52 protein-coding genes and 1 pseudogene are annotated in these 56516 nt (G+C 69.3%); 31 read left to right on the forward strand and 22 right to left on the reverse strand.

What is annotated here, in order from left to right; translation table 11 throughout:
• The 4 genes and pseudogenes from ACGF7Y_RS11660 to ACGF7Y_RS11675 all read left to right on the forward strand — a co-directional run.
• Positions 1-506: pseudogene (locus ACGF7Y_RS11660) on the forward strand (hypothetical protein); the annotation flags it as partial.
• Between the two features lie 37 nt (positions 507-543).
• Complete coding sequence (locus tag ACGF7Y_RS11665) at positions 544-2406, forward strand: dynamin family protein (protein ID WP_393232303.1); 1863 nt, start codon at positions 544-546, stop codon at positions 2404-2406.
• Entirely contained in the window at positions 2403-3956 is a 1554-nt protein-coding gene (locus tag ACGF7Y_RS11670) for a dynamin family protein (RefSeq protein ID WP_393232306.1), read from the forward strand. The genes ACGF7Y_RS11665 and ACGF7Y_RS11670 overlap by 4 nt, the downstream gene beginning before the upstream one ends.
• A gap of 122 nt (positions 3957-4078) precedes the next feature.
• Positions 4079-4723 carry a hypothetical protein gene (locus ACGF7Y_RS11675; RefSeq protein WP_062977595.1) on the forward strand — a complete coding sequence of 215 codons (645 nt, stop codon included), beginning with the start codon at positions 4079-4081 and terminating at the stop codon, positions 4721-4723.
• 10 nt (positions 4724-4733) lie between these two features.
• Here ACGF7Y_RS11675 and ACGF7Y_RS11680 read toward each other — a convergent pair whose 3' ends face one another.
• Positions 4734-5897, reverse strand: a complete 1164-nt coding sequence (locus tag ACGF7Y_RS11680; RefSeq protein ID WP_393232309.1) for a zinc-binding dehydrogenase — start codon at positions 5895-5897, stop codon at positions 4734-4736.
• Between the two features lie 423 nt (positions 5898-6320).
• On the opposite strand from ACGF7Y_RS11680, the gene dnaK reads away from it, so the two are divergent.
• The 5 genes from dnaK (at position 6321) to ACGF7Y_RS11705 (ending at position 12134) form a co-directional block, all read left to right on the forward strand.
• Positions 6321-8171 (forward strand): molecular chaperone DnaK, encoded by a 1851-nt coding sequence (gene dnaK / locus ACGF7Y_RS11685; protein WP_040870766.1) that lies wholly within the window; start codon positions 6321-6323, stop codon positions 8169-8171.
• Positions 8168-8830 carry a nucleotide exchange factor GrpE gene (grpE, locus tag ACGF7Y_RS11690; RefSeq protein ID WP_393232311.1) on the forward strand — a complete coding sequence of 221 codons (663 nt, stop codon included), beginning with the start codon at positions 8168-8170 and terminating at the stop codon, positions 8828-8830. The genes dnaK and grpE overlap by 4 nt, the downstream gene beginning before the upstream one ends.
• 21 nt (positions 8831-8851) lie before the next feature.
• Positions 8852-10015 (forward strand): molecular chaperone DnaJ, encoded by a 1164-nt coding sequence (gene dnaJ, locus ACGF7Y_RS11695; RefSeq protein ID WP_393232312.1) that lies wholly within the window; start codon positions 8852-8854, stop codon positions 10013-10015.
• Positions 10015-10431: a heat shock protein transcriptional repressor HspR gene (locus ACGF7Y_RS11700; RefSeq protein WP_040870761.1), complete on the forward strand. Its 417-nt coding sequence runs from the start codon at positions 10015-10017 to the stop codon at positions 10429-10431. Before dnaJ ends, ACGF7Y_RS11700 begins: the two co-directional genes overlap by 1 nt.
• 533 nt (positions 10432-10964) lie before the next feature.
• Positions 10965-12134, forward strand: a complete 1170-nt coding sequence (locus tag ACGF7Y_RS11705; protein WP_393232316.1) for a globin domain-containing protein — start codon at positions 10965-10967, stop codon at positions 12132-12134.
• A 223-nt stretch (positions 12135-12357) separates the two neighbouring features.
• Here ACGF7Y_RS11705 and ACGF7Y_RS11710 read toward each other — a convergent pair whose 3' ends face one another.
• The 4 genes from ACGF7Y_RS11710 to ACGF7Y_RS11725 form a co-directional block, all read right to left on the reverse strand.
• A complete protein-coding gene (locus ACGF7Y_RS11710; protein ID WP_040870758.1) occupies positions 12358-13119 on the reverse strand; it encodes an FAD-binding oxidoreductase in 762 nt (253 codons plus the stop codon).
• Between the two features lie 29 nt (positions 13120-13148).
• Positions 13149-14306: an FAD-binding oxidoreductase gene (locus tag ACGF7Y_RS11715; protein ID WP_393232319.1), complete on the reverse strand. Its 1158-nt coding sequence runs from the start codon at positions 14304-14306 to the stop codon at positions 13149-13151.
• Positions 14307-14604: 298 nt separating this feature from the next.
• Positions 14605-15477 carry an LLM class flavin-dependent oxidoreductase gene (locus ACGF7Y_RS11720; protein WP_393232322.1) on the reverse strand — a complete coding sequence of 291 codons (873 nt, stop codon included), beginning with the start codon at positions 15475-15477 and terminating at the stop codon, positions 14605-14607.
• Between the two features lie 63 nt (positions 15478-15540).
• Positions 15541-16476 (reverse strand): NADP-dependent oxidoreductase, encoded by a 936-nt coding sequence (locus ACGF7Y_RS11725; protein ID WP_393232325.1) that lies wholly within the window; start codon positions 16474-16476, stop codon positions 15541-15543.
• A gap of 338 nt (positions 16477-16814) precedes the next feature.
• Here ACGF7Y_RS11725 and clpB point away from each other — a divergent pair, with 338 nt between their 5' ends.
• The 7 genes from clpB (at position 16815) to ACGF7Y_RS11760 (ending at position 24708) form a co-directional block, all read left to right on the forward strand.
• Positions 16815-19370, forward strand: a complete 2556-nt coding sequence (gene clpB, locus ACGF7Y_RS11730) for an ATP-dependent chaperone ClpB (protein ID WP_393232328.1) — start codon at positions 16815-16817, stop codon at positions 19368-19370.
• Positions 19371-19603: 233 nt separating this feature from the next.
• Positions 19604-20413 (forward strand): DUF5666 domain-containing protein, encoded by an 810-nt coding sequence (locus ACGF7Y_RS11735; protein WP_393232331.1) that lies wholly within the window; start codon positions 19604-19606, stop codon positions 20411-20413.
• Positions 20414-20544: 131 nt separating this feature from the next.
• Complete coding sequence (locus tag ACGF7Y_RS11740) at positions 20545-21513, forward strand: hypothetical protein (protein WP_393232334.1); 969 nt, start codon at positions 20545-20547, stop codon at positions 21511-21513.
• Positions 21514-21529: 16 nt separating this feature from the next.
• A complete protein-coding gene (locus tag ACGF7Y_RS11745; RefSeq protein WP_393232337.1) occupies positions 21530-22339 on the forward strand; it encodes an SDR family NAD(P)-dependent oxidoreductase in 810 nt (269 codons plus the stop codon).
• 1 nt (position 22340) lies between these two features.
• Complete coding sequence (gene pyrE, locus ACGF7Y_RS11750) at positions 22341-22889, forward strand: orotate phosphoribosyltransferase (RefSeq protein ID WP_040870748.1); 549 nt, start codon at positions 22341-22343, stop codon at positions 22887-22889.
• Between the two features lie 50 nt (positions 22890-22939).
• The gene (locus tag ACGF7Y_RS11755; protein WP_393232340.1) at positions 22940-23998 is read left to right on the forward strand and encodes a beta-ketoacyl-ACP synthase 3; all 1059 of its coding nucleotides are present in this window, start codon (positions 22940-22942) and stop codon (positions 23996-23998) included.
• A 2-nt stretch (positions 23999-24000) separates the two neighbouring features.
• Complete coding sequence (locus ACGF7Y_RS11760) at positions 24001-24708, forward strand: lysoplasmalogenase family protein (protein ID WP_393232343.1); 708 nt, start codon at positions 24001-24003, stop codon at positions 24706-24708.
• On the opposite strand, the gene ACGF7Y_RS11765 is transcribed toward ACGF7Y_RS11760, so the two are convergent.
• The 3 genes from ACGF7Y_RS11765 to ACGF7Y_RS11775 all read right to left on the reverse strand — a co-directional run bounded on the left by ACGF7Y_RS11765 (position 24692) and on the right by ACGF7Y_RS11775 (position 27271).
• Positions 24692-25138, reverse strand: coding sequence for a hypothetical protein (locus tag ACGF7Y_RS11765; protein WP_040870742.1), 447 nt, complete (start codon positions 25136-25138; stop codon positions 24692-24694). The genes ACGF7Y_RS11760 and ACGF7Y_RS11765 overlap by 17 nt on opposite strands.
• Positions 25139-25253: 115 nt before the next feature.
• Entirely contained in the window at positions 25254-25910 is a 657-nt protein-coding gene (locus tag ACGF7Y_RS11770; RefSeq protein WP_393232346.1) for a LuxR C-terminal-related transcriptional regulator, read from the reverse strand.
• The gene (locus tag ACGF7Y_RS11775; RefSeq protein ID WP_393232349.1) at positions 25907-27271 is read right to left on the reverse strand and encodes a sensor histidine kinase; all 1365 of its coding nucleotides are present in this window, start codon (positions 27269-27271) and stop codon (positions 25907-25909) included. The genes ACGF7Y_RS11770 and ACGF7Y_RS11775 overlap by 4 nt, the downstream gene beginning before the upstream one ends.
• 92 nt (positions 27272-27363) lie before the next feature.
• Between ACGF7Y_RS11775 and ACGF7Y_RS11780 the strand changes: the two genes are divergently transcribed.
• From ACGF7Y_RS11780 to ACGF7Y_RS11790, 3 genes are all read left to right on the forward strand, one after another.
• Positions 27364-27696, forward strand: a complete 333-nt coding sequence (locus ACGF7Y_RS11780) for a DUF4190 domain-containing protein (RefSeq protein ID WP_063049632.1) — start codon at positions 27364-27366, stop codon at positions 27694-27696.
• A 54-nt stretch (positions 27697-27750) separates the two neighbouring features.
• A complete protein-coding gene (locus ACGF7Y_RS11785; RefSeq protein ID WP_393232351.1) occupies positions 27751-28437 on the forward strand; it encodes a TrmH family RNA methyltransferase in 687 nt (228 codons plus the stop codon).
• 271 nt (positions 28438-28708) lie between these two features.
• Positions 28709-29794 (forward strand): glycoside hydrolase family 76 protein, encoded by a 1086-nt coding sequence (locus ACGF7Y_RS11790; protein ID WP_393233143.1) that lies wholly within the window; start codon positions 28709-28711, stop codon positions 29792-29794.
• Between the two features lie 7 nt (positions 29795-29801).
• On the opposite strand, the gene ACGF7Y_RS11795 is transcribed toward ACGF7Y_RS11790, so the two are convergent.
• Positions 29802-30500 carry a DedA family protein gene (locus tag ACGF7Y_RS11795; protein WP_357034907.1) on the reverse strand — a complete coding sequence of 233 codons (699 nt, stop codon included), beginning with the start codon at positions 30498-30500 and terminating at the stop codon, positions 29802-29804.
• Between the two features lie 5 nt (positions 30501-30505).
• Positions 30506-31159 carry a DedA family protein gene (locus ACGF7Y_RS11800; RefSeq protein ID WP_393233146.1) on the reverse strand — a complete coding sequence of 218 codons (654 nt, stop codon included), beginning with the start codon at positions 31157-31159 and terminating at the stop codon, positions 30506-30508.
• Between the two features lie 298 nt (positions 31160-31457).
• Here ACGF7Y_RS11800 and fbaA point away from each other — a divergent pair, with 298 nt between their 5' ends.
• Together fbaA and ACGF7Y_RS11810 are read left to right on the forward strand one after the other, a co-directional pair.
• Entirely contained in the window at positions 31458-32492 is a 1035-nt protein-coding gene (gene fbaA / locus ACGF7Y_RS11805; RefSeq protein ID WP_393232354.1) for a class II fructose-bisphosphate aldolase, read from the forward strand.
• A 31-nt stretch (positions 32493-32523) separates the two neighbouring features.
• Positions 32524-33642: a BTAD domain-containing putative transcriptional regulator gene (locus ACGF7Y_RS11810; protein ID WP_393232357.1), complete on the forward strand. Its 1119-nt coding sequence runs from the start codon at positions 32524-32526 to the stop codon at positions 33640-33642.
• On the opposite strand, the gene ACGF7Y_RS11815 is transcribed toward ACGF7Y_RS11810, so the two are convergent.
• Positions 33639-33965 carry an excalibur calcium-binding domain-containing protein gene (locus ACGF7Y_RS11815; protein ID WP_393232360.1) on the reverse strand — a complete coding sequence of 109 codons (327 nt, stop codon included), beginning with the start codon at positions 33963-33965 and terminating at the stop codon, positions 33639-33641. The genes ACGF7Y_RS11810 and ACGF7Y_RS11815 overlap by 4 nt on opposite strands.
• Before the next feature lie 43 nt (positions 33966-34008).
• The gene (locus tag ACGF7Y_RS11820) at positions 34009-34359 is read right to left on the reverse strand and encodes an excalibur calcium-binding domain-containing protein (RefSeq protein WP_393232363.1); all 351 of its coding nucleotides are present in this window, start codon (positions 34357-34359) and stop codon (positions 34009-34011) included.
• 284 nt (positions 34360-34643) lie between these two features.
• Here ACGF7Y_RS11820 and ACGF7Y_RS11825 point away from each other — a divergent pair, with 284 nt between their 5' ends.
• The gene (locus ACGF7Y_RS11825) at positions 34644-36110 is read left to right on the forward strand and encodes a DUF4185 domain-containing protein (RefSeq protein WP_393232364.1); all 1467 of its coding nucleotides are present in this window, start codon (positions 34644-34646) and stop codon (positions 36108-36110) included.
• A 6-nt stretch (positions 36111-36116) separates the two neighbouring features.
• On the opposite strand, the gene ACGF7Y_RS11830 is transcribed toward ACGF7Y_RS11825, so the two are convergent.
• On the reverse strand, positions 36117-37175 hold the full coding sequence (locus tag ACGF7Y_RS11830; protein WP_393232366.1) for a fused (3R)-hydroxyacyl-ACP dehydratase subunits HadA/HadB: 1059 nt from the start codon (positions 37173-37175) through the stop codon (positions 36117-36119).
• Between the two features lie 98 nt (positions 37176-37273).
• On the reverse strand, positions 37274-38497 hold the full coding sequence (locus ACGF7Y_RS11835; RefSeq protein ID WP_393232369.1) for a hypothetical protein: 1224 nt from the start codon (positions 38495-38497) through the stop codon (positions 37274-37276).
• 631 nt (positions 38498-39128) lie between these two features.
• Here ACGF7Y_RS11835 and ACGF7Y_RS11840 point away from each other — a divergent pair.
• The 4 genes from ACGF7Y_RS11840 (at position 39129) to ACGF7Y_RS11855 (ending at position 41972) form a co-directional block, all read left to right on the forward strand.
• Positions 39129-39710, forward strand: coding sequence for a hypothetical protein (locus tag ACGF7Y_RS11840; RefSeq protein WP_393232372.1), 582 nt, complete (start codon positions 39129-39131; stop codon positions 39708-39710).
• Positions 39711-39719: 9 nt separating this feature from the next.
• Positions 39720-40160 carry a hypothetical protein gene (locus tag ACGF7Y_RS11845; protein ID WP_393232375.1) on the forward strand — a complete coding sequence of 147 codons (441 nt, stop codon included), beginning with the start codon at positions 39720-39722 and terminating at the stop codon, positions 40158-40160.
• A 159-nt stretch (positions 40161-40319) separates the two neighbouring features.
• On the forward strand, positions 40320-40763 hold the full coding sequence (locus tag ACGF7Y_RS11850) for a DUF3151 domain-containing protein (RefSeq protein WP_393232377.1): 444 nt from the start codon (positions 40320-40322) through the stop codon (positions 40761-40763).
• Positions 40764-40835: 72 nt separating this feature from the next.
• A complete protein-coding gene (locus ACGF7Y_RS11855; RefSeq protein WP_393232380.1) occupies positions 40836-41972 on the forward strand; it encodes an aromatic acid exporter family protein in 1137 nt (378 codons plus the stop codon).
• A gap of 321 nt (positions 41973-42293) precedes the next feature.
• On the opposite strand, the gene ACGF7Y_RS11860 is transcribed toward ACGF7Y_RS11855, so the two are convergent.
• A complete protein-coding gene (locus ACGF7Y_RS11860) occupies positions 42294-43076 on the reverse strand; it encodes a site-2 protease family protein (protein ID WP_393232381.1) in 783 nt (260 codons plus the stop codon).
• Positions 43073-43732 carry a hypothetical protein gene (locus ACGF7Y_RS11865; protein ID WP_393232384.1) on the reverse strand — a complete coding sequence of 220 codons (660 nt, stop codon included), beginning with the start codon at positions 43730-43732 and terminating at the stop codon, positions 43073-43075. The genes ACGF7Y_RS11860 and ACGF7Y_RS11865 overlap by 4 nt, the downstream gene beginning before the upstream one ends.
• A gap of 280 nt (positions 43733-44012) precedes the next feature.
• On the opposite strand from ACGF7Y_RS11865, the gene ACGF7Y_RS11870 reads away from it, so the two are divergent.
• The 3 genes from ACGF7Y_RS11870 (at position 44013) to ACGF7Y_RS11880 (ending at position 48306) form a co-directional block, all read left to right on the forward strand.
• A complete protein-coding gene (locus ACGF7Y_RS11870; RefSeq protein WP_040870727.1) occupies positions 44013-45302 on the forward strand; it encodes an adenylosuccinate synthase in 1290 nt (429 codons plus the stop codon).
• A gap of 116 nt (positions 45303-45418) precedes the next feature.
• On the forward strand, positions 45419-48025 hold the full coding sequence (locus ACGF7Y_RS11875) for a LuxR C-terminal-related transcriptional regulator (protein ID WP_393232388.1): 2607 nt from the start codon (positions 45419-45421) through the stop codon (positions 48023-48025).
• Positions 48022-48306 carry a hypothetical protein gene (locus ACGF7Y_RS11880; protein ID WP_393232391.1) on the forward strand — a complete coding sequence of 95 codons (285 nt, stop codon included), beginning with the start codon at positions 48022-48024 and terminating at the stop codon, positions 48304-48306. Before ACGF7Y_RS11875 ends, ACGF7Y_RS11880 begins: the two co-directional genes overlap by 4 nt.
• Here ACGF7Y_RS11880 and ACGF7Y_RS11885 read toward each other — a convergent pair.
• From ACGF7Y_RS11885 to ACGF7Y_RS11895, 3 genes are all read right to left on the reverse strand, one after another.
• A complete protein-coding gene (locus ACGF7Y_RS11885; protein WP_393232394.1) occupies positions 48260-49150 on the reverse strand; it encodes an alpha/beta fold hydrolase in 891 nt (296 codons plus the stop codon). The two genes, ACGF7Y_RS11880 and ACGF7Y_RS11885, sit on opposite strands and share 47 nt — an antisense overlap.
• A gap of 143 nt (positions 49151-49293) precedes the next feature.
• On the reverse strand, positions 49294-49932 hold the full coding sequence (locus ACGF7Y_RS11890) for a methylated-DNA--[protein]-cysteine S-methyltransferase (protein WP_393232396.1): 639 nt from the start codon (positions 49930-49932) through the stop codon (positions 49294-49296).
• A 215-nt stretch (positions 49933-50147) separates the two neighbouring features.
• Positions 50148-50408 carry a hypothetical protein gene (locus ACGF7Y_RS11895; RefSeq protein ID WP_393232399.1) on the reverse strand — a complete coding sequence of 87 codons (261 nt, stop codon included), beginning with the start codon at positions 50406-50408 and terminating at the stop codon, positions 50148-50150.
• 30 nt (positions 50409-50438) lie between these two features.
• On the opposite strand from ACGF7Y_RS11895, the gene ACGF7Y_RS11900 reads away from it, so the two are divergent.
• Positions 50439-51944 carry a PLP-dependent aminotransferase family protein gene (locus ACGF7Y_RS11900; RefSeq protein ID WP_393232400.1) on the forward strand — a complete coding sequence of 502 codons (1506 nt, stop codon included), beginning with the start codon at positions 50439-50441 and terminating at the stop codon, positions 51942-51944.
• A 341-nt stretch (positions 51945-52285) separates the two neighbouring features.
• Here the strand turns inward: ACGF7Y_RS11900 and ACGF7Y_RS11905 are convergent, their stop codons facing one another.
• Positions 52286-53383, reverse strand: a complete 1098-nt coding sequence (locus ACGF7Y_RS11905) for a CaiB/BaiF CoA-transferase family protein (RefSeq protein ID WP_357034857.1) — start codon at positions 53381-53383, stop codon at positions 52286-52288.
• A gap of 146 nt (positions 53384-53529) precedes the next feature.
• Here ACGF7Y_RS11905 and ACGF7Y_RS11910 point away from each other — a divergent pair, with 146 nt between their 5' ends.
• A complete protein-coding gene (locus ACGF7Y_RS11910) occupies positions 53530-54027 on the forward strand; it encodes a DUF456 domain-containing protein (protein WP_393232402.1) in 498 nt (165 codons plus the stop codon).
• A 3-nt stretch (positions 54028-54030) separates the two neighbouring features.
• Here the strand turns inward: ACGF7Y_RS11910 and ACGF7Y_RS11915 are convergent, their stop codons facing one another.
• Both ACGF7Y_RS11915 and ACGF7Y_RS11920 read right to left on the reverse strand, forming a co-directional pair.
• The gene (locus ACGF7Y_RS11915) at positions 54031-54906 is read right to left on the reverse strand and encodes an amidohydrolase (protein ID WP_062967839.1); all 876 of its coding nucleotides are present in this window, start codon (positions 54904-54906) and stop codon (positions 54031-54033) included.
• Between the two features lie 85 nt (positions 54907-54991).
• Positions 54992-56455 (reverse strand): FAD-dependent oxidoreductase, encoded by a 1464-nt coding sequence (locus ACGF7Y_RS11920; RefSeq protein WP_393232404.1) that lies wholly within the window; start codon positions 56453-56455, stop codon positions 54992-54994.
• Between the last annotated feature and the right edge of the window lie 61 nt (positions 56456-56516).

The following is a 56516-nucleotide window of genomic DNA, read 5'->3' on the forward strand; positions in this document are numbered from 1 at the left end:
TGGAGAGTGGCTTGTCGACCGGTCTCGGCGCTGCGGGCAACGCGGGTGCGGGCTTGGAGAGTGGCTTGTCGACCGGCCTCGGCGCTGCGGGCAACGTGGGCGGAGGCCTGTCGAGCGGTCTGGAAGGAGCGTCGAGTGCGGGTGCGCAGGTCGGTTCGAGCCTGGACAGCGATATAGGCGCGCACGCGTCCTCGGGCCTCGACGCCACGGCTGGTCTCGGCGGTACCGCGCAGTCGGCCGTCGGCGGCGCGGCAGACGCGGGAGCCGGGATGGCGGGTTCGGCGAGTGGGGCGGCGCACGGCGCGGTGGACACCGGCGCGGGTCTCGGCGGCAGTGTCGGCTCGACCGCGCACACCTGGTCCTCGCTGGATGTGTCGAGCGCCTTCGGGTCGGGCCTGGACAGCAGCGTCGACACCGACGCGGGCCTGTTCGGAGAGAGCCACGCGAGCACGGAGTTCGGTGGTTCGGCGGGCGCCGACCTGGGTGGCGATACATTCCTGCACTGACAGTTGCCCGGTAATACGGAAAGAGGTCCATACCGCGATGGGGACGCCCGCGCCGAACGCCACTCCACCGGCGGTACCGCTGCTCTCGGTACTCGGTGAAACCATCGCGGCGGCCCGTGCCGCGGGCCGCAACGATCTGGTCGGCCGCCTGGAAGTGGCGGCCGACCGGGTTCGTGACCCGCGCAGGCGCATCGTCGTCGCCGGACAGCTGGACCAGGGCAAGAGCCGTTTCGTCAACGCGCTGCTGAACCTGGACCTCTGCCCGGTGGGCGACGACGCCACCACCACGGTGCCGATGCTGCTCGCGCACGGCGCTGAGCCGCGCGCGGAGCTGGTGCTCGCCGCGCACGGCGATTCCAGCGGCGCGGAGACCAGGGTGGCGGTGCCGATCGCGGAGATCGGCGCGATCGATCAGCGCTCACCGCTCGCGCAGGGGCGTCGGATCGTGCGCCTCGAGGTCCAGATACCCAACGCGCTGCTGGCCGACGGGATCGTGCTGATCGACACCCCGGGCGTCGGCGGACACGGCAACGCCCACGCGGCCGGTGTGCTCGGAATGGTGCCCGCCGCGGACGCGGTGCTGGTGCTGTCGGACGCGTCGACCGAACTCACCGAGCCCGAACTGGCATTCCTGCGGCAGGTGCGGGAGCTGTGCCCGACGGTCGCGCTGTTGCTCACCAAGACCGACCTGTACCCGCATTGGCGGCAGGTGCACGAGGCCGATCTGCACCATCTCGCACGGGCCCGCCTCGACGTGCCGATGATCCCGGTGTCGTCGCTGCTGCGCAGCCACGCGATGCGATTGCAGGACCAGCAGCTCGGCGTCGAATCCGGCTTCGGCGTGCTCTACACATTTCTGCGCGACCAGGTCGTGGCGCGCGACCAGCTGGCCACCCGGGCCGCCGTTGCCCGCGATATCCGTTCCGCGGCGGAGCATCTCGCGCTGGCGCTGGGCAGCGAGCTGGTCGCGATCCGCGATCCGGCGCAGGGCGCGGCGGCGGTGCGCGAGCTGCAATCCGCCCGTGCCTCGGCCGAGGAACTGCACCGCAGGACCGCCGCATGGCAGCAGACGCTCGCGGATGGCATCACCGACCTGGCCGGGGACGTCGACCATGATTTGCGCGACCGTCTGCGCAACCTCGCCCGCACCACCGAGGAATGGATCGACGAGCACGACCCGGGCCGGCACTGGGACCGCATCGCCGAACACCTCACCGGCACCGTCGACACGGCCCTCGGCGACAACCTGCTGTGGACCCATTCCCGGGCTGTTCGACTCGCCGAGCGCGTCGCCGAACATTTCTCCGAACTCGGCGCCGTCGACCTGCCGGACGTGCGCCCCGGCGCCGGAGCCGACTCCGGCCGCGCCCTCTCCGGCACGCTCGCCGATCTGGAACCCGACATCGGTTTCGGCAGCAAGCTGCTCGTCGGCATGCGCGGCTCCTACGGCGGCGTGCTCATGGTCGGGCTGGCCAGCACATTCGCCGGACTGGCCATGCTCAACCCGATCTCCATCGGCGCGGGATTGATCGTGGGCGGCAAGGCTTTCCGGGACGACAAGCAGGCCAGGCTGGCCAAGCGGCGCAACGAGGCGAAGGCGGCGGTGCGTCGCTTCGTGGACGACGTGGCGTTCCAGGCGGGCAAGGAGTCGAAGGACCGGCTGCACCGCATCCATCGCGCGTTGCGCGACCACTACGCCGGCGTCGCCGAACGCAGTCTGCGCTCGATCGACGAGTCGCTGCGGGCCGCGCAGGAGGCGGCGTCCATGGTCGCCACCAGCCGCGCCGAACGCGGTGCGCAACTGGAACAGCAACTGCGCGTAGTCGCGGAACTGCGCCGATACGCCGATGCCATGCAGACCGCACTACCGATGGGACCCGCCGGTACGGTAGCCCCGTGAGACGTGATGGTGGCCCGGTGCCGGGAATCGTCGCCGAGGCCCATCGGCTGGTCGGCGCGGCGCAGGCGGCGCTGGCGGGCGAGCCGCGCCCGCGTGCCCTGCTGGCCGATTGCGCCCGCCGATTGGACCAGCCGTTGCGCGTCGCGCTGGCCGGTTCGATCAAGGCGGGCAAATCCACCTTGCTGAATTCCCTTGTCGGACAGGATATCGCGCCCACCGACGCGACCGAGTGCACCAGGGTGGTCACCTGGTACCGGTACGGATCGACGCCCAGCGTGACGGCCTACGCCCCCGATGGCGCCCGCGCGCACGTCGTGGTCCGGCGCGGCAGTGGAACGCACGGGCTGACCTTCGACCTGGACCGGCTCAACTGGAACGCGCCGGCCCCGCGCGAGGTCGACCATCTCGAGGTCGAGTGGCCCGCCGCGGCGCTCACGCAGACCACGATCATCGACACCCCCGGCACGTCCTCGCTGTCGCGCGAGGTGTCGCGGCGCACCGCGCGTCTGCTGACGCCGGGCGCCGACGACGAGCGGACCGAGCAGGGCATCGCCATCCCGGGCGCCGACGCGGTCGTATACCTGCTGCGCAGGCTGGACGCGACGGATGTGCAGTTCCTCGAGCGCGTGGGCGCGGGAACCGCCGCGGCCAACGGCGGGCCGGGGGCGCCCGGTCCGCTCGGCATCGTCGGCGTGGTGTCGCGGGCCGACGAGATCGGGGCGGGCCGGATCGACGCGCTGCACTCGGCACGGGATGTGGCCACGCGTTTCGCCGGGGAGCTGGAACGGACGGGGCTGTGCCAGGCCGTGATCCCGGTCGCCGGGCTGCTCGCGTTCGCGGCGGCGACGCTGCGCCAGCAGGAGTTCACGGCGTTCGAGACGCTGGCGCGGGTGCCGGTCGACGAACTGAGCGCCGCGTTGCTGTCCGCCGATCGTTTCGCGCGCGCCGACATGCCGCTCCCGGTGCCTCCGGAACTGCGTGCGCAGCTCGCCGAGCGGTTCGGGTTGTTCGGCATTCGCATGGCGGTCACGCTGATCCGGCTCGGCGTGCGCGATTCGGCCACGCTGGCCGAGGAATTGACCAGCCGCAGCGGAGTGGACGAACTGCGCTCGGTGCTCGACGTGCAGTTCGGTCAGCGCGCCGACCAGCTCAAAGCGCATTCCGCGCTCACCGCGCTGGCCCGGGTGCTGACCGCCTACCGTGGCACCCCGGCCGATCGCCTGCTGCCCAGGGTGCGCACCTTGCTCGCGGACGTGCACGGTTTCGCCGAGCTGCGTCTGCTCGGCCGCCTGCGCACCGACGAATTGGCGCTGCCCGCCGACGATCTCGCCGAACTGCATCGCCTCATCGGTGGCTCGGGAATCGCACCCCACCTGCGTCTGGGCCTCCCGTCCGACGCGCCGTTCCCCGCCCAGCGCGCACAAGCGGTGGCCGCGGTCCGGAAATGGCGCGCCCGGGCGCGCCACCCCCTGGCCGACCAGTTCACCGCCACGGCCTGCCTGACCGCCGCCCGCAGTGCGGAAGGCACCTTGAGCGTGCTGCCGGAATGAGCCGCCGCTGACCGCCGCCTCCGAAGCGCCGTGACCTGCGAGGACGGGCTCATTCCGCCGCCCGTGGGCGGTGTAGTCGCCGTGGGTCCGGGTATGCGCCTTGGTAGCGAGAGGAGGTAACGATGAGCCAAGAGGACGTCGTACACGAATTGCTCGTCCGCGCGGGCACGGGATATGCCGAGGAAGCGGGTATCACGCTCGATGACAAACCGGCCGCGCTCTTCCAGTTGCTCATGCTTTCCCAACTGCTCAGCACCCGCATTTCCGCCGATATCGCCATCGGGGCCACGCGAGAGCTGATCAGCAGCGGCTACCGGACGCCGCACCGGGTGGCCGACGCGGAGTGGCAGGAACTGGTCGACGCGCTGGGGCGGGCGAACTATCGCCGCTACGACGAGAGCACCGCCACCAGGCTGCACCACAACGCCACGCGCTTGCTCGACCGCTACCAGGGTGACCTGCGAGAACTGGCGAAGAAAGCGGACAACGACCCCGAGCGAGCCGCGGATCTGCTCCAAGAGTTCGACGGCATCGGTCCGACCGGGGCACATATCTTCCTGCGCGAGATTCAGGACATCTGGACCTGGGTCCGGCCGCATTTCGACGAACGGGCCTTGCGCGGCGCCAAGCGCGTGCAGTTGCCGGAGGATCCCGACCGGCTGGCGCGGCTGGCGCCGGATCACCACACGGCGGAACTCGCCGCCGCCTTGGTGCGGGTGACGCTGGACGAGAAGATCGCCGACGAAGTTCTCGCCGCCGCGCCCTGAGCGCGCGTCCTCAGATCAGGGCGGCGCCGGAAGCGCGCGGATCGATCAGGATCTTCGCGTGCCGCTCCGGGTTGCCGAGGGCGGTGAAAGCATCGGCCACGCCGTCCAGCCCGACGGTCCCGGTGATCAGGGGGCCGGGGTCGACCTTGCCCTCGGCGAGCATGTGCAAGGTGTCGCGGAACTCGCCGGGGTCGTAGCCGAGCACGAACCGCAGCTCGATCTCCTTGTTGATGGCCATCGCGGGATGGAAGCGGTCGGTTTCCATGCACACCCCGACCACCACCACGCGTGACAGCGGCGGTGCGGCCGCCAGGATCTGGTCGATGATGCCGGGCACGCCGACGCACTCGAAGATCACCGGCCCGGTTGGCCCCTTGTTCAACGTGTGGGCCAGCCGGAAGACGTACCACCACGGCAGGTTGGGGACCCGCCGCAAGCGGTCCATGGCGTCGAAGCCGAGAGCGAGTATGTCGGTGACGTCGTTGATCCGGCCCTTCTTCGGAGCGGCCGTCCAGGGCGATTCCGTCGCCGGGTCCACCACCACATCGGCGCCGCAGGCGGTAGCGAGTTCTCGCCGGCGTGGCGAGAAGTCGCTGGCTACCACGGTGCGCACACCCGCGGCTTTCAGCATGCTGATCACCGCGAGTCCGATCGGCCCGCAGCCGATGACGAAGGCCGTCTGCCCCTTCCCGACGCGGCCTCTGCGTACCGCGTGCCAGGCCACCGCCATGGGTTCGGTCAGCGCGGCGTGTTCCGCGGACAAGCCGTTGGGCACGGGCATGGTCATCGATTCCTGGATCACCACCTGCTCGGCGTAGCCGCCCGGCGCCGCGGTCGACAGCCCTACCAGGTGGGGCTGCTCGCCGTGCCGGACGATCGGCAGCGCAACCACCGGTGTCCCCGTCCGCCATCTCCTGCGGCAGTCCGGGCCGTAATCGACAACCGTCCCGCTGAATTCGTGCCCGAGCACCACGCTCTGATCCGAACGCATGAAGTGCTCGTATCCCGTGGCCACGGCCAAGTCGGACAGTTCGTCGGCGTGGGTGCGGGCATGCAGGTCCGAGCCGCAGATGCCGCAGCGCGACACGTCGATCAGCAGTTGACCGGCGCCCGGCCGGGGCGTGGGCAGTTCCGCGACCTCGAACTCGGCGGCGGTGACGACGGCGGCCCTCATGGCGGCTCCTCGAATCGACAGCGCACGGCGGCCGACCCGGCCACCCGCCGTCACCCTACTGCGCGCGGGCGCCCGCCGTGACTGTGCTCGGTGCACGGCGGTGGTGGGGCCTCGCGGGCCGAAGACAGCGAATGCCTCGATGACCCTGCTGTGCCGCAGGTCACGCACTACGGGGGTCGTCCGGGAATTAATTCCCCGAGCCACCCGTTGAGCTTTTCGACAAGATTGAGTGTGTATGGCTCAAGTTTCGGTTGACTCCGGAACTCCAGCGAGGCAGGATTGAGCCGACCACGCTCAGTGTTGCTGGGGCCGTGCTCCGTGAGGTGCTAGGGGCGAGGTCTCGCGGCGTCCTTCATCGGACGTCGCAGGGCGGTTTTCGCCCGGCACCGACACACATTGGTACGTCAACTAGGAGGAACCACAATGGCTCGTGCGGTCGGAATCGACCTCGGGACCACGAACTCGGTCGTCGCCGTTCTCGAAGGCGGCGAACCGGTCGTCGTCGCCAACTCGGAAGGATCGCGCACCACCCCGTCGATCGTCGCGTTCGCGAAGAACGGCGAGGTGCTGGTCGGCCAGCCGGCCAAGAACCAGGCCGTCACCAACGTCGACCGCACCATTCGCTCCGTCAAGCGGCACATCGGCACCGACTGGACCGTCGAGATCGATGGCAAGAAGTACACGCCGCAGGAGATCAGCGCGCGCACGCTGATGAAGCTGAAGCGCGACGCGGAGTCCTACCTCGGTGAGGAGATCACCGACGCGGTCATCACCGTGCCCGCCTACTTCGAGGACGCCCAGCGGCAGGCCACGAAGGAAGCGGGCCAGATCGCAGGCCTGAACGTCCTGCGCATCGTCAACGAGCCCACCGCGGCGGCGCTGGCCTACGGCCTGGACAAGGGCGACAAGGAACAGACCATCCTGGTCTTCGACCTCGGTGGCGGCACCTTCGACGTCTCGCTGCTGGAAATCGGCGAGGGCGTCGTCGAGGTCCGCGCCACCTCCGGCGACAACCACCTCGGTGGTGACGACTGGGACGAGCGGGTCGTGCAGTGGCTGGTCGACAAGTTCAAGGCCAGCTCGGGCATCGACCTGACCAAGGACAAGATGGCCATGCAGCGGCTGCGTGAGGCCGCCGAGAAGGCCAAGATCGAACTGAGCTCCTCGCAGAGCACCTCGATCAACCTGCCCTACATCACCGTCGACGCGGACAAGAACCCGCTGTTCCTCGACGAGCAGCTGACCCGCGCCGAGTTCCAGAAGATCACCTCGGACCTGCTCGACCGCACCCGCGCGCCGTTCCAGTCCGTGATCAAGGACGCGGGCATCAAGGTGTCCGACATCGACCACGTGGTGCTCGTCGGCGGCTCCACCCGTATGCCCGCCGTCTCCGATCTGGTCAAGGAACTGACCGGCGGCAAGGAGCCCAACAAGGGCGTGAACCCGGACGAGGTCGTCGCCGTCGGCGCCGCCCTGCAGGCCGGTGTGCTCAAGGGTGAGGTCAAGGACGTCCTGCTGCTCGATGTGACCCCGCTGTCGCTGGGCATCGAGACCAAGGGCGGCGTGATGACGAAGCTCATCGAGCGCAACACCACCATCCCCACCAAGCGCTCGGAGACCTTCACCACCGCCGACGACAACCAGCCGTCGGTGCAGATCCAGGTGTTCCAGGGTGAGCGCGAGATCGCCTCGCACAACAAGCTGCTCGGCTCCTTCGAGTTGACCGGCATCCCGCCCGCCCCGCGCGGCGTGCCGCAGATCGAGGTCACCTTCGACATCGATGCCAACGGCATCGTGCACGTCACCGCGAAGGACAAGGGCACCGGCAAGGAGAACACGATCAAGATCCAGGACGGCTCCGGCTTGTCCAAGGAGGAGATCGACCGGATGGTGAAGGACGCCGAGGCGCACGCTGCCGAGGACAAGGCCCGCCGCGAGGAGGCCGAGACCCGCAACCAGGCCGAGTCGCTGGTGCACCAGACCGAGAAGTTCATCAAGGAGAACGAGGACAAGGTCCCCGCGGACGTCAAGTCCAAGGTCGAGGCGGCCATCGCCGAGGCGAACGAGGCCCTCAAGGGCACCGACATCGCGGCGGTCAAGGCGGCCGTCGAGAAGCTGGCGACCGAGTCGCAGGCCCTCGGCCAGGCCATCTACGAGGCCTCCGCCGCGGACGCCGCGGCGCAGGGCAACGGCGCGTCGAGCAGCGCGCAGGACGATGACCAGGTCGTGGATGCCGAGGTCGTGGACGAGCCGGTCGACACGGAGAAGAAGTGACCGAGGGCAACTCTGAGAAGGAGCCGATCACCTTCGTCGACAACCGGAAGATCGATCCGGAGACCGGTGAGATCAGGCAGCCGGCCGCGGACAACGGCGCCGCGGCCGCGCAGGCCCCGGAGGCGGGCAACGGTGCGGAGAACGGCAACGGCGGCGACGCGCTGGCCGACGCCATCAGCGGTGAGCTCGCCGAGCGCACCGCCGACCTGCAGCGGCTGACCGCGGAGTACGCCAACTATCGGCGTCGGGTCGAGCGCGACCGCAAGGCCACGATCGATTCCGCCAAGGCGTCGGTGGTGACCGAACTGCTCGGCGTGCTCGACGATCTCGATCGCGCGCGGGCGCACGGCGACCTCGATTCCGGTCCGCTGAAGTCGGTGGCCGACAAGCTGTCGACCGCGCTGCACAAGCAGGGTCTCGAGGAGTTCGGTTCGGAGGGTGAGCCCTTCGATCCGACCCTGCACGAGGCCGTGCAGCACGAGGGCTCCGGCCACGATCCGGTGATCGGCATTGTGATGCGCAAAGGCTATCGCTTCGGCGATAGGGTGCTTCGGCACGCGCTCGTCGGGGTAACCGACGGCGTGGCCGATCTGGCGGAAAACACCGAACAGCCGACCGAAGAGGCATCGGATGATGATGCCGGCGCGAACGATCAATGATGCGAGAGGAGGAGATGCTCGGTGAGCCAACGGGAGTGGATCGAAAAGGACTTCTACAAGGAGCTGGGTGTTTCCTCCAGCGCCTCGCAGGACGAGATCAAGAAGGCCTATCGCAAGCTCGCGCGTGACTTGCATCCGGACGCCAACCCCGGTGACAACAAAGCCGAGGAGCGGTTCAAGGCCGTCAGCGAGGCGCACGCGGTGCTGTCGGATCCGGCCAAGCGCAAGGAGTACGACGACACTCGTAAGCTCTTCGCGGGTGGCGGCTACGGTCGCGGTGGGTTCGGATCCGCTGCGGGGGGCGGCTTCTCGCAGGAGTTCAACATCGGGGACATCTTCGGCGGCGGCGGCGCCGGCGACGGTGGCCTCGGTGATCTGCTCGGCGGTCTGTTCAACCGAGGCGGCGGCACGCGGACGTCATCGAGTCGCCCCCGGCGCGGCTCCGACGTGGAGACCGAGACGACGCTCGGTTTCCGGGAGGCGGCCCAGGGTGTCACGGTTCCACTGCGGATGACCAGCCCGTCGCCGTGCACCACGTGTCACGGCAGCGGCGCGAAACCGGGCACCAGCCCGCGGGTCTGCCCGATCTGCAACGGGACCGGCGTCGTCAGCCGCAACCAGGGCGCGTTCGGCTTCAGCGAGCCGTGCGACGAGTGCCGGGGCAGCGGATCGATCATCGACGATCCGTGCGTCGACTGCCACGGCAGCGGCATCCAGAACCGCACGCGCACGATCACGGTGCGGATTCCTCCTGGAGTCGGTGACGGGCAACGGATCCGGCTGGCCGGTCAAGGCGAGGCGGGACTGCGCGGGGCGCCCTCGGGCGACCTCTATGTCACCGTCCACGTCAGCCAGGACAAGGTCTTCGGCCGCAACGGCGACGACCTGACCCTGGTGCTTCCGGTCAGTTACAGTGAATTGGTGCTCGGCACCACGGTTTCGGTGCCCACCCTGGACGGCCGGGTCGGTGTCAAGGTGCCTCCGGGTACCGCCGACGGCCGCACCCTGCGGGTACGCGGCCGCGGTGTGCCCAAGCGCGGCGGTGGCGCGGGTGACCTGCTGGTGACGGTGAAGGTCGCGGTCCCGCAGAAGCTGGACCGCGAGGCCGTCGAGGCGCTCGAGCGCTACCAGGAGGCGGAGCGGGCCGGTGGCTTCGATCCACGTGCGGGATGGGCAGGTGCGTGATGTCCTCGGAACCGAAGAACGCGTCCGGCGGGTCGCGGGCCGAGTTCTTCATGATCTCGGTGGCGGCCCAGCTGGCCGGCATGCACGCGCAGACACTGCGCACGTATGACCGTCTGGGACTGGTCACGCCGCAACGTACTTCGGGCGGCGGTCGGCGCTACTCGGCCCGGGACGTGGAGCTGCTGCGCGAGGTGCAGCGGTTGTCCCAGGACGAGGGCGTCAACCTCGCGGGCATCAAGCGCATCATCGAGCTGACCAATCAGGTGGAGGAGCTGCGGCAGCAGGTCGCGGAACTGTCGGCCGAGCTGGAGCGAACCCGGGCCGGATACCGTCCCGACCTCGCCCCGCAACGCAGTACCGCGCTGGTCGTCTGGCAGCCACGGCACCGTCGCGAGGACGGTCAGCGCAGACGATAACCGGCACGACGACGGCCCCGGCCTCGATCGCACATCGCGATCCGAGTCCGGGGCCGTCGTCGTTTCACCGCCGCTGCCGCCGATAATTTGCTGAGGGTAAACCAGAACATGTTCGACGGAAGTCGTGCGGCGGAGTTCATTTCGATGTCGAATCAACTGTGGGTTCCTACCATAGATATGTTTACGGAAACGGTGGCGTTTGCCCGGTTCGGTCCCCGTCCGATGGTCTTCATGTTGCCCCGATGTCGCTAGAACAGACCAATCGGGACGAAATCGACCAAGTGCCACTTACCTTTTCAGTGTGCATATGACTGATTTCTCGTCAGATCTACGGTCTTGCAGTCGGTTTCTGTGGCGTGTCTCGCTGAATATCCTCGTTTCGACGAAATTACACGCGTGATGTTCCTTCGAAAGATTCCGTTGCTGGCAAACCTCGCCTACACTCCTTTCCGTCGGCTGCTGTCGAGTGGCCCCGCAGCACCTCACTCGCCGGCAAGGTTCGTGAACGAGTGCGAAATGGGGTTGTGACATCAATGGATTCACGCGCTGTCGCTTTGATCAGAACAACTTTCAAGGCGGTTGCTGCGGAGGATGGGGGGCCGGAGAAACTGGCGAGATCGTTCTACGCGATCTTGTTCACCGACTACCCGCACGTCCGCGATTTCTTTCCCGCCGCGATGGACTCCCAGCGCGATCGCCTGGTCAAGGCGATCTCCTACGCGCTGGACCGGTTGGAAGAGCCCGACAAGCTACTGCCCTTCCTGGCCCAACTCGGTAGGGATCACCGCAAATACGGCGTGCAGCCCGCGCACTACGCCGCCGTGTCCACCGCGCTGAAGACCGCCGTCAAGGTGTTCGCGGGGACCGAGATGTGGACCGACGAGGTCGACCGGGCCTGGGACGAGGGCCTGAAGATCATCGCCGACACCATGATCGGCGCGGCGGAGAAGGAGACCACGCCGTCGGCGTGGACCGGCACGGTGATCGAGCGCCGCGAGGTGCTGCGCAACCTCGTCGTCGTCCGGCTGCAACTGGACCAGCCGATGCGCTACGCCGCGGGTCAGTACCTGAGCGTGCAGATCCCCTCGCGGCCGCGCATGTGGCGCTATCTCTCGCCCGCCGTGCCCGCGAACACCAACGGCGAGATCGAGTTCCACGTCCGCAGTGTGCTGGGCGGCTGGGTCAGCTCGGCCATCGTCGGCCAGACTGTCGTCGGCGACCAGTGGCTGCTGGGCTCACCGCTCGGCGGCCTCGGCGTTCCGCGCAACGCCAAACGCAAGATGCTGATGGTCGGCTGCGGCACCGGAATCGCGCCGCTGCGCGCCCAGCTGATGTCGATGGCGATGCGGCGGACCAATCCGAAGGTGCATCTGTTCGTCGGCGGGCACCACCCGTGCGACCTCTACGACCTGGAGACGTTGAGCAAGCTGGCGATGGCCAACCGCTGGCTCACCGTCACGCCGGTGAGCGAACACGACGAAAACCCGTGGTGGTACGCGGAACCCGACGAGCCGCGCACCACATGGCCCGGCCTGGAACCCCGCGTGACCGGCCAGATCGGCAAGGTCGTCGCGAGCTTCGGCGCCTGGTCCGACCGCGATGTTCAGATCGTCGGTTCACCGTCGATGGTGCAGACCACCAAGTTCCGCCTCATGGCAGCGGGAACCCTGGCGAAAAACATCCGCCACGACCCGCTGTACTGAATTGGTTTTCCAGCACTGAATTGATTTTCCAGCGCCTGCGGCGCTGGGCGTTCGCGGCCCCTTCATGGCTCGCGTCCGAGCGACCGCCGCTTGCTCCTTCGTCGCGGACGCGGCGGCCACTCGGACGCGAGCCGGGCCGCGAACGGCGCATGCTCGGTCTCGCTTCGCTCGAAACCCGGGGTTGAGCTGGTGTGGTTGCGTCAGAGGGCGGTAAAGGTCAGAGTCAGAGCCCCTCGAATTGGATGCGCTCCGGGGGTGTTCCGGTTTCCAGGAGGCGGTCGACCGTGGTCTGGACCATGGCGGGGGAGCCGCAGACCAGCACTTGGTGCTCGCGGAAGGCGCCGTGGGAGCCGAGAACTTCGGCGAGCGTGCCGTAGAGCAGGTCGTCGGGTGAGAAGCCGATGTCGACACGGGACTGCTCGTACCACTCGTCGACCCAGTGCGGGTCCTCCAGGCTTTCCACCACGGGGATGACGGTGAGCCAGGGCAATTCGGCGGCCAGCAGGAAGAGCATGTCCGAGGCGTACAGGTCGCGGGGGGAGCGCCCGCCGACGAAGAGGTAGGTCGGCGGCGGGGAAGGCTTGCGGGCCAGTTCCAGGATCTGGGCGCGCATCGGCGCCAATCCCGTGCCGCCTGCGATCATGACCACCTCGTCGCCGTCCGGGTCGACCCAGAACCCGCCTGCCGGAGCGCCGATTCGCCACTCGTCGCCCGGCTGCGTGTCGGCGACGATGGCGGCGCTGCACCAGCCGCCCGGCACCGTGCGCACGTGGAACTCCAGCTTGCCGTCCAGGGAGGGCGGCAGCGCGGGGGAGAACCTGCGGCGCACGCCGGGGTGCTGCGGAACTCGCACCTCGACCGATTGCCCGGCGGCGAACGGCACGAACTCGCCGATCAGGCGGATCACCGCGAGATCGTGCCGGAGCCGATGATGGCCGACCACGGTCGAGGTCCACTCCGGCGCTTCATGACCGTTACCGAGCATGCTCGGATCCCCCAACGGGGCCTCCTTCGTTACACAGGGTCGCAGCTGATGTTCTGCTCCGGCGTGCCGACCGCGATGAGCGCGCGCTGGGTATCCGCGATCATCCGGGCCGATCCGGCGATCTGGATCTGGCGGTCCGCCCACGCGCCGAAGCTCGCGACGACGGCGCCTAGATTACCGATCAGGCGCCGGTGCATGCCGTACGGTGCGTCCTGCGGCGGATGCGGATACCACCACGGATTGCTCTTCTGCTCACACACCGGCACGATGGTCAGCCACGGGTTGCTCTGCGAGAGCTGCCACATGTTCTCCACGTCGTACAGATCGCAGGGATAGCGGCCCCCGATGAAGAAGTGCACGCGCGGATTGATGCCGCGCTGGCCCATCTCGATCAGCTGGGCGCGCAGCGGCGCGATGCCGGTGCCCGCGCCGATCATGAGCACGTCGCGGCCGCTGTCCCGGTCGACGTGCAATCCGCCGAGCGGGCCCGCGATCCGCCAGCGGTCGCCGACCCTGGTCTCGTTGACGATCGCGGGGCTCACCCAGCCGCCGCGGATCTTGCGCACGTGGAACTCGATCTCGCCGTACGGGTTGGACGGGATAGCCGGGGAGAAATAGCGCCACATCTTGGGCCGCTGCGGGATCGTGACCGGCACGTACTGTCCGGCCTGGTAGGGCACCGGCCCGTCGGATTGCAGCCGCACGATGGCCAGGTCCTCCAGCACGCGGCGATGGCCGACCACGGTCGCCTCCCACACCGGCTGCGACTTGTCGGAGTTGGCGCCGATGGCCATGGACGCGGAGATCAGGATGGTGATGTCGCGCCAGCCCTCTTCCAGGCTCCGGTTCCAGGCCGCGCCGTTGTAGGCACGGAACGCCGCGAGCAGCGCGCGGCCCGCCACGTCGTAGTGCGCGGCCTCGACGCCGTACTTGCGATGGTCGCGGGCGAGTTGCTCCAGGAATTTCTGTGCTCGGTCCCAGTCCTCCAGGTGATCGAGCACGTACTGGATGGCCGTGGCGATGCGCTTGGCCTGCATCTCCATGGCGGGCGGGAACAATTCGCGCAGCCGGGGATTCTCGGCGAACAAATGTCCGTAGAACGCACTGACCAACCGCTCGGGTCCATTCGGTGACTCGATCACCGAACGAAAATTGGCGCGGACCAGCGCAGCCGAACGCGCATCCACGACGTGGAGCTTCCTTTCCCTCAGTTCTGCCCGGGGACATACCCGTTACCGGCGGTCTCCCGCCGACAAGTATCCCCGAAAATGCCGTGGTCGTGTGGGTATAGGCATACCTTCGCCTCCGCTCCGGCCGGGCACGGGCTGGAGACGAACTACCTCCGGCCGCGACCGTCGGTGCCGTAAGACCCGGCCAAACGGTAATCGGTGGGCAAACGGTAGATGTTGCTGACCCTTCGGTAACCGGAGCCACGGACGGACGGCGCCGCGGCTTCGCGGCCCGTCCCCGCCGAGCAGACGCCGGTCACGACCCGGCGCCGGCCCGAACCGCGGGCACGACCTGCTCGGTATAACGACGGATCTGCTCGACCGGTTCCCCCTCGGTTGGCCAGAAGACGAATCCGTCGATCCGCTGGTCACGGTGCAGAACCAGGAGATCGTCGACCCATCGCGCGGCAGGACCCTCCAGGAAGCCGCGGTCGGTTCCGTCCGCGGTGATGGTCCCGGACACGTTCAACACCCGCCGCACCGCCAGTGGGTCCCGGTCCGCCGCGGCGGCGGCGTCATCGATCCGCCTGCCCGCGTCGGCGAGGAATTCCGGCGGCGCCCACGCGGCCGACGGCACCCAGCCGTCGGCGGCGCGTCCGGTGAGCTCGAGCATGCGCGGGCCCCGCGCGCCGACCCAGATGCCGGGATCGTGCCGCGGACGGGGACCGGGATGCGCGCCCGCGAGGGAGTAGAAGGATCCGGGCACCCGGACCGATCGCGCGTCGCTCCACAGGGCGCGGATGACCGCGATCGCCTCGCCGAGGGCGCGCACCGCTTCGCCACCGGTTCTGCGCGGTCCGCCCATCCCGGCCACAGCGTCCCAGAACGCGCCCGCGCCGAGGCCGAGCTGGATCCGGCCGTCGCTGATGATGTCGAGCGAGGCCACCGATTTCGCGAGCAGCGCGGGGTGGCGCAGCGGCAGGTTCGCCACGTCCGGGAAGAAGGTGATCCGCTCGGTCCGCGCGACCAGAGCGGTGATCAGGGTCCAGGTGTCCAGGAAACGGCGCTGGTAGGGGTGGTCCTGGATGCCGATCAGGTCGAGCCCGGATACGTCGGCGTACACACTCAGCTCGGCGAGCCTGCGGAAGTCCTCGGCGTCCGGGATCAGGAACAGGCCGAATTGGGGCACTCGGGTGATCAGCGCACACCTCCGGGGGTCTCGCGAAAGGCCGGTCCAGCGGGCCGGTACGGCTCAGATGGCCAGCACGGTCTTGCCGCGTGCGCCGGGCGCTCCGATGACCGCGGGTCCCTCCGCGAGCGGGACGGTGGCGTCGATCGGCACGACCACGTCACCCGCGGCGACGCGCTGGATCAGCCTGGCCAGCTCCGGCGCTTTGCCCTGGGATTCGATATTGCCGCCGTTGATCGACCGCGCGCGCAACGCGGCCTCGTCGGCGGCGAAGGTGGTGGAGTAGACCGTGCCGCCGTCGCGGACCAGCGTGGTCAGTTCTGCGAGCGCCTCGGGCGGGCTCACCAGGTCGAACAGCACGTCGATGCCGTCCGGATGCGCGGCGGCGACCTGGTCGCGCACCGGGGCCGCGGAGTAGTCCACCGTCTCGGCCGCGCCCAGCCGGGTCATCTGATCGGCGGAACCGCCGCGCGCCGTCGCGATGACGTGCGCGCCCGCGATATTGGCCAGTTGCACCAGGAAGGAGCCGACGCCGCCGGTCGCGCCCACGATCAGCACGGTCTGTCCGGGCTTGATGTGCGTGGCGTCCACGAGATCCTGCGCGGTGACTCCGGCGGTCGGCAGCGCGGCGGCCGCGACGGTCGGCACGCCGGGCGGGATCGGCACCAGCGTGCCGCCCTCCGGGAGCACCGCGTACTCGGCGAAGCTGCCGTGGCCCACCGGCGGTGTGAGGAACTTGCCGACCACCCGGTCCCCGACGGCGAAGCGGCTGACGCCCGCGCCGATCGTGGCGACGGTGCCCGCCCCGTCCACCCCGAGGATCATCGGGAAGTCGTGGGGCAGTCTGCCGTCCAGGATCCCGGAGGCCACTTTTCGGTCGAAGGGGTTCACCCCGGCGGCCTGGAGTTGGACCCGCACGGCTCCGGGTCCGGGTTCGGGCATCGGCATCTCGGCCAGTTCCGGCGTCGCTCCGAACTTCCGTACCACGATCGCGCGCATCCATTCGCTCCTTGATTCGGGGTGAAGAGTGATGCAACAAGTGACGGCCGAGGTCATCGTAGGCATCCGAACCCCGCCGACGTGCGGAATCACCGCATCGGCGGTGTCGGCGAGGCGTCGCTTTCGCCGGTGTCGGGGCGTAGCGTTCGATCCGATCCCCGGTGACGGGCGGGCGCGCCGAAAAATTCAAACTTGAGCGGAACAGACTCAACCTTTCCGACGTTGGACGGTAAGGAACGGCGGCGAGCCGGTAGACGAGCGGGCGAGCCGAAGCGAGGGCTTCGGTCGCACCGGATCGTGCTCGGCGTCGTGCGAATCGACTAGTAGGAAGGTGACTCGTGGACTCGTTCAATCCCACCACCAAGACCCAGGCGGCGCTCACCGCCGCCCTGCAGGCGGCCTCCGCCGCGGGCAATCCGGAGATCCGTCCGGCGCACTTGCTGGTGGCGTTGCTGGACCAGACCGACGGCATCGCCGCGCCCTTGCTGAAGGCCGTCGGAACCGACCCGGCGACCGTTCGACGCGAGGCACAGGACCTGGTGGACCGGCTGCCGCGGGCGACCGGCGCCACCACCACACCGCCGCTGGGCCGGGAGGCACTCGCCGCGATCACCGCGGCGCAGCGGCTGGCCACCGAACTCGGTGACGAGTACGTCTCCACCGAGCACGTGATGGTCGGTCTCGCCGCGGGCGACTCCGACGTGACCATGCTGCTCACCAAGTACGGCGCCACGGCCGACGCGCTGCGCTCGGCGTTCACCGCGGTCCGCGGCAGCGCCCGGGTGACCAGTCCAGATCCGGAAGGCAGCTACCAAGCGCTGGAGAAATACTCCACCGATCTCACCGAAGCCGCCCGCTCCGGCAAACTCGACCCGGTGATCGGGCGGGACACCGAGATCCGCCGGGTGGTGCAGGTCTTGAGCAGGCGCACCAAGAACAACCCGGTGCTGATCGGCGAGCCGGGCGTCGGCAAGACGGCGATCGTCGAGGGCCTGGCCCAGCGGATCGTGGCGGGCGATGTCCCGGAGTCGCTGCGCGGCAAGTCCGTGGTGGCGCTCGACCTCGGCGCGATGGTCGCGGGCGCGAAGTACCGCGGCGAATTCGAGGAGCGGCTCAAGGCCGTGCTGGAGGACATCAAGAACAGCGCGGGCCAGATCATCACGTTCATCGATGAGCTGCACACCATCGTCGGCGCGGGCGCGACCGGCGAATCGGCGATGGACGCGGGCAACATGATCAAGCCGATGCTGGCTCGCGGCGAGTTGCGCTTGGTCGGCGCGACAACGCTGGACGAATACCGCAAGCACATCGAGAAGGACGCGGCCCTGGAGCGGCGCTTCCAGCAGGTGCTGGTCGGGGAGCCGTCGGTGGAGGACACCATCGGCATCCTGCGCGGCATCAAGGATCGCTACGAAGTGCACCACGGCGTGCGCATCACCGACTCCGCGCTGGTCGCCGCCGCCACGCTGTCGGATCGCTACATCACCTCCCGGTTCCTGCCGGACAAGGCGATCGACCTGGTCGACGAGTCGGCCTCGCGGTTGCGCATGGAGATCGACTCCCGTCCGGTGGAGATCGATGAGGTGGAGCGCGCGGTGCGCAGGCTGGAGATCGAAGAGGTCGCCCTCGCCAAGGAGACCGACGAGGCATCCAAGCAGCGGCTGGAGAAACTGCGCGCCGAACTCGCCGACGACCGGGAGAAGCTCAACCAGCTGACCACCCGCTGGCAGAACGAGAAGAACGCGATCGACCAGGTGCGCACGCTCAAGGAGCAACTCGAAGCGCTGCGCGGCGAATCCGAGCGCGCCGAGCGCGACGGCGACCTGGGCAAGGCGGCCGAACTGCGTTACGGCCGCATCCCGGCGTTGGAGAAGCAGCTCGACGAAGCCGAGAAGACCTCCGCCACAGCGGGAGACGGCGAGGTCATGCTCAAGGAGGAGGTCGGCCCGGACGACATCGCCGAGGTGGTGTCCTCGTGGACCGGCATCCCGGTGGGCCGGATGCTGGAAGGGGAGACGCAGAAACTGCTGCGCATGGAGGAGGAGCTGGGCCGCCGCGTGGTCGGTCAGACCGAGGCGGTGCAGGCGGTGTCCGACGCGGTGCGCCGGGCCCGCGCGGGTGTCGCCGATCCGAACCGCCCGACCGGCTCGTTCATGTTCATCGGCCCGACCGGCGTCGGTAAGACCGAGCTGGCGAAGTCGTTGGCGGACTTCCTGTTCGACGACGAGCGCGCCATGGTCCGCATCGACATGAGCGAGTACAGCGAGAAGCACTCGGTGGCCCGGCTGGTCGGCGCCCCGCCCGGCTACGTCGGTTACGACCAGGGCGGTCAGCTCACCGAGGCGGTGCGGCGCAGGCCCTACACGGTGGTGCTGTTCGACGAGATCGAGAAGGCGCATCCGGACGTGTTCGACATCCTGCTCCAGGTGCTCGACGAGGGCAGGCTCACCGACGGCCAGGGCCGCACGGTGGACTTCCGCAACACCATCCTCATCCTGACCTCGAACCTGGGTGCGGGCGGTGATCGCGAGTTCGTCATGAACGCGGTGCGTTCGGCCTTCAAGCCGGAGTTCCTCAACCGCCTCGACGACGTGGTGATGTTCCACGCCCTCGACGAGGAGCAGCTCGAGCACATCGTCGACATCCAGCTCGAGCAGCTGCAGAAACGGCTGGCGCAGCGCAGGCTGAAGCTGGAGGTCAGCGATTCGGCCCGGTTCTGGCTCGCCGTGCGCGGCTACGACCCCGCCTACGGCGCGCGTCCGCTGCGCAGACTGATCCAGCAGGCCATCGGTGACTCCCTGGCCAAGGAACTGCTCGCGGGCGAGGTCACCGACGGTGACAGCGTCAAGGTGAGCGTCAGCCCCGACGGGGACGGCCTGATCGTCGGACGGTGAGCGAGCGGCCTCGCTCCGGACAGCGCTCGGGGCGAGGCCCGTTCGATGACCACTACGCAACTCGATTCGCGCACAGCATGTTTCATCGACTCGGCAGGGTGGCGACACCGGCCGGAGTAGATCGACGGCCGCCTCGCGGGCAAGGGATCGGGCTTTGGCGTGGGTCTTCCGGAGGGCACACCGGTTCAGCGGGTGCGGGCGCGAGTGCGCGAACAAAGCCTACGCTGGAACGCATGACCAACCCGAACGATCCCTGGGGACAGCGGCCGGAGGATGCGCCGACCGAACACCTGGGTCCGCCGGGCAAGTCCGGATACGGGGACCCCGCGCACACCACGGAGTACCTCGATGCGTACGGCACCGCCGCGCCGTCGGAATATCCCCCGACGGAGCATTACGGAGCGTGGGGGCCGCCGGGCACCAACGCGACGCGCGAGTTCCCCGCCTACGACGCCCAGTGGGCCGCCTATCCGGACAGCGGCGGCGATCGGTGGCCGGGCACGGCGGGGCCGCCCGGTGCCGCGATGCCGCCCGGTGGCGGACCGCCGCCGGGGCCGCCGCAGCCGCCGCGGCGCAACACCGGCCTGTGGATCGCCCTCGGCCTCGGCGTGGTGTTGCTGATCGGAGCCATCGGGGTGGTCGCGGGCGTGCTGCTGGGCAGCAGCGATTCCGGTTCGGCCGACACGGCGGCGGCCACGACGGCGCGCGTCACGACGAAGCCGGCGCCGGGAACCAGGACCGCGCAGCCGACCCCGCCGAGCGGGCTGCCCAGCGTGCCCGGCCTCGGCGACGTCGACGGACTCGGCGCGACGGTGGGCACCATCACCGCCAACGACGGGGGCACCCTGACGGTCAGTTCGGTGATGGGCAACACCATCACGGTGCGCACGGACGCGAGCACCCAGGTGATCGCGTTGTCGGGCACCGCGGTGTCCGATCTGGCCCCCGGTGAGCTCGTCATGATCCAGGGCGACAAGGGCCCGGACGGATCGATCCAGGCCAAGATCATCATCGGTACCTCGCTGCCCGGCGGCGGACGATGAACCGCCCCGGCCGCCTCCGGTGCGCGGCGCCGCGCGTTCACCCGCGGATCGGCGTCCGCTCCTCTTTCGCTCGGCCCGGCGCGGGGGTAATGACGGACCATGTCCGGCCGGGACTATTAGGCTAGGCGTCGATGACGGCAATGTGGTTCGGGTTGGCGGCGATCGCGCTCGTGGGCGCGATCGTGCTGCTGTATTTCGATCGGCTCCAGCGGCAGCGGACCGGTCACGCGCGACAGGTCTGGGCGAAGTCGCAGGGCTATACCTACGTGTCCGTGGAACCCGCGCTGCCATCCACGTGGCGCCGCGGCGCGCTGGCCAAATTGGGCTATCTCTCCGCGGTCGACGTGGTCTCCGGCATCCGTAAGGGCGAGAAGTTCGTGCTGTTCGATCTGGAGGATTCCGCGACGCTGGTCGCGGTACGCCGCCAGATCGGCTCGGACATCGACGTGGACATGCGGTTGAAGACGGCCGCACCGCCCAAGGACCACGATCTGGAGCTGCTCGGCGCGATCGGCGACCGCGTGGTCTTCGCCACCAACCCCGAAATCGCCAGGCACGCCGTCGATCAGCGCATGGTCGCCTTCATCGAGAATCTGCCGGACACCGTGCAGATGCTCTGGAGCGAGGGCAACTGGACGCTGGGCATGCTGCTGGTGGGCACCACTCCGAAGGACTGGGAAAGCGCGATCGACGCGGTGCTGCGCCTGTCCGGCCTGCTGCACGTACTGCCGCCGGTCAGCGAGCCGCGCTTCGACGGCGGCGGACACGATCCGGGCCGTCCGCGCCCCCGTGAACGCCGGCGCGAGAACGACGCCGACGACCGGCCGCGCGCCGAGGCCGACGACGACGAGCTGTCCGACGACGACTCCTACGCCGACGAGCCCGCGGACGAGCCGGGGCAGGAACCGGCGCGCCGCCCCTCGCTCGCCGTCGTGCCGAATACCCGCGCCCGCGGGCGCGAGGACGAGAAGGCGCGGCCGCGCGAGGAGCGCGACGCCGAGGGCCGGGCCGATCCCGAGTCGCGGCAGCGGCCCGCCGACCCGCCCGGCGGACCGTTCCATCCCGGATTCCGGCCCTACCAGGGACCTGTGCCGAAGTGACCGGCCACGCGCCCGCATGACCGAGCATCCACACCCCAGGCTGCCCGGCACCACCCGCCCGGTGGCCTTGATCACCGGACCGACCTCGGGTATCGGCCGCGGTTACGCGACCCGCCTGGCCTCGCTCGGTTACGACCTGGTGCTGGCCGCCCGGGACGAGCGGCGTCTCACGGCCCTCGCGACCGAGGTGGAGCACCGCTTCGGCACCCGCTCGCAGATCCTCGTCGTCGATCTGGCCAGGGCCGAGGACCGCGAACAGGTCGCGGCGCGGCTGACCGAGGGCGTCGAATTCCTGGTCAACAATGCCGGTTTCGCGCACTCCGGCGAGTTCTGGACGCTGCCGCCCGAGCAGTTGCAGGCGCAACTCGACGTCAACGTCACCGCCGTGGTGCTGCTCACCAGGGCCGCGCTGCCGTCGATGATCGCGACGGCGAACGGTTGCGTCGTCAACGTGGCCAGCGTGGCGGGCCTGATCCCCGGACGAGGGTCGACGTATTCGGCGTCGAAGGCCTACGTCGTATCCTTCACGGAAGGGTTGGCAGGGGGATTGGCCGGGACCGGAGTCCGGGTCCAAGCCCTGTGCCCGGGATTCGTCCGCACGGAATTCCATCAGCGAGCAGGCATCGAGATGTCCTCGCTGCCCGAAGCGTTGTGGCTGAGCGTCGAGCAGGTAGTCGCCGGCTCACTGCGTGATCTGGAGAAGGGCCGGGTGCTCAGCGTGCCCGGAATGCAGTACAAAGCGCTCACCACCCTCGCCGGAGCGATCCCGCGAACCCTGGGGGCCCGGCTCAATCGCGGGCTGTTCAACGCACGCGGAAGGACTTGAGATGATCGACGTGATTACCAACGACAGGGACAGGTTGGCCGCGCTGGTACGCGAACTCGCCGTGGTGCACGGCCGGGTGACCTTGTCCTCCGGCAAGGAGGCCGACTACTACGTCGACCTGCGCCGCGCGACCCTGCACCACGGCGCGGGCCCGCTGATCGGCAAGCTGCTACGAGAACTCGTCGCGGACTGGGATTTCGACGCCGTCGGCGGCCTCACCATGGGGGCGGACCCGGTGGCGCTGGCCGTGATGCACGCGCCCGGTCGCCCGATCGATGCGTTCGTGGTGCGCAAGGCGGCGAAGTCGCACGGCATGCAGCGGCAGATCGAAGGCCCGGACATCGTGGGCAAGCGGGTGCTGGTCGTCGAGGACACCACCACGACCGGCAATTCGCCGCTGACCGCGGTGCGGGCGCTGCGCGCGGCGGGCGCTACCGTGGTCGGAGTCGCCACCGTCGTCGACCGGGAAACCGGCGCTGACCAGGTGATCGCCGCGGAAGGACTGGAGTACCGGTCGATCCTCGGCCTCAAGGATCTCGCCCTGGGATAGCCTGGACGATGGTCTAAGTCTTCGAAGGTGAAGGGTCGTGTGAGTCCCCAGTGGTGAGCATTGCAGTCAACAACAGTCGCGAAAACGTTGCGATGCTCGGAATCGGCGCTTACCGACCCAAGCGCCTGGTCAGCAATGCCGAAGTCTGCGAGGTCCTGGACTCCACCGACGAGTGGATCTACGAGCGCACCGGTGTCCGCAACCGGCGCTGGATCAGCGGCGAGGAGACGCTCCGGTCGATCGCCGCGGCGGCGGGCGAGCGCGCGATCGTCAACAGTGGCGTCGATCGGTCGAAGATCGGCGCCGTGATCCTGGCCACCTCCAGCTGGCTGACCCTGACTCCGCACGGCGCGCCGCAGGTGGCCTACGACATCGGGATGAACGGTGTCGCCGCCTTCGACCTGACCTCCGGCTGCGGCGGCTTCGGCTACGGCCTCGGTGTGGCCGCCGACATGATCCGGTCCGGCTCCGCCGAGTACGTGCTGCTCATCGGCGCCGAGACGATGACCGTCGGGCTCGATCCCACCGACCGCGGCACCGCGATGATCTTCGGGGACGGCGCGGGCGCGGTGGTGGTCGGTCCGAGCGACGAGAACGGCATCTCGCCCACGGTCTGGGGCAGCGACGGCGAGAACGCGGCCGCGATCATGCAGGACATCGACTTCCTGGAGTACATGCACCGCGCCCAGGCCATGCAGGGTATGGACCCGGCCGTCGATCCGGTCGGCCGGATGTCGCTGCGGATGGAGGGGCCGCGGGTCTTCCGCTGGGCGGCGGTCACCCTGCCGCGCGCGCTGTCCACCGCGCTCGAGATCTCCGGCGTGGCCAAGGAGGACATCGAGGTCTTCGTCCCGCATCAGGCCAACGCCCGGATCAACGAGCTGATGAAGAAGAACCTCGGACTGGCCGACGAGATCCCGATGGCCAACGACATCGAGAACACCGGCAATACCTCGGCCGCGTCCATTCCGCTCGCGATCGAGGAGATGCTGGTCACCGGCAAGGCGAAGGGCGGGCAGACGGCGTTGCTGCTCGGTTTCGGCGCCGGTCTGAGCTACGCGGGCCAGGTCGTCACGTTGCCGCCCGCCCCGGCCGAACCGAGCTTCTAGTCGTGCGCCCGTTCCGAGCCGGGTATCTCGTCGCGGCGGCGGTCACCGTCTACGGCGCCGTCACCGGGCGCGAGAAGGCGCAGTGGATCGCGAAGCCGCTGTTGATGCCGCTGCTCGCGGCCGATGTGGTGACCGAGGGCAGAGAGCTGCCGTCCACCGAGCGCACCATGCTGATCGGGTCGCTGGGGGCGGCGACCATCGGCGACATCCTGCTCATCGATCCGGATGACGACCGCAAGCTGATCGCGGGCGCGTCGTCGTTCGCGGTGATGCAGGCCGGATACGCCACCCTGTGGTGGCGGATGGGCGGAAGGCCCGCCGCCGGCGTGGCCGTGCCGCGGGTGGCCGCGTGGCTGGGCGCCGCCAAATTGCTGCGGAAGAAGGCGCCCTCGGTGGCCACACCACTGACGGCCTACGGCGTCACCCTGGGCGCCGCGGCCGTGCTGGCATCCGACCCGGCGCTCGCGCCCGCCGCGAAAAACGTTGCGGGCGTCAATGTTCCCGGCGCCGATCCGCGCAGTCGACTCGGCCTCGGGGCACTGCTGTTCACCGTCTCCGATGGGCTCATCGTGCTGCGGCGATTGTTCGCGCGCGGTCAGCGAGCCCGCCGGGTGACCGAAGGCGTGATTCTGGCGACCTATACGGCCGCGCAGTATCTGCTCGCCGATCCGAAAGCGCACGTCGCACCGGTGATCACAGCAGCAGAATGATGCGATCACGGTTCGCCGGGTCGACGCGGATGGACAGGATCTCGCCGACCGCGAGCCGCGGTTTGTCCGCCGGGGTGGCGTCGAAAACGACAGTGCCCCGGTAACTTTCCGAGCCCGGCACGGTCAGTTCGAGATCCAGCTCGGTGAGTTCGGTGTGATGATCGGTGCGTTCCAAGGGATGCACGCCCTCCACGGTCGCCCAGCCTTCCAAGCCGTGCCGCCACAACTGGCGATCCGCCTTGGAAGGCCGCGCGGCCAGCATCATCCCGATCCCGACACACGAGCCGAACAGCCCGACCAGCGCCACGATCTGATAGGGCACGGTCCCCGGCGGCGTTCGATGCACCACCCATCCCAGCCACAGCGCCAGCAGGATCAGATACCCGGCGGTCACCCCGAGCACCGTGCGCAAAATCCGCTCGTGATCCATACCAGCCTCCACCCCGAGTGCCAGACCTCCAGGATAGGCCCCGCACATCCGGTGGTGGAGGGCTATCAGGGTGCGGGACCGCTGGTCAGCGCGGCAAGATCGATCGTGTTCGGGGTCATGGGCCCTTGAGTCGCAATACCGCCAGCACGCGGCGGTGATGGGTCTCGGAGGGCGGTAGGTCGAGCTTGATGAAGATGTTGCCGATATGCTTTTCCACCGCGCGTTCGGTGACGGTCAGCGCGGCGGCGATGGCGTTGTTGGACAGGCCTTGGGCCATCAGCTCGAGCACCTCGCGTTCGCGCCGGGTGAGGCGGGCCAGCGAATCCTGCTGACGCGAGGCGCCCATCAGTTGGCTCACCACCTCCGGGTCGAGCGCGGTGCCGCCGGTGGCCACGCGGTACAGCGCGTCCACGAAGTCCCGTACGTCGGCGACCCGGTCCTTCAGCAGGTAGCCGACGCCGCTCGCGCCGCCGGCCAGCAACTCGGTGGCGTAGCGGGTCTCGACCCACTGGGAGAACACCAGGACGCCGGTCGTCGGGTATTTGCGGCGCAGTTCGATGGCGGCGAGCAGCCCCTCGTCGGTGTAGCTCGGGGGCATCCGCACGTCCACCACCGCGACATCGGGACCGTGCGTGCCGACCACGTCGGCGAGGGCGGTCGCGTCGCCGACCATGGCGACGACCTCGTGGCCGCGTTCGGTGAGCAGTCCGGCCAGCCCGTCGCGCAGGATGGCGCTGTCCTCCGCGATCACGATGCGTAGTCCGTCGCTCATCGCGACCCCGCCAGCGGCAGCACGATCGTCACCACGGTCGGTCCGCCGGCCGGGCTCCGCACGCTAAGCGTCCCGTCCACGGTGCGGGCCCGCGCCGCGAGGCCGGACAACCCGCTACCCGCGCCGAGCGCGCCGTCCACCGGCGTCGACACGCCGCCGATTCCGTTGTCGCGCACCGTCACCACGATGGTCTGCCCCTCGCCCGGCAGTACCGAGACCCACGCGCCGGTGGCCCGAGCGTGCCGCACCACATTCGTCAGCAGCTCGGCGACCGAGAAATACGCGATCGCCTCGATGGCCGGAGTCGGTCGTCCGGGCAGATGCACCCGCAGCTCCACCGGTACGGAGCAGCGCGCCGTCAGCGTCTCCAAAGCCGGTTCCAGCCCCAATTCCAAAGCGGGCGGGTGGATCCCGCGCACCAGTTCGCGCAGTTCGGTCAACGCCTCCTTGGAACCGGCGCGCGCGTCCGCGATGAGATCGCTGGGATCCCCGCCCTCGGCGAGGCGTTCCTCTGCCCTGCCCAGCGCCATCGCGATGGTGACCAGTCTGGCCTGGGTGCCGTCGTGCAGGTCGCGTTCGAGTCTGCGCAGCGTCGCCGCGGAGTCCTCGACCGCGGTCAACCTGCTCTCCCGCAGTTCGGTAACCACGCGGTCCCGAGCCGTCGCGCTGAGCAGGGCGATGGTCAGCAGCCCGTGCACCCAGCAGACGCCGCGCAGCAGCCAGGGCAACGCCAGGCAGCCGAGCAGGCCGATCAGCGCGAAACCGAGCACTTTCGGCCAGCTGTCGAGGTAGAAGTCGCCGAACTGGACCATCGACTGGTGTTCGACGCCGTTCTCGTCGACATTGGTCGGGTGGATCAGCCCCCACGGGATCGGGGACAGCGCGATGAACATGGTCATCGCCACTGTGACGAGCACCAGATATCCCACCGCGACGCCGAGCACCGCTTGGGCGAGCAGGAACAGCGCCGCGCGCCAGCTCGCCCGATCGGTGAAGGCGCTCTTGAGGAATCCGAGCAGTCCGGGCGCGGGCGCGAACGGCGGAGGCGGCGCGACGGCGACGCCGAGCAGGTCCTTGGCCAGCGCCCGGTAGATCCGGCCCCACACCCGTCCACCCAGCAGCACTACCGCGAGCACCGGCAGGCCGATGACAGTGATCGCGAGATACAGTCCGCCCCCGAAGCCGAGGAACAGATAGGCGACGGCCAGGCAGCCGATCACGAAAACGGTGAGAACGTAGACGAGTTCCTTCCAGAACCTGGCGCGCACCGGCGCGAGCAACACCGTGCGCAGCACATGCTCTTCCGGTTCCGGCGCTTGCGGGGCGAGCACGAGGGTCGGTTCGGCGTGTGTCTCGGTCATGGAATCCATGGTCGTCACGGTGCTTTCGAGGTTCGATGGAGCTGCCCGCCGAAGATGTGGTGTAGCCCGCCACACCTACTACGATCCTGCTGATGAGCTATCCGCCGCAGCAGCCGTACGGCTATCCAGCCTATGGGGCCTACGGACCCCCGGACCATCCGAGAGCCACCACGGTCCTGATCCTGGGCATTCTGAGCCTGGTGTTGTGCCAGCTCGTGGGTCCCTTCGCCTGGGTGATGGGTAAGCGAGCGCTCAACGAGATCGACGCCTCCGGTGGGACCATCGGTGGGCGGGGGAACGTCAACGCGGGATACATCTGCGGCATCATCGCGACGGCGCTGTTGTGCGTGAGCCTGTTGTTCCTGCTGTTGTTGCTGGTGCTCGGCCTGGTCGGCGCGTTCGCGGGCAGCTCGTCCAGCTACTGAGCGGAGGCCCGGCCACCCGTCGCGGGCGCGGTGGACGGAATTAGCATCGTCGGGGTGAGTCACCCGGTGCCGGACGCGGCGGAGCAGGACCTACCAGGGCCGACGGAGTGGGGCGAGCACCCGAACGGCGTCGGCCCGTGGGCGAGCGAGCACGCCGAGCCGCCGCCGGACGATCCGCGACTGGACCCTGAGCTGCTGGCCGCGGGCGACCGCCGCAACGTGGTCGACGCCTACCGGTACTGGAGCCGGGAGGCGATCGTCGCCGACATCGACCGCCGCAGGCACCCGTTCCATGTCGCGATCGAGAACTTCGGGCACGACGCGAACATCGGCACGGTGGTCCGCACGGCCAACGCTTTCGCCGCCGCGGCCGTGCACATCGTCGGCAGGCGGCGCTGGAATCGGCGCGGGGCCATGGTGACCGACCGCTACCAGCACATCCGGCACCACACCGACATCGGCGAGCTGCTTGCGTTCAGCGAGCGCGCCGGGCTGACGGTGGTCGCCGTGGACAACGTGCCGGGTTCGGTCCCGCTGGAGACGGTCACACTGCCGCGCGCGTGCCTGCTGCTGTTCGGCCAAGAGGGGCCCGGTGTCACCGACCACGCCAAGCAGGCCGCCGCGATGACGGTGTCGATCGCGCAGTTCGGTTCCACCCGCAGCATCAACGCCGGCGTGGCCGCGGGGATCGCCATGCACGCGTGGGTGCGGCAACACGCCGATCTGACGACCGCCTGGTGAGTGCCTTCCGCGTGTTCAGCCGCGTGAGCAGGAGATCTTCCGGTCCCGGAGCGCACCGGCACGATTGCACATCGCTTTCGTAACAAATCGGGCGCATAAATCCGTTCGGGCCTGGCACCATTGATCCATGACCTCGCGGAGCGACGACATCGAGGTGCCGCGCGTGGAGCACGCCGAAAAGGGCTCCGCGGTACCGCGTCCGCCGGCTGTCCGGGCACGGACGGGCCGGGAGGCCGTCGCGCCCGCGACGCTGTGGTCCGAACGGGCCGACATGGCCGAATCGGCGATCATCTCGCGGCACCTGCGCGCGCTGTGGGCGTTGCCGGGCACCGAACTCGGCGTGGTCGGCTGGCCCGCCACCAAGCGCGAGCGGGTCTTCGGCGGGTGGCACTACTGGTGGCAGGCGCATCTGATCGAATGCGCGATCGACGCCGCGAACCGGGCGCCGACTCCGCTGCGCCGCAGGCGGATCGCCGCTCTGGCGCGCTCGCATCGCATCCGCAACCTCACCGGCTGGACCAACCGGTACTACGACGACATGGCGTGGCTGGCCATCGCACTGGAACGCGCCGAGCGCACCCAGGGTACCGACGTGCGCAGCGCGCTGGCCGCGCTGGAGAAGCAACTGCACGACGGCTGGCAGCCGCAGATCGGCGGCGGCCTGCCCTGGCGCACCGGTTCCGACTATTTCAACGCGCCCGCGAACGGCCCCGCCGCGATCGCGCTGTTACGGCTCGGGCGCATCCAGCGCGCTCAGGAGATGGCCGACTGGCTGGACGCGACGCTGCGCGATCCGGAGACCGGTTTGATCCTCGACGGAATCCATCTGCCCTCCGGTGAGATCGAGCGCCCCGTGTTCACCTACTGCCAGGGCGTGGTGCTCGGCTTGGAGACCGAACTGGCCGTGCAGACGGGCGATCCGAAGCACACCGAACGCGTGCACCGGCTGCTCGCGGCCGTCGAGGAACACATGACCACCGACGGTGTCGTCAACGGCGGCGGCGGGGGCGACGGCGGACTGTTCAACGGCATCCTGGCCCGATACCTGGCGCTGGTCGCGGTGATGTTGCCCGGTGAGGACTCCGAACAGGTCGCCGACCGCCGTGCGGCCGCCGCGATCGTCACCGGGTCCGCCGAGGCGGCGTGGGCGAACCGGCTGCAAGTGGAGGGCGAGCCACTGTTCGGGCACGACTGGAGCAAGCCCGCGCAACTGCCCGGCGGCAGCGCGGGAGCCGGTTACTTCACCGCGGGCGGCTCGGTGACCTCGTCGAAGGTGCCGGGACGCGACATGTCGGTGCAGTTGTCCGGCTGGCTGCTCATGGAGGCGGCCTACCAGGTCAGCGCCGCGGGGCTGTGAGCGCGGATCAGCTCTCGGATTCCAGTACCGCGCTCGGCGCCGTCTCCAGCGCGAAGTCCTCTGCGGGCTGGGACATCTCCTGCCGGTAGTGCCGCACGCCGAGCACCGTCCCGATGATCAAGCCCACCACCAGCGTGCCGATCACGATCGGCATCAGCCACGGCACCCGCCCCAGGAAGTTGCCCGCGTAGTAGCCGATGAGCAACAGCACCGGCGCCCAGACGATCGCGCCGACGGTGCTGGCCACGGTGAATTTGCGGTGGTCCATCCGCGCCGCGCCCGCGACCGAGGGGCACAGGGTGCGCACCCAGGGGATCCACCGGGCGATCAGCACCGCGACGAATCCGTGCCGGTGCAGCAGTTCGGCGACGCGCTGCAGATTGCGGACGTTGATGTATCTGCCGTTCTTGCGGGCGACCAGATGCCGTCCGGTCCGATGCCCGATGACGTAGCCGACCTGGTTGCCCGCGATGGCCGCCACCATCGCGCCCAGCGACAGCGCCCATACGTGCGCCTCGCCCGAAGCGTGCGATGCCATCACGATGCCCGCGGTGATGAGCATCGAGTCACCGGGCAGGAACAGCCCGAGGATCACCGCGCACTCGAGGAAGACGAAGGTCAACACCACTGCCCAGACGAGCGCGGGGCCCGCGGAGAGTAGCGGATCGAAACTGCCCACGGCTAGGGGCGACGAGTCCGTCGTCACCGGCTTCAGCGGGTGCGCTCGCTGGTCGAAGCGGTCAGCTCGCTCTCGACCGCGTCGGACACGGATGTACCGCGGCGAATCTTCTTCACCACGGCGGTGATGCCGGGCAGGATCGACACGAAGACGATGAGCAGGAAGATCGCCTCGACGTGGTCACGGATGAACGCGACGTTGCCCAGGAAGTAGCCGAGCACCGTGACGCCGCCGCCCCACAGCACCGCGCCGACGATGTCGAACGCGACGTACTTGCGGTAATCCATCTTGGAGACACCGGCCAGGACCGGCATGAAGGTGCGCACGATCGGCACGAACCGGGCCAGGACGATCGTCTTCGGCCCGTGCTTCTCGAAGAATTCGTGGGTCTCCGTGACGTAATGCTTCTTGAAGAACCGGGTGTCCTCTTTCTGGAACAGCGCCGGTCCGATCGCCCGTCCGATCCAGTAGGCACACTGGTCGCCGGCGAACGCGACCAGGACGGTGGCGGGCACCAGAACCCAGATCGACACCGGCGGATTCGGCTGCGCGGACAGCAGGCCGCCGGTGAACAGCAGCGAATCGCCGGGCAGGATCGGGAACAGCAGGCCGGTCTCGATGAAGACGATGACCAGGATGGCCGGCAGCACCGCGTTCTTCAGCCACGTTTCCGTGAGCAGGTGCATCGGGTCGAGCAACTCGGTAAGCGCGAGGTTGCTCGTCACCGATTCTGTCGCTGCCTGCAGAATCACGTGGCCTCCTGTCCCGATACGGCTGGCGTGCATTGCTTGCCACCGCGTCGGAAGCTGCCAGCGCAAATTACCGGCCCCACAGTACCGGCTCCGCCTGAGAATGCTCGCGCAGTGCGCGAAATTACCGGTGGGTCACCTGTGCACTCCCTCCCTGCATACCAGGCGAAACACAGCTGCCTTAGGGTAAGGGCTGACAAAATAGGTCTTTGCCGCACAACACGGAGGTCTTACTGTGCCCATCGCGACTCCGGAGGTCTACGCCGAGATGCTCGGTCGGGCCAAAGCCAATTCCTTCGCCTTCCCGGCCATCAACTGCACGTCGTCGGAGACGGTCAACGCGGCCATCAAGGGTTTCGCGGACGCGGGCAGCGACGGCATCATCCAGTTCTCCACCGGCGGCGCGGAATTCGGCTCCGGCCAGGGTGTGAAGGACATGGTCACCGGCGCGGTGGCGCTGGCCGAGTTCGCGCACGTGGTCGCGGCCAGGTACGACGTGACCATCGCGCTGCACACCGACCACTGCCCCAAGGACAAGCTGGACACCTTCGTCCGGCCGCTGCTGGCGATCTCCCAGGAGCGGGTCAACGCCGGTAAGAACCCGCTGTTCCAGTCGCACATGTGGGACGGCTCCGCGATTCCGATCGACGAGAACCTCGAGATCGCCAAGGAACTGCTGAAGGCCACGCACGCCGCGAACATCATTCTCGAGGTCGAGATCGGTGTCGTCGGCGGTGAAGAGGACGGTGTCGAAGCGGAGATCAACGAGAAGCTCTACACCTCGCCGGAGGACTTCGAGAAGACCATCGACGCCCTCGGCTCGGGTGAGAACGGCAAGTACCTGCTCGCGGCAACCTTCGGCAACGTGCACGGCGTGTACAAGCCGGGCAACGTCGTGCTCAAGCCCGAGGTGCTCGCCGAGGGCCAGCGCGTCGCGGCGGCCAAGCTCGGCCTCGGTACCGACGCGCAGCCGTTCGACTTCGTCTTCCACGGCGGTTCCGGCTCGCTGAAGTCCGAGATCGAGGACTCGCTGCGCTTCGGCGTGGTGAAGATGAACGTCGACACCGACACCCAGTACGCGTTCACGCGGCCGGTGGCCGGGCACATGTTCGCCAACTACGACGGCGTGCTGAAGATCGACGGCGAAGTGGGCAACAAGAAGGCCTACGACCCGCGCAGCTACCTGAAGAAGGCCGAGGCGTCGATGGCGGCCCGCGTGGTCGAGGCGTGCAACGACCTGCACTCCGCCGGACGCTCGATCAGCGCCTGACCCTGATTCACCCGTCAGGGGCTTGGTGCACATGAGTCTGGATGTGCGCGTGCTCGGGCCCGTGCGACTGCTCGTCGGTGGTGAACCGGTGGCCGTCGGCGGGCCCAAACCGCGAGCTCTGCTCGCCGCGCTCACGGTGAATCGGCGGCGCGCGGTGTCCTCGGCCGCGCTCGCCGATCTGGTGTGGAACGAGGAACCGCCCGACTCCTATGCCGCGAGCCTGCAGGTCTTCGTCTCGAACATCCGTAAGGCGCTGCGGAACTCCGGGGTCGACCCGGCGAAGGTGCTGCGCACCGAGTCGTCGGGCTATCGGCTGGAGATCGACGAGACCGCCTGCGATCTCGGACGTTTCGAGGCGGCGCGGGAGGCGGGCTCGCGCGCCGCGGAACTGGGCGATCATGCCGGGGCGGCGCAGTTGTTCGGCTCCGCGCTGCGCGAGTGGAGCGGCCGGGCGCTGGCCGATCTGGCCGGTTTGCAGTTCGCCGACGGCTTCGCCACCGCCATGGACGAGGAGCGACTGCTGGCCGCCTCGGCCCGGATCGACGCCGAGATAGCCTGCGGGCGCGCGTCCTCGGTGATCGGCGAGCTGGTCGCGATGACCAACGAGCACCCGCTGCGCGAACCGCTATGGGGTCAGCTGATCATCGCGCTGTATCTGTCCGGACGTCAGGCGGACGCGCTGGAGGCGTGCCGGAAGGTGCGCGGCGTGCTCGCCGACGAACTCGGCATCGACCCGGGACCGGCGCTGGTCGATCTGGAGCAGCGCGTCCTGCGGCAGGAGCCGCTCAGCACGGTCGAACTCCGGCAGGTCGAGCGCCTGGCCGCGGCGATGACCGAGACGGTCACCGAGATGCCGCGCGCGGTGCGCAGCGGCCAACTGCGGATGCCGAACGGTCGCGTGGTGGCGATCGCCCAGGGCGGTCTGCGCATCGGCCGGATGACCGACAACGACTTGGTGCTGGAGGACCCGCGGGCCAGCCGCTACCACGCGCACATCATGCCGAGCCGCGCCGGTCTGCTCATCAAGGACCTGCATTCGGCCAACGGCGTCTTCGTCAACGAGGATCCGATCGACAGCGGAGTGCTGCTCGCGGACGGCGACCAGATCCGTATCGGCGGGACGATCATCACCTTCCAGGCATTGGGCTAGTCGCAGGCGATTCCGTTGCCGTCCCGGTCCAGATGCGCGTTGAAACCGGGCTGCCCGCGCAAGAGCGGTCCGGCGCCCTCCGCGCGCACTTGGTCGCAATCGGTGTAGATCTTCGGCGACCGCCCATCGGATTCCTCGGGGCGCTCGCTGTCGCCCTTCGGCCCGGACCGGTTGTGCGGTATCGGATGGTCATCGTGCGGTCCGGCGATCGCGACGGCCGGAGGCGGGGCGGCGGACGCCGCCGACGGCACGAGCACACTCGCTCCGGCCGCCAGCAGCGCCGCCCCGATCGCGGGCGCGATGCGGAGAACTGACTGGGTCACGCCTTCCATCCTGCTCCCGCGGCGGCCGATGCGCCGGTGCGATTCACTCGCAGGCGATTCCGTCGTTGTCCCGGTCCAGGTGCGGGGCGTAACCCGGCTGTCCGCGCAACAGCGGAGCCTTACCCGCGTTGCGAACCTCGGTGCAGTTCTTGTAGGACGGGCCACCCGGGGGCGCTTGCGGGGGTGGGTTCGAGTGCGGCGGGTTGTTCGGTGGTGGCGGGGTAGCTCGAGGCGGCGCCGCGGGCGGTGCGCAGAACTGTGCGGATCCTGAGTTGCACAGCAGGTCGGTGAGTGGATCGGCCGCCGCGACGGGCGAGCCGATGGCGAGCGCGGCGGTGGTGAGCAGACAGACGGAGCCGATGCCGAGCAGGGTGCGCAAGAGCGTGTTCTTCATGTGATCCGTTCTCGGTCAGCGCCGGGCGCGGCGGAACACGCTCGGCGGCAACAGGTTCGAACAATGACCCGGAGCGGCGCTCCGGACGGCCGCTCTCCCCGACAGGAGCCGTCGCGGAGTGGACGCTAGCAAAGTTCTGGCGTTGCGCCTTGCAAATGAAGCAATTTCATCCTTTTAAATGGGCGTGTCGGTCGGCCGGTTTTCGAAAGTCGAACGGGGTAGGGTCGTTCCGCTGGTTCGTCTTCGCAAGGTTCGTGTCCGCAATGGATTTCGAGGGGTTTGCTATGGCGATGCGAATGCTGGCCGCCGTCGGTGCGATCGTGCTCGGTGCGGGGTTGCTCGTCTACGTCGATGGGTCTGCCGCCGCGGCGCCGGAAGCGGCCGAAGGCCCGGCTGGGGTGGGGCCGTGCGCGACCGATCCGGTGGCGACCCACGAGCCGCTGGTGCCGAAAACGGTGGAGGTGCCGATTCCCTATCCGGTGGTCACCGTGCTCCCACCGCAGGCGCCGGACCCCGCGCCGAAACGAACGCGGATGGAGCTTCCGCCCGATCCGTGCGCCAATCCTTGCCCCGACCTCACCGATCTGCCCGGCGCGCCGCCGAGTCTCGCCGGACAGCTGGGAATTCCGGAGATCCTGCTGAATCCGAAGCCGTTCCACTTCGCGATTCCCGGGCCCGGTCCCGACCCCGGTCAGGTGCCGCCGCGGCCCGCGCCGGTGCGGCCGCCGGTCGAACCCGCGGCGCAGTCACCCGCCCGGCCCGCCCCTCGCGTCGGCCCCGCTCGCGAGGTGGCGAAGCTGACCGGCGCGAATTCGGTGAACCGCACCGACAAGCGGTGGCAGGTGGACGGTACCGACCTCGGCATCATGTGGGAGAGCGCACCGGGCGAGATCGCGACCGCGTTCGGCGACACCGTTGGACGCGGCTTCCACCCGCCGGGTGGCATGGGGCTGGATTGGCGCAGCAACGTGCTCGCCTTCAGCACCGATCGCGATCTCGCCGACGGGGTGACCTTCGACCGGATGGTCACCGACGACCGCTGCCACGCGGCCGAGGTGCTCTCCAGCCGCAAACTCGACAACGTCGAGGTCACCACCATTCCCACCTCGGGTTTCGCGCTCGGCGGGCGACAGTACCTGAGCTACATGTCGATTCGGACCTGGAACAGCCTGCCCGGCACGTTCTTCACCAATTACGGCGGCATCGCCTATTCCGACGACCACGGTCAGACCTGGACCAAGGATCCGCACGCCCGCTGGGACAACATTTTCGGCCTGGCGAATTTCCAGGTGAGCGCCATGGTTCCGCACGGCGGTTACGTCTACATGTTCGGCACGCCCAACACCCGCCTCGGCGCGGTCGGCCTGGCCCGGGTACCGGAGGACCAACTGCTCAACACCACCGCCTACCAGTATTGGCAAGACGGTGTCTGGACGCCCGTCGGCGGCTTCGCCTCGGCCACGCCGATCGTGGACGGCACCGTCGGCGAGCTGTCCGTCCGCTACGACGCGGCCCGCGACATCTGGCAGATGAGCTATCTGGACACGACGAAGGCCGCCATCGTCGTCCGGGAGGCGGACACGCCGCAGGGCGTGTGGTCGGAGAGCACGCCGACGGTGTCCGCGCTGACCTATCCGGAGCTGTACGGCGGGTTCATCCACCCGTGGTCCTCGGGATCGGACCTCTACTTCACCATCTCGACCTGGAGTGACTACAACGTCTACCTGATGCACTCGGTCGTGAACGAGTGATCCGCGCTAGCGCAGTCGAACCTCGGCCACCGCGCGACCGAACAGCTTGCGCCCTTCGGAGGAGCCGCCGAGCAGGATGGTCGCGGTGCGCGCGGCCGGGTCGAGCGACTTGATCCGGCCGGTGAAATCGACCCTGCTCGCCGCGTCGGCGGCGACCGGAACGAAGCCGGAGAACCGCACGCTGAACTTCTGGATGGCGGTCGGATCGCCCAGCCACGCGGTGAGATAGCCACCGGCCAAGCCCATGGTCAGCATGCCGTGCGCGACCACGGTCGGCAGCCCGGCCAGCTGCGCGGCGTGGTCGCTGAAGTGGATCGGGTTGGCGTCGCCGGACACGCCCGCATAGTTCGCCAGGTCACCGCGGGTGAGCCGGAAGGCCGCTTCGGGAAGCTGATCACCCGGGGCGAGCTCGTCGAACGCGGGCAGCGTGTGCACGGTCGTGCGCTCGTGCTCGGCCGGCTCGACCAGCGGGCCGACGCCCAGCGGCACCAGCACGTCGTTGTGGGTGAGATCGGCTCCGGAGTCGACCGGGCGCCCGTGCATCATGATGTTCTCGACCACGTCGTCCAGGGAGGCGTCGACCTCGGCCCCGCGGCGGGCGACGATCGTGGTCGAGCCGACGATGGCGACCTCGCCGTGCTGATTGCTCAGCGCGAAGCGCACCACGATGAAGTCGTTGTCTCCGAACCGGCGGATCGACTCGATGACGATCTCGCTGCGTACCCGGTCACCGGCCAGGATCGGCCGGTAGATCTCGAAGACCTGGTCGGTCTGCAGGAACTGGGAGAGGTCGTACTGGGTGAGCACGGAGTCGAGCAGCGCCCTGGTCGCGGTCATCCCGATCACCGACGCGAAGGTCGGCGGCGCGATGATCCCGGGATACCCGAGCGCGCGTGCGTCGGATTCGCGCTGATGCGCCGCGTGGTGGTTCTGGACCCCGCGGGCGAACTCCCTGACCTTCTCGCGGCCGACCTCGTAATGGTCCAGCACCCGGAATCGTTGTCCGGTCGGCGTCACCGGAACGACCTCGACATCCGGCCGCGCCATCGTCTGTTCCCTGCTCATGATCCGGGCCATGCTACTGCTGAACCGGACCATTGACCAGGTGTGTGTGACGCGCGCGACCGGCATCGATGCGTGTCGGCTATCACGCCGCCGAGTGGCTACTGGGTGCTGCCCGGCGGGTCGCAGACCTTCCATCCGTCGTCGGTGCGCTGCAGGTCGAAGGTGCGCGCGGACCGCTTCGCCGGGTCGGCTTCGGTGTACACCGTGGCCTGCGCGATGGCGGTGGCGTCGGTGATGCGGATGGCGTCGATGCTGTCCACCACCGGAATGTTCTTCCGCTCCATCGACAGCTTGTGCACACCGGCGAACTGGTCGCTCGGGATGCCCTGATAGAAGTCGTGCAGTGGACCGCACGTCGTGGAGCGAAGCGCCTCCAGGTCGCCGGTCTTCAGCGCCTCGGTGTAGGTGGTGATCGCGCTGCGCACCTGAGCCTCGGGAGAGTCGTCGCCGGACATCGTGACGAGCGACACGATCACCGCCACGAGCACGACCACCAGCACGACCGCCCCGCCCGCGATGAGTAGCAAGCGGTTGTTCCGGGCGGGCTCGGTGGCGGACGCCCCGGCGCCTTGCGCGGCCGGGGGGATCCGCTGCGGCGGCGCGACGGGCCGGGTGTGCGGCGCGCGCGGGCCCGTCATCGACTGCGCGGGCACGGTCTGCTGGACGTCCGCGGGTGACGGGGCGGTCGCCACCTGCCGCGGCCTGCCCTGTGGGCGCTGCGGCGACGGCCGCGTCTCCTCCACTCCCGGGCCGTGCTGCGGCGGCGCGGACGGGCCGTGCGGGCCGGGCTGCTTCGGACCGGAAGCCGGGCGCGGCGTGCTCGGGGGCTTCGTGATCGGGACCGGCCCCGCCGGTGACGCGACCACACGATCGGTCCCCGGCCTGCCGCCGTCGGCGGGGCGCTGGATGGGGAGCGCGACGGTTTTCGCGTCGTCCACGCCGATCACCGGCATCGCCATCGTGACGTCGTCCGAACCGGGTGGGTTCTTCTGATCACCCGATGTGGGCTCGTCGGCCGTCTGCGTGGCGGAAGTCGCCGGGCCGGCCGGAGGCTGCGGCCTGCGCATCACAACGGTCGCGCCTTCGGCGCCCTGCGGGATCGAGGCGGCCTTCGTCTCGGGGCCGGTGGCGTCACTCGCCGCGGTCTCGGGCGACGCCCCTCGGGCGGGTTTCTCCGCGGCGGCCTGTCCGGATTCGGGCGCCGCTGTGCCCTGCTTCGATTGCGCCGCGGCGTCTTTGGAAGCCGACTCCCGGGCAGGGGCCGCGCCCGGCGCGGAACTGCGCGGCGGACCGGACGGCGTCTGGTCCCGTTTGATCACCACGGTGCGCGCTTCGGCCGACTGGTTCGGTGCGGAACCGGACTTCGTCGCGCCACCGGACTCCGGTTGTTTCGGCGCGGCCGTCCGATCGATCGCGGCCGTCTCCGCATCGGCGCCTTGCGCCGGGGCCGAGGCAGACGCGCCCGTACCGGAGCGCGCTGGTTCGCCCCCGTCCTTCGCCGAGGCGTTCGCCAGGCCCGCACCCGCCGGTCCGGAAGGTGCTGTGCCCGTGGTGCCGGGTGCGCCCGAAGTGGCCGACCCGGCGGCGGACGGCGTGTTCTGGCCGCTGGATTGGGCGTTAGACGGTTGCGCGGGGCGCTGGCCCGCTGGGGAGTTTGCCCGGCCGGGGCCTGCCGGTCCGGAAGGTGCCTTGTCCGGGGTGCCGGGCGCGCTCGAAGTGGCCGACTCGACGGCGGATGGCGTGTTCTGGCCGCTGGATTGGGCGTTAGACGGTTGCGCGGGGCGCTGGCCCGCAGGGGTGTTCGCCCGGCCGGGGCCCGCTGGCCCGGAGGGTGCTGTGCCGGATGCGGGCGGTGTGTTCTGGTTGCCCTGTACAGGCGGTTGCGAAGGTCGTTGAGCTGCCGGGGTGTTCGCCCGGCCGGGGCCTGCCGGTCCGGAAGGTGCCCTGCCCGGGGTGCCGGGCGCGCTCGAAGTGGCCGACCCGGCGGCGGACGGCGTGTTCTGGCCGCTGGATTGGGCGTTAGGCGGTTGCGCGGGGCGCTGGCCCGCTGGGGGGTTTGCCCGGCCGGGGCCTGCCGGTCCGGAAGGTGCGGCGCTCTTGGTGCCCGGAGCCGCCGAGTCGGCGGCGGGCAAGGTGTTCGGGCTGCTGGACGGAGCGACAGGTGGTTGCGATGGTCGTTGGCCGGCGGGGGACGTCGCGGAAGCGGGTGTGTTCGGTTTACCGGTGCCGCCCGGTGCCGCGCCGGGTGTGCTGCCCGCGGGCCTCGGCGATGAATTCGGGGACGGAGCGTTCGCCTCGGCGGCGAGGCCGGAGGACGGCGTGCCCTCGGCGCTCGTGCCACCGGGCGCGGGTCCGTTCGATCCGGCTGCCGAGGAGTTCGAGGGAGCAGGTCGGGAGGCAGAACCAGTTCGGTTGTCCGGTGTCGAGGGCATCGCGCCGCCGGACGGACCGGGCTGCTGCGTGGAGCCCGCGCCCCGCGCGGGGCCGCCCGCCGCTGCGGAGGTGCTCGAAGTCGTGGCGGAGGACGGTGCGTGAGCACCAGCCGTGGGACCATTCGCCGGTTTCCCACCCGGCGTGTTCGATGCGGGGGCCGGTGAGTTCGGACTGCCCGCGGGGCCGTTCGCGGGTTTCGCGCCCGCCGTGTTCGTCGTCGCGTCGGTGTTCCTCGACGAGGCCGGACCGCTGCCCGGGTTGGCAGGTGCTCGTCCGGGGTCTCCGGCGCGCGGCGCGCTGGGGGCTGGACCGCGGTTACCCGCGTCCGTGCCGGACGCGGATCGGTCCGTACCCGACGGCGAGGCATTGGGCCGCTGTCCCTTGGCGATGCGCTCGGTGGGCGCGGCCGATGCGTCCGGGTTACGTTCCGCGGCGGCACCGGGGCGTGCGTCGGCTCCGGCGGCGTCGGCCGGTTCGGCGCTGTCCCGCGCCGGATTCTTCTCGTCGTTCGGGTCGGACACGCACACCCCTCGTCAAAGCGGAACTGTTTGAACTCGACGGCCAGCCTAATGGTCGCGGCCCGACGAGGTCCGGCATCAGCCCACGTCCAGCCGAACGAACGCCGAGCCGCCCGAGGTTCGTCCTCGGACCTGCGCCTGGCGGGCGAAGCCGCCTGTCGAGCAAACTGTCGTGCCGTGCACAATGAACCGCATGACCTCGTTCGGTGACCTGCTCGGACCGCAACCGGTACTGCTACCCGAAATCCCCGACGCCGAGGACGCGCTGCTCGACAACGCCGATCCGGTGCGGGTCGCGGCCGAGCACCCGGCCGCCTCGATCGCCTGGGCGTACCTCGCCGAGGCGGCGCTGACCCGTGGCGAAGCCAACGACGAGGCGATCAATCACGACATCGTCGCCGCGTACGCGTTCGCCCGCACCGGCTACCACCGCGGCCTGGACCTGCTGCGCCGCAACGGCTGGAAGGGCTTCGGTCCCGTGCCGTGGAGCCACGAGCCCAATCGGGGCTTCCTGCGCAGCGTCGGCGCGCTGGCCCGGGCCGCCAAGCTGATCGGCGAGACCGACGAGTACGCCCGCTGCCTCGATCTGCTGGAAGACTGCGACCCTCGGGCGGCCGCGGAGCTCGGCCTCGACTGAGTCGTAGTGATCGGAGTACCGCGTAGCGATTCGAGCAGGGGTGGCGGCCGGGCGAGGGGTGCGTTCGACCCGATGTCCCGGGTCGGCGTGGCCCGCGCGAACAGTATGGCGAGGCTGCGCACCTCCTGGTCGCGGCTGCGCCGGTCGGTGCTGCCGATCATCCAGTGCTCGGTAGGCGCCGCGCTGGCCTGGTTCCTCGCCCATCACGTGATCGGTCACGCGTTGCCGTTCTTCGCGCCGACCGCCGCCGTGGTGTCGATGGGCATCTCCTTCGGCGCGCGGCTGCGTCGCTCGGTGGAACTGGTGGTCGGCGTCGCGGTCGGCATCGGCATCGGCGATCTGTTCATCTCCCGCGTCGGCACCGGCGTGTGGCAGATCGCGCTGGTGGTCGCGGTCGCCATGGCCGCGGCGGTGTTCCTGGACGGCGGTTCGGTGATCACCGTGCAGGCGGCCGGTTCCGCCGTGCTCGTCGCGACACTGCTCCCGCCCTCGGCGGGCGGCGGCCTCTCCCGCATGATCGATGCCTTGGTGGGCGGTCTGGTCGGGGTGTTGGTGGTCGCGGCGATCCCGCTGCACCCGGTGCGCAGAGCGCGGACGCTCGCCGCGGACATCCTCGCCGTGATGGGCAGATCGATCAGCAGCTGCGCCGACGGACTGCTGGAACAGGATCCGGAGAAGCTGCACCACGCGCTGTCTGCGATGCGCGCCACGCAGCCGCAGATCGACTCCTTGCGCGCCACCTTGGAAGGCGGCAGGGAGATCAGCCGGATCTCGCCGCTGTACTGGAACTCCCGTGACCGTCTCGAACGCATCAGGGCCACGGCGGACCCACTGGACAACGCCATCCGCAACACCCGAGTCCTGTTGCGGCGCTCGCTGACCCTGGTGCGCGACGACGAAATCCTCGATCCCGGCTTGATCGACGAGGTGGAGCGCCTCGGCCAAGCCGTCGACGTGGTGCGCCGGATGATGCTGGCCGATCCCGGTGAGCAGCCCGACCGCGCCGAAGCGGCCCGGGTACTGCGCTCGGTCGCGAAGGGCGCGCGCCCGGAACTGGTAGCGGGTGCGGGGCTTTCGGCGCACGTCGTCTTCGCGCAGGTGCGTTCCACGCTGGTAGACCTGATGCAGGTGTGCGGCGTGCAACGTATCTCGGCGATTGCCCTGCTGCCGCCGACGGTCAAGAATCCCTACGTGCGGCCCGAGGTATGAACCCCTGCTACTCAGCGGTATTCGGACATTAGGGCCCGGCACCGTGGTCCGCGCCCGGCGCGGCGCGGCGGAAGTTCGATCTTCGAGTAGTCCGCTACTCGCGTTCCGTGCGTTGTCGCGCCGTAGCTTTGCGATGTGACCGCGAGTCGAGGGGTATCGCGGTCGACCGCTTCGCACGTGGACGAAAGGACCTCTCGGCCAAGGGGTGTGGTGGCCGAGAGGCGGGGCGGATCGGAAGCGGGCGAAGAAGCGGGGCCGTCCGGCCGACCTGACCGGGCGGCCCTGCGCCGCGCCGGCGTCGCCGAGCGGGCGCGCCGGCGATCAGGTCCAGAATCGCGTCAGGTAGCCGCCGTAGCGCGACCAATTCGACGGGACGCCGGACAGTTCGAACAGCGCGTACACCGCGTCGAAGAACACCTGGTTGATGGCGGGGGTGAACAGCAGCGCGAACAGGATCAGCATGCCGAACGGCTTGAACTGATCGAGCGAGCGTCTGGTCTGATAGCTCAGCGACGGCTCGACGATGCCGTAGCCGTCCAGTCCGGGCAGCGGGATCAGGTTCAGCAGCGCCGCCGTGATCTGCAGGAACGCAAGGAAACTCACGCCGAACCAGAACGCGGCATGGCTGCTGGAGCTGCCCCAGATCCGCACGGTCACCAGGAGCAGCACCGCGCACAGCGCGTTCACGGCGGGCCCGGCGCCGCTGATGATCCGCTGCGTGCGCGGCGCGACATTGTGCGTGTGCACGTAGACCGCGCCGCCCGGCAAGCCGATCCCGCCGAGCGCGATGAACACGATCGGCAGCACGATCGACAGCAGAGGATGGCTGTACTTCAGCGGATTGAGCGTCAGATAGCCGCGCAACTCGACCTCGCGGTCGCCCGCGCGCCAAGCGGTGTAGGCGTGCGCGAACTCGTGCAGGCACAGTGATACCACCCAGCCGGACACCACGAAGACGAAGACCCCGGCCTTGGCTCGGGTCGAGTCGAGTGCGGCGTCCCAGGCCAGCGCGCCGCCCACCGCGGTCAGGGCGATCACGAGCAGGAACACCGGGCTCGGCCGGACCGCGCGCGACCTGCGGCCGATCGGGAACGGGGCGTTCATCGCACCAGCAGCCAGGATTCGTGGTGGCGGTAGAAAGTCGAGCGCGGCACCGGGCGATCGGCGCGGACGCCGTCCCTGGTCACGATCGCGCCGGGCGTGCCGAGCTGCGCGGCCCGCCCCTCCACCCAGCGCCGCTTGCGGAAGCGTTTGCGCACGGTGGCCCGCACACCGGGCGGTTCGAGGCACGGCGAGACGAGCATGGCGGTCACCTGTCCGGAGAACAGCAGCGTGTCGTCGACATAGGCTTCGCCCTCCAGCTTCTCCCCGCCGATGCCCGCGATCACCGCCCGGCCCACGAGCACCTTGCCGGTGTCGTCGCGAACCAGCGGCGTCTCGGCCGCGCGGCCGTCGATGGCGCGTTTGGCGGCGGCGTTGCCGGTGCCGGTCTGGTAGGCGCGGGAACCGTAGGTCTTCTCGACCGGCACGTATCCGATCTCCACGTGTAAGCGCTCGGTGCGCATCAGATGGGTGAGCACCGCGGCCAGCGCGGGGTCCTCACCCAGCACGATCAGGCGCGGGAGGCTGTCGGCGGCCAGTACGGGAAGCAGCTCATCGATCACCGCGGGATCGGGGACGGCGGCTGTCTGGGTGGTCGGCAGCGCCGCGAGGGCGATGGGGACGGGGGCGCCGTCGCAGCGGAGAACATGGGTACTCAAGCTGCCGTACACCCTCCTCGGTTCGAGCCGACACCGTCGGGCCCCTCGCATTGCGGCCGAACCAAGCTGCGGCTCGCCCGTGCACGCCGCGCTTCCGCTCGGCGTGCCGTGCAACCATAGCCCTGCCCGGCCGTGACCACACGGGTGTCGAGCCTACGACGAGATCCGCTTCGATGCCGCCGCGGACGGGTCGGCTAGACTGTCCTTCCGGCCACCGCCTCAGTACGGCAGGTAGCTGCAACACGCCAGTGTTGCCTGTCGAACCGTAGGAGACACGACCATGCCGGCAATCGTCCTGATCGGCGCCCAGTGGGGCGACGAGGGGAAGGGCAAAGCAACCGATCTGCTCGGTGGTCGGGTGGACTGGGTGGTCCGGTACCAAGGTGGCAACAACGCCGGTCACACCGTGGTGTTGCCCAACGGTGACAACTTCGCGCTGCACCTCATCCCCTCCGGCATCCTGACCCCTGGCGTGACAAATGTCATCGGCAACGGCGTCGTCGTGGACCCGGGCGTGCTGCTGGACGAGCTGGCCGGGCTGGAAGAGCGCGGCGTGGACACCTCCGGCCTGCTGCTCTCGGCCGACGCGCACCTGATCATGCCGTACCACGTGGCCATCGATAAGGTCACCGAGCGTTTCCTCGGCAACAAGAAGATCGGCACCACCGGCCGCGGTATCGGCCCGTGCTACCAGGACAAGGTCGCCCGCGTCGGCGTGCGCGTCGCCGACGTGCTGGACGAGAAGATCCTCACCCAGAAGGTCGAGGCGGCGCTGGAGTTCAAGAACCAGGTGCTGGTCAAGATCTACAACCGCCGCGCGCTGGACCCGCAGCAGGTGGTCGACGAGGTGCTCACGCAGGCCGAGAGCTTCTCCCACCGGATCGCCGACACGCGCCTGAAGCTGAACCTGGCGCTCGAGCGCGGTGAGACGGTGCTGCTGGAGGGCTCGCAGGGCACCTTGCTGGATGTCGATCACGGCACCTACCCGTACGTCACGTCGTCGAATCCGACCTCGGGCGGCGCGGCGGTCGGCGCGGGCATCGGCCCCAACAAGATCAACACGGTGCTCGGCATCTTGAAGTGCTACACCACCCGGGTCGGTTCCGGCCCGTTCCCGACCGAGCTGTTCGACGAGTTCGGCGCCTACCTGGCCAAGACCGGCGGCGAGGTCGGCGTCACCACCGGACGCGCCCGCCGCTGCGGTTGGTTCGACGCCGTGATCGCGCGCTACGCCACCCGGGTCAACGGGATCACCGACTACTTCCTCACCAAACTGGACGTTCTATCCAGTCTGGAGACGGTGCCGATCTGCGTCGCCTACGAGGTCGACGGCGAGCGGGTGGAGCAGATGCCGACCACGCAGACCGAATTCCATCACGCGAAGCCCATTTTCGAGCAAATGCCCGGTTGGTGGGAAGATATCTCCGACGCGCGCACCTTCGAGGAGTTGCCCGCCAACGCCCAGGCGTACGTGTTGCGTTTGGAGGAGCTGTCCGGCGCCAGGATTTCCTGCATCGGCGTGGGTCCCGGGCGTGATCAAACCATCGTCCGGCACGACGTACTCGGCTAGAACCTGTTCGAATTCCGCGTGGTCCAGCGGAAATTCGGCGAGGTCACCAGAAATTAACCCCAGTTATCGTGCTCGCCCGGCTTCGATCATGATCGGTGAAGAACTACAGTTAGAGCATGGCTCGGAACTGGCCGATGATCGAGCGCGAAAGCGAATTCGAGGCGATCCGCGCGGCGCTGACCGGTTCGGAGCACGTCGGTGTGGTGCTGACCGGCGACGCGGGGGTGGGCAAGACCACCCTGGCCAGGCATGCCACCTCCGCGATCGGCGGCAATGTCCGCTGGGTGGCGGGCACCGAATCGGCGCGCAGCATCCCCCTGGGGGTCTTCGCGCACATGGTCGGCGTCTATACAGCGCACGATCCGGTCACCTTCATGTCGGCGGCGCGCGAGGCGTTGCTCGCCGACGGGGACACCGTGATCGGCGTGGACGACGCGCATCTGCTCGATCAGCTCTCCGCCACCCTGCTGCTCCAGCTGGCCATCGACAAGGCCGCGCACATCGTGGTGACCGTGCGCAGCGGCGTCCCGGTGCCGGACGCGGTCACCTCCCTGTGGAAAGACGGCCACCTGACGCGCATCGATCTGCGCCCGTTCACCCAGCGCCAGAGCGTCGAGCTGGTGGAGTCGATGCTCGGCGGGCAGCTCGAGGGGTTCACCGCCAATCTGATGTGGGAGTCCTCCGCCGGAAACGCTTTGTTCCTGCGGCATTTGGTCGAGGGCGCGTTGGAGGCGGGCACGCTGCGCCAGGTCAACGGGGTGTGGCAGTTACGCGGCCGCGCCGCGGTGACCTCGGAGCTGGCCGCGCTGCTGGAGGATCGGGTGGAGCAACTGCCCGAGCCGGTGCTGCGGGTGCTGGAGCTGCTGACCTTCTGTGAGCCGATCGATCTGGACGTCCTCGCCGAACTGGCGGGCGAGGACGCGGTGGAAGCCGCCGAAACGCGCGGGGTGATCCGGGTCGTGGAGAATTCCCGGGATCTGATCGTCCGCTACAACCACCCGCTGTTCGGCGAGGTGATCCGGCGCAGGCTGGGCATCGCCTCGGCGCGGCGGCTGCGCGGCAGGTTGTATTCGTCGCTGAAGGAGCGTCGGATCAATTCCGCCGCCGACCGCATTCGGCTGGCCGAATTGGCGCTGGACAGCGACAAATCCGCGGATCTGGAATTGTTCGAGGCGGCCGCGGCCGACGCGATCGGATTGGCGAATCTGCCGCTGGGCGAGCGCTTCGCCCGCGCCGCGGTGGAGCGGCGCGGCGGCGTGGAGGCCGCCGACCTGCTGGCGCGGGCCCTGCTCTGGCAGGGACACCGGATCGAGGCCGAGCGCACCCTGGCCAGCTTCGACCCCGACCAGCTCGACGAGGTGCAGCTGGCCCGCTGGGGCAGCACCCGGGTGGCGAACCTGTTGTGGGCCATGGGCGACGCCGACCGCGCCGACGAGGTGCTGACGTTGGTGCGCGGAAAGGTGCGGCATCCGAAGATCGCGGCCATCTTCACCGGTCTGGCCTCCGCGAGCCTGGTCAACGAGAACCGGGTCGACGACGCGATCGCCGAGGCGGAAACGGTGATTTCCGCCGACGGCGCGCCGCCGTGGGCGGTGTGGTGGGCGGCCTTCGGCGGCGGCCTGGCGCTGGCGTTGATGGGCAGGGGGGAAGCGGCCAGGCAGTACGCGGCCCGCGGGCACGAGGTGGAAGAGCACATCGACGGGCTCAACCGCTTCATGTCCACGCACGCCGAGGTGCTCGCCCTGACCTTCACCGGCGATCTGGACGCCGCGCGACGCCGTGCCGGGTCGTTCGTCGGCTACTCCTCGCCGGGGCAGTATCTGGCCTGGGGGATGTCGAAGATCCTGCAGGGCACCGTCGATGTCGCGCAGGGGCGGTTCCTGGACGGTATCGACAACCTGGAACAGGCGCTGGCCGCACTGGCCGCGGAGGGCGCCGCCGCGTGGATGTTCCCCGCGCGAATCCGTCTGGCGGAGGCGTATTCGGCACTCGGGCGCGCCGCCGAAGCCGCCGAGTCGATCGCGCATGCCACCGCCCGAGGCGGAAGGCACAGCGCGGTGTACGAACCGCAGCTGGAAGTGGCCCGCGCTTGGCTGGCCGCCGCCGAAGGCACCGTGACCCCGGCCATCCGGATCGCGGTGGGCGCCGCCGACGCGGCCGCACACTCGCATCAGCACGCGATCGAGGCCATGGCACTGCACGCCGCGGCCCGCTTCGGCGACCATTCGGTGTCCGGACGACTGGCGGAGCTGGCCGTCCGGGTGGAAGGGCGGCTTGTGCAGACGCAGGCGCGGCACGCGGTGGCGCTCGCCGCCCACGACGGACCCGGGCTGGACGCGGCGGCAGCGGAATTCGAGCGTCTCGGCGTGCTGCTGTCGGCCGCCGACGCCGCGGCGCAGGCCGCGTCGGCCCATGAGCGTTCCGGGGATCGGCGCAGGTTGCTGGAGTCCGCCGCCATGGCCAACCGCCTGGCCGCCGCCTGCGGCGGAGCGAGTACCCCGGCGCTGCGGCAGGCGGCGCAGCCCTTGCCCTTGACCGCGCGGGAACGCGAGATCGCGAATCTCGTTGCCGCGGGTCTGTCCAACCGGCAGATCGCCGACCGGCTCACGGTGTCGGTGCGCACCGTGGAGGGCCACCTCTACCGGGCCTGCATCAAGATGGACGTCACCGATCGCGAGTCGCTCGGAGCGTTGATGCGCGGGGAGTCCGGGAGCGGAGGATGACCTGGCGACCGGCCGCGGTGATCTGCGCGCTGGCAGCCGGAATCGTCCTGGCCGCCGGGTGCTCGGACGGGCAACCGCAACCGGTCACCAGTTCGGTGCGCTCCTCGGCGACGGTGGCGCCGAAGACCGAGACGCCTCAGGAGCGCAACGCCCGGATCCGGCAGAAGCTGATCGAACTCGGCTGCTCGACGAACGCCTGCATTCAGACATACTTCGGCTGCGCGGACGGCTACATCACCGGGGAGGCCTGCGACTTCTTCCGTGCGCACCCCATCGACTGAGCCGCCCGCTACTCGGCGTGCTGCTCGACACCGGTGAGGAACGAACCGGCGACGGGGGCGAGCAGCCTGATGTCCGGGTTGTGGCTGAGCCGGGGAATCTCCTGGAATACGGCGTCGGGAAGTACCGCGGCGATGGCGCGGCTCCTTTGCGGAGCAACGCGTTGCTCTTGCCGCCCGCAATGACCAGAGTGGGAACGCCGACCCGGGACCAGTCCTCGGTCCGCAGCGGCTCACCGCGCATGAACTCGCGCATCACCGCCCAGTCGTGCGCGGTGGACGGTGCGGTGGCGCGCAGGCCTTTCCAGAAGGGGGTGAGGCGCATGGCCGCCACCATGACACGCGGCATCCCCATAGCCTCGGTCATGTAGAACCGCACGGTGTCCGCGCGTCGGTCGGCGGCGATCAGTTCGCGCAGGCGCATTTCCAGGTCGGCCTGCGGCACGAACCCCTCGCGGTCGACCACGAAAGGCGGCTCGAATGCGACAACCTTCGTGATGCCCTTCACCCGACCGGACTCGGCGGCTCGTAGCGCGAGCGTGGCGCCCGAGGACCAGCCGAACAACGCCGCCGCACCACCCGCCGCCTCGACCAACGCGGCGATGTCATCGATCTCCCGGTCGACCTCGTAGACGCCGGGCGAGTCCGTGCTGTCGCCGCGGCCACGTCGGTCATAGTTGATCACGGTCAGGCGGTGCTGCTCGGCGAGTGCCGCGGCCAGCTGGACCATCTTGGGGAATCTGCGGAAACCGAAGGCGCCACCGATCAGGATCACGACGCCGTTCTCGCCGCCGACGTGCCGGTCGAACGCGATCACGGTGCCGTCGGCCGAGGTCACAGTCTCCATGGTTCGCTCACTTTCATTCCCTGCGGGGCGAGTTCCGCCGATGCTTCGCTCATACGGACGAAGCGAGTTCCACGAATTCATCGGAGCGTGGGGACGATCCCCCGCGGGAGTTCGAGCGGCTGGAACAGCGGCGGTCGGGTTGCTCAGAACAACGTGGGTTCGCCGAATCCTGATGTGCGCTCGATGGTCAGCAGGCGCTGCTTGGTGTCGATGCCGCCGGGGGCGGAGAAGCCGTGCAGGGCGTGGTCGGCGGCGAGTACGCGGTGGCACGGGATGATCAGGGGAATCGGGTTGCGGCCCAATGCCTGTCCGACCGCCTGGGCGGCGCCGGGCGCGCCGACGCGGTCGGCGACCTGGCCGTAGCTGAGGGTGCGACCGGGGTCGATGGCGCGCGTGACGGCGTAGACGGCGCGGTGGAACTCCGGAATCCCGCTGGCGTCCACGGCGATCCAACGCAGGTCGTCGAGTTCGCCCGCGAGGTGGGCGCGGATACCCGCGATGGCCTCGGCAATCGCGCCGGTGGGTGGCTCTTCGTGAAGCTTCTCGCCCGCGTGCGCGCGGGTGATGCGCGCCCGGGTGGCCGCCGGGCTCGCCTCCGGGAGCTGGAATCGGATCACACCCGCGCCGCTCCACGCGATCGCGCAGCAGCCGATCGCGGTGTCGAACAGCGCCGCCGCGGCTCGGTGGGCCTGCGCGGGACGGACCGGGATCCGGGGCTCCGTGGCCGAACCGATGGCCTCGGCCGCCGCACGATCGGCGGCGAGGCTCGTGGCGTCACTCATGAGCCAAGTCTGCACCGTGGGACCGACAAATAGACAATTACCAGGCCAGTTATGCAGAACTGGCCTTTGCGGTGTCGTAGCCGAGCCGGGCGCGGGCGGTGAAGAGATCTCGGCAGGACGCGGGCGGCCGCCACACTGGCCTGGTGCGGGCGCATGGCTTTCCGTAGCGCTCTTCCGTGCCTCGACGCAGGCGGCCCCGAGATGGGTCGCGGGAATTACGCGCCGCTGAACGAGCCCGTGTCCGGCGCATCCCCTCGGCCGTGTATCGCGGCGAGATCAGAGTATCGCCGCTGGTAATCGTAGTGTGAAGGGGTGTGGTCGGACATCGGCGTGCCCGGGTGGAAACGCTCGAGACGGAAGGCGCGCTCGTCGCGTTTCGGCGCGAAGCGGTGGATCAGGTAGCCGGACAGGGCGACCAGGAACAGGGTGGCGAGGGCGGTCATGTCCGCCAGCGTGCGCGCTACTGGCCTTGCCAAGGAATATCCAATCGGCCGATACTGGACCGCATGGCGACGAGAGTGATCGGCGCGGGCAGCCTGGCCCGCGATCTGGGCCGTTGGCGGCACGCGCACGACGGTGATCCGGATCCGGCCGGGCGGCGCTCCACCCGTCCGGCCTATCTGGCCCTCGCCGAAGGCATTCGGCTGCTGATCCACGACGGTCGCGCACCGCTGGGTGTCGCCTTGCCCAGCGAACGCGATCTCGCCGCCACCCTCGGGGTCAGCCGCACCACCATCACCTCCACCTACGCGCTGCTGCGCGAGCACGGCTACCTGATCAGCCGCCAGGGCTCGCGCAGCACGGTTGCCCTGCCCCGGGACGTGCAGCACGACGGCGTCAAACCGGCCAGGAGCATCCTGGCGATGATGGCCTCGCCCGAACTGCCGACCATCGACATGACCTATGCCGCGATGGCCGCCCCGCTGGAGATGCAGGACGCGTATTCCGCTGCCCTGGAAGGAATTCCGGCCTACCTCGGCACGCACGGCATGGACCCGGTCGGTGTGCTGGCGCTGCGGGAGGCGATCGCTCGCCGCTACACCGCGCGCGGGCTGCCGACCGAACCCGACCAGATCCTGGTCACCCTCGGCGCCCAGCACGGCCTGCGCCTGCTGCTGAACGTGCTGACCGCGCCCGCCGCCCGGGTGCTCATCGATCACCCGACCTATCCGAACGCCATCGAGGCGATCCGCGACGTCGGCGCCCGGCCGGTGCCGGTGCCGCTACGGCCGGAGGACCCGGCGGGCGGCTGGGATCTCGACGGAATCCGCAGTGCCGCCCGGCAGACCGCGGCGAGCCTGGCCTACCTGGTGCCGGACTACAACAACCCGACCGGCCTGCTGCTGGACGCCGACGGCCGCGCCGAACTGGCCGCCATCGCCAGGGATACCAGGATGACCGTCGTGATCGACGAATCCATGGCCGATCTCGGCCTCGGCGCGGACATCGCACCGCCGCCGGTCGCCGCCTTCGCCAAAGGCTCCGAGATCGTCACCATCGGCTCGGCCTCGAAATCGTTCTGGGGCGGTCTGCGGGTCGGCTGGATACGGACCAATCAGACGCTGATCACCAAGCTCCTCGGCATCCGCTCCACCGTCGACCTCGGTACCCCCGTCATGGACCAGCTGGCCACCGTGCACCTGCTCGAGCACGCGGACGTGATTCTCGACCGCCGCCGCGACCAGTTGCGTTCGCAGCGTGCCGCTCTGCTCGACACGCTCGCCGAGGAACTACCGGACTGGCGCGTCACCGTCGGCGCGGGCGGCATGTCGGTGTGGGCGCAGCTGCCGACCTCGGTCTCCACCGCACTCGCCGCCACGGCGCCCAACCACGGCGTATTGCTCGCGGCCGGGCCTCGATTCGGCGTACAGGGCGCGTTCGAGCGGTTCCTGCGGCTGCCGTTCACCCACCGGGAGCCCGAATTGCGCTTGGCGGTCAAGGCCATCGCGTCCGCCTATGCCGCGTTGACGCCTCGCGCCGCGGACCCACTGACGCCGTTGACCTGCTACTGAGGAGATTTCGCTGTTCCGGCCCTGGGAGGGGGCCTCCGCCGGCGGCACTCCCCTCCGAGCGCCGCCGGGCACGAGTGGCCGGTCACCCCTCGGGACTGGCCCTGGTCGTGCTCGGGCGGCGTGCGGAAGCTCGCACGGTGCCTCGGCCTCCAACTCGAGCGGTGGTCAAGGAGCGGACCGGACGATGCCCGGGGAAGTTCGCTGTCCTCGAAAGCCACCTGCTCGCGGACAGTATGGCAGGCCCGGTGCCGAACTGTCGAACCGGTTGGTATGTTGAAATTTTCAATTACCCGCAGCAGGGCGGAGTGCCGGGCGCCGCGCCACGGCACCCCGCCGGGTGCTCAGTCTGCCCAGACCGACTCGATCGGCGTCGCGGTGGTGGGCGGCGGGGTCGGAATCCCATTGGGAGTGCGGGAGAATCGCGGGGCGGGGGCATGCTGGGTGATGGCGTCCAGCTCCAGCAACGAGCCGCGGGCCGCGATGTGCTCGTTGCGCGTCGCCTCCTCGAAGGTGAGCACGGGCGAGACGCACGCGTCGGTGCCGGTGAAGATCTCGGACCACTCGTCCCGGGTCTTGGTCCGGAAGCGTTCGGTGAACAGCTTTTTCAGCGTGTCCTGCCCGGCGGGGTCGAGCTGGAAGGGCAGGCCGTCCGCGTCGATCTCCAGGCCGGCGAGCAATTGGGCGTAGAACTGCGGTTCGATCGCGCCGACCGCCATGTACTTGCCGTCGGAGGTCTCGTAGGTGTCGTAGAACGACATTCCGGTGTCGAGCAGGTTGACGCCGCGCTCGTCGGACCAGGCGCCCGCGCCGCGCATGCCCCAGATCATGTGCGAAAGGGCAAGGGCGCCATCGACCATGGCCGCGTCGATCACCTGGCCCTTGCCGGACTGCTGCCGCTCGACCAGCGCGGCGAGGATGCCGAACACCAGGAACATCGAGCCGCCGCCGAAATCGCCCACCATGTTCAGTGGCGGGACCGGGCGTTCGCCCTTGCGGCCGATGGCGTGCAGCACGCCGGTGATGGAGATGTAGTTGATGTCGTGTCCCGCGCGGTCGGCCAGCGGGCCCTCCTGGCCCCAGCCGGTCATCCGTCCGTAGACCAGGCGCGGGTTGCGGGCCAGCGCGTCGTCCGGACCCAGGCCCATCCGCTCGGTGACGCCGGGGCGGAAGCCCTCGATCAGCACATCCGCCTTCTCGACGAGGCCGAGCACCTTCTCGATGTCGGCGGGATCCTTGAGGTTGGCCTCGACGATGGTCCGGCCGCGCAGCTGCGGCCGGTCGAATCCGCCCGGCAGCTGACCCGCGCGCTGTACCCGCACCACGTCGGCGCCCAGATCGGCGAGCAGCAGCGCGGCGTGCGGACCGGGGCCGATGCCGGCCAGCTCGATGACCTTGATGCCCGCGAGCGGGCCCTGCTTGGCGGTGGATGGAGTGCTCACGCCCTACCTCGGTTCGTCGTTGATCCAGCACACCGGTGACCGGTGCGTCCTCCCGGCCGCGACCGGGAGGGGTGTATTGACAGTATGACAATAACGCCGCGCTGCTACGGCTCGCCCGCGGCTGTGCGCCGCTCTAGGCTGCACATGTGGAAGCGCTGTCTGATCAGGGGTGGTACAACCTTCTCGCCGGCCTCGCGATTCTGGTCGGCCTCGTCGGGGTCGTCGTGCCGATCCTGCCGGGCGTGATCCTGATCTGCGCGGCCATCGCCGTCTGGGCCTTCCTCACCGGTGGCGCGACGGCGTGGACGGTTTTCGCGATCAGCGCGTTGTTGCTGGTGCTTTCCGGCGTCGTCAAATACACCTGGCCCGGACGCAAGATGAAGGACGCGGGCGTGGCGGGCCGGGCGGTCTTCCTCGGCGCGGTCCTCGGCATCGTGGGTTTCTTCGTGATCCCGGTGATCGGCCTGTTCGTGGGTTTCGTTCTCGGCGTGTATCTTTCGGAACTCCAGCGGCTGCGGGTCAACCGGGAGGCGTGGCAGGCGACGGTGCACGCGATGAAGGGCGTCGGCCTGTCCATCCTGATCGAGCTCTTCGGCGCCTTGCTGGCCACCGGGGTCTGGCTCGTCGGCGTCTTCGCCGTCTGAGCGCTACCGATCGATGGCGGGAAACGGAATCGTGTCGCCCGCCCGGTTTTCCGGGAGTTCGTCGCGGCGCAGCCGCAGCGTCGGCGGTTCCGGGCGGTAGAGCGGCAGCGTGGGGGCCGGATCGTCGCGGACCACGCGCTCACGGGCCGGGAGCCGGTAGAACGCGCGCGCGTTGTCCTCCAGCACCGCGTACATATCGGTGCCCACCACATCGCAGAGCAGATCCACGTCCGAGTCACGGAACGGGCGTCCGGCCCTGGTGCCGGGCAGGTCGGTGCCGAACATGAGGGCTTCGGGATTCACCGCGTGGACGCGGCGCAGCGTGTCGGCCACGTTCATCGCGACCCGGCCGAAACCGGTCGCCTTGACCTTGGCTCCGCGGTCGACGAGATCCAGCAGGAAGGGCAGCCCCTCCGCGGACATGCCCAGATGGTCGACCGACAGCGCGGGCAGCTTCGAGATGACCGGTTGCAGTGACGCCAGCATCGTGCCGTCGATGTAGACCTCGACGTGCCAGCCGGCCAGTTCGTGCGCGCGCAACGCCTGCAACGTCATTCCGGTGATGTCGGCCGCCGCCCGCTTGAGGTTGAATCGCAGCGCGCGCACGCCGATGCGGTCCAGTTCGAGGATTTCCTCGTCGGTGGCGTCCAAGTCGAGCCGGGTGACGCCGACCCAGCCCTCGCCGAGTTCGGCGAGGGCGGCCTTCAGATAGGTCTGGTCCGTGCCCTGGAACGACCCGCTGACCACCGCACCGCCCGCGACGTCGAAGCGCGACATGCGCTTGCGGTAATCGGCGATGGTGAACGGGTCGGGCAGGTAGCCCTCGTTCTCGGCCAGCGGAAATCGCGGGTCGAAGATGTGCAGGTGGGCATCGAACACTTGTACAGAATGCCTCAGGGTCGAATTTTCCGCTGCCACAGCTGGGGTGTCGTTGTGGCAGCGGAGTCGGTCGCAGCCGGGGTGATCAGACCTTGTGCGGTTCGCTGGCGCGCAGCATGTCCTCGCGCTCGACGACCTTGACGCGCTCGCGGCCCTCCGGCTCGCCGAGGGAGCGTTCGTGTGCGTCGAGGCGGTACCAGCCGGCCCAGGTGGTGAACGGGATGCCCTTGCTCTCCAAGAACTCGGTGACGGCCTCGGGTTCGGGGCGCTGCGCCGGGGTGAAGCCGGGCGCGTCGTCCAGCAGGCAGGCGATGGTCTCGTTGGCGTCGCCCTTGGTGTGGCCGATCAGGCCGACCGGGCCGCGCTTGATCCAGCCGGTGACGTAGGTCGCGGGCATGTAGCGCGCGGCGCCGTCGGCGTTCTCGTCGGCGATCACGCGACCCGCTTCGTTCGGCACGGTGCCCGCTTGGTCGTCGAACGGCAGCTGGGTCAGGTTCTGCGACAGGTAGCCGACGGCGCGATAGATCGCCTGCACGTCCCAGTCCTTGAACACGCCGGTGCCCTTGACGTTGCCGGTGCCGTCGAGCTGGGTGCGCTCGGTGCGCAGGCCGACGACCTTGCCGTTCTCGCCGAGCACCTCGGCGGGGGATTCGAAGAAGTGCAGGAACAGCTTGTGCGGCCGGTCACCGGCGTCGCGGATGGCCCACTGCTCGAGCGTGTTGGCGACCATGTCGACCTGCTTGGAATGCCTGCGCGCGGCTTCGGAGCCTTCGTCGTAGTCGATGTCCTCGGGGTCGACGATCACCTCGATGGTGGGGGAGTGGTCGAGCTCGCGCAGTTCCAGCGGGGTGAACTTGGCCTGGGCGGGCCCGCGGCGGCCGAAGACGTGCACCTCGACGGCCTTGTTGGCCTTGAGGCCCTTGTAGACGTTCGGCGGGATCTCGGTGGGCAGCAGCTCGTCGCCGGTCTTGGCCAGCACGCGGGCCACGTCGAGAGCGACGTTGCCGACGCCGAGGACGGCGACCTTCTCCGCGTCCAGCGGCCAGGTGCGGGGGACGTCGGGGTGGCCGTCGTACCAGGAGACGAAGTCGGCGGCGCCGAAGGATCCGTCGAGATCGATGCCGGGGATGGGCAGGGCGCGGTCGGCGTTGGCGCCGGTGGAGAAGATCACCGCGTCGTAGAAGGCCCGCAGGTCGTCCAGCGTGATGTCGGTGCCGTAGTCGATATTGCCCAGCAGGCGCACCTGCGGCTTGTCCAGCACCTTGTGCAGGGCGGTGATGATGCCCTTGATGCGCGGGTGGTCCGGCGCGACGCCGTAGCGGATCAACCCGAACGGCGCGGGCATGCGCTCGTACAGGTCGATGCTCACCTCGGCATCGGACTTCATCAATGCGTCGGCGGCGTAGATCCCGGCCGGTCCGGCGCCCACGATCGCGATGCGGAGCGGGCGGGTCCTCGCGGTGTGCGCGTCAGGCCCGGCGGAGGAAGCCTGCGTCACCACGGAGGGCTCGCGAACACCGCCATCCTCTACTGCACTCTGTTCGGTCATCTCTTTACGCGCACCTTACGGTCGAAACAATTAATGACGTCTGGCTTAGCTTAGGCTAAGT

It is taken from the genome of Nocardia sp. NPDC047654, assembly GCF_043205035.1.
Lineage (GTDB): Bacteria > Actinomycetota > Actinomycetes > Mycobacteriales > Mycobacteriaceae > Nocardia.

Coding starts and splice junctions, on each gene's coding strand:
- ACGF7Y_RS11700 (WP_040870761.1), top strand. CDS start 10,015: ATGTCCTCGGAACCGAAGAACGCGTCCGGCGGGTCGCGGGCCGAGTTC.
- ACGF7Y_RS11850 (WP_393232377.1), top strand. CDS start 40,320: ATGACCTCGTTCGGTGACCTGCTCGGACCGCAACCGGTACTGCTACCC.
- ACGF7Y_RS11820 (WP_393232363.1), bottom strand. CDS start 34,359: ATGAAGAACACGCTCTTGCGCACCCTGCTCGGCATCGGCTCCGTCTGT.
- ACGF7Y_RS11740 (WP_393232334.1), top strand. CDS start 20,545: ATGACGGCAATGTGGTTCGGGTTGGCGGCGATCGCGCTCGTGGGCGCG.
- ACGF7Y_RS11735 (WP_393232331.1), top strand. CDS start 19,604: ATGACCAACCCGAACGATCCCTGGGGACAGCGGCCGGAGGATGCGCCG.
- ACGF7Y_RS11920 (WP_393232404.1), bottom strand. CDS start 56,455: ATGACCGAACAGAGTGCAGTAGAGGATGGCGGTGTTCGCGAGCCCTCC.
- ACGF7Y_RS11860 (WP_393232381.1), bottom strand. CDS start 43,076: ATGAACGCCCCGTTCCCGATCGGCCGCAGGTCGCGCGCGGTCCGGCCG.
- ACGF7Y_RS11875 (WP_393232388.1), top strand. CDS start 45,419: ATGGCTCGGAACTGGCCGATGATCGAGCGCGAAAGCGAATTCGAGGCG.
- ACGF7Y_RS11780 (WP_063049632.1), top strand. CDS start 27,364: ATGAGCTATCCGCCGCAGCAGCCGTACGGCTATCCAGCCTATGGGGCC.
- ACGF7Y_RS11680 (WP_393232309.1), bottom strand. CDS start 5,897: ATGAGGGCCGCCGTCGTCACCGCCGCCGAGTTCGAGGTCGCGGAACTG.
- ACGF7Y_RS11885 (WP_393232394.1), bottom strand. CDS start 49,150: ATGGAGACTGTGACCTCGGCCGACGGCACCGTGATCGCGTTCGACCGG.
- ACGF7Y_RS11810 (WP_393232357.1), top strand. CDS start 32,524: ATGAGTCTGGATGTGCGCGTGCTCGGGCCCGTGCGACTGCTCGTCGGT.
- ACGF7Y_RS11725 (WP_393232325.1), bottom strand. CDS start 16,476: ATGCGCGCGATCGTGGTACGGAAGTTCGGAGCGACGCCGGAACTGGCC.
- ACGF7Y_RS11830 (WP_393232366.1), bottom strand. CDS start 37,175: ATGAGCAGGGAACAGACGATGGCGCGGCCGGATGTCGAGGTCGTTCCG.
- ACGF7Y_RS11745 (WP_393232337.1), top strand. CDS start 21,530: ATGACCGAGCATCCACACCCCAGGCTGCCCGGCACCACCCGCCCGGTG.
- ACGF7Y_RS11705 (WP_393232316.1), top strand. CDS start 10,965: ATGGATTCACGCGCTGTCGCTTTGATCAGAACAACTTTCAAGGCGGTT.
- ACGF7Y_RS11900 (WP_393232400.1), top strand. CDS start 50,439: ATGGCGACGAGAGTGATCGGCGCGGGCAGCCTGGCCCGCGATCTGGGC.
- ACGF7Y_RS11825 (WP_393232364.1), top strand. CDS start 34,644: ATGGCGATGCGAATGCTGGCCGCCGTCGGTGCGATCGTGCTCGGTGCG.
- ACGF7Y_RS11880 (WP_393232391.1), top strand. CDS start 48,022: ATGACCTGGCGACCGGCCGCGGTGATCTGCGCGCTGGCAGCCGGAATC.
- ACGF7Y_RS11665 (WP_393232303.1), top strand. CDS start 544: ATGGGGACGCCCGCGCCGAACGCCACTCCACCGGCGGTACCGCTGCTC.
- pyrE (WP_040870748.1), top strand. CDS start 22,341: ATGATCGACGTGATTACCAACGACAGGGACAGGTTGGCCGCGCTGGTA.
- ACGF7Y_RS11855 (WP_393232380.1), top strand. CDS start 40,836: ATGTCCCGGGTCGGCGTGGCCCGCGCGAACAGTATGGCGAGGCTGCGC.
- ACGF7Y_RS11800 (WP_393233146.1), bottom strand. CDS start 31,159: ATGCACCTGCTCACGGAAACGTGGCTGAAGAACGCGGTGCTGCCGGCC.
- ACGF7Y_RS11675 (WP_062977595.1), top strand. CDS start 4,079: ATGAGCCAAGAGGACGTCGTACACGAATTGCTCGTCCGCGCGGGCACG.
- ACGF7Y_RS11775 (WP_393232349.1), bottom strand. CDS start 27,271: ATGACCGAGACACACGCCGAACCGACCCTCGTGCTCGCCCCGCAAGCG.
- ACGF7Y_RS11890 (WP_393232396.1), bottom strand. CDS start 49,932: ATGAGTGACGCCACGAGCCTCGCCGCCGATCGTGCGGCGGCCGAGGCC.
- ACGF7Y_RS11765 (WP_040870742.1), bottom strand. CDS start 25,138: ATGGATCACGAGCGGATTTTGCGCACGGTGCTCGGGGTGACCGCCGGG.
- ACGF7Y_RS11790 (WP_393233143.1), top strand. CDS start 28,709: ATGGCCGAATCGGCGATCATCTCGCGGCACCTGCGCGCGCTGTGGGCG.
- ACGF7Y_RS11710 (WP_040870758.1), bottom strand. CDS start 13,119: ATGCTCGGTAACGGTCATGAAGCGCCGGAGTGGACCTCGACCGTGGTC.
- ACGF7Y_RS11870 (WP_040870727.1), top strand. CDS start 44,013: ATGCCGGCAATCGTCCTGATCGGCGCCCAGTGGGGCGACGAGGGGAAG.
- dnaK (WP_040870766.1), top strand. CDS start 6,321: ATGGCTCGTGCGGTCGGAATCGACCTCGGGACCACGAACTCGGTCGTC.
- ACGF7Y_RS11770 (WP_393232346.1), bottom strand. CDS start 25,910: ATGAGCGACGGACTACGCATCGTGATCGCGGAGGACAGCGCCATCCTG.